Source organism: Bacillus sp. z33, from assembly GCF_058313615.1.
The window spans coordinates 57,672-115,342 of record NZ_JBZFQN010000004.1; the positions used below are offsets into that span (position 1 = coordinate 57,672).

The 57,671-nt window shown below is 37.5% G+C and carries 52 protein-coding genes (1 of these 52 only partly in view); 38 read left to right on the forward strand and 14 right to left on the reverse strand.

Going from position 1 to position 57,671, the window contains the following annotated elements; all coding sequences use genetic code 11:
• From AC4G3L_RS14925 to AC4G3L_RS14940, 4 genes are all read left to right on the forward strand, one after another.
• Window positions 1-605, forward strand: the 3' portion of a protein-coding gene (locus AC4G3L_RS14925) for a tRNA dihydrouridine synthase (protein ID WP_491077790.1). The gene continues 370 nt to the left of window position 1, outside the view; the window shows 605 of its 975 coding nt (coding positions 371-975); its start codon lies beyond the left edge, outside the window; its stop codon occupies window positions 603-605.
• A gap of 285 nt (window positions 606-890) precedes the next feature.
• Window positions 891-2,552 carry a M4 family metallopeptidase gene (locus AC4G3L_RS14930; RefSeq protein WP_491077791.1) on the forward strand — a complete coding sequence of 554 codons (1,662 nt, stop codon included), beginning with the start codon at window positions 891-893 and terminating at the stop codon, window positions 2,550-2,552.
• Between the two features lie 553 nt (window positions 2,553-3,105).
• A complete protein-coding gene (locus AC4G3L_RS14935; RefSeq protein WP_491077792.1) occupies window positions 3,106-4,512 on the forward strand; it encodes an MFS transporter in 1,407 nt (468 codons plus the stop codon).
• Between the two features lie 121 nt (window positions 4,513-4,633).
• Window positions 4,634-5,329, forward strand: a complete 696-nt coding sequence (locus AC4G3L_RS14940) for a GntR family transcriptional regulator (protein ID WP_491077793.1) — start codon at window positions 4,634-4,636, stop codon at window positions 5,327-5,329.
• A 121-nt stretch (window positions 5,330-5,450) separates the two neighbouring features.
• On the opposite strand, the gene AC4G3L_RS14945 is transcribed toward AC4G3L_RS14940, so the two are convergent.
• Window positions 5,451-6,305 (reverse strand): DegV family protein, encoded by an 855-nt coding sequence (locus tag AC4G3L_RS14945; RefSeq protein WP_491077794.1) that lies wholly within the window; start codon window positions 6,303-6,305, stop codon window positions 5,451-5,453.
• A gap of 149 nt (window positions 6,306-6,454) precedes the next feature.
• On the opposite strand from AC4G3L_RS14945, the gene AC4G3L_RS14950 reads away from it, so the two are divergent.
• Complete coding sequence (locus tag AC4G3L_RS14950; protein WP_491077795.1) at window positions 6,455-7,018, forward strand: TetR/AcrR family transcriptional regulator; 564 nt, start codon at window positions 6,455-6,457, stop codon at window positions 7,016-7,018.
• 266 nt (window positions 7,019-7,284) lie between these two features.
• Here the strand turns inward: AC4G3L_RS14950 and AC4G3L_RS14955 are convergent, their stop codons facing one another.
• On the reverse strand, window positions 7,285-7,623 hold the full coding sequence (locus AC4G3L_RS14955) for a hypothetical protein (RefSeq protein ID WP_491077796.1): 339 nt from the start codon (window positions 7,621-7,623) through the stop codon (window positions 7,285-7,287).
• Window positions 7,624-8,280: 657 nt separating this feature from the next.
• Between AC4G3L_RS14955 and AC4G3L_RS14960 the strand changes: the two genes are divergently transcribed.
• The gene (locus AC4G3L_RS14960; protein WP_491077797.1) at window positions 8,281-9,780 is read left to right on the forward strand and encodes a malate:quinone oxidoreductase; all 1,500 of its coding nucleotides are present in this window, start codon (window positions 8,281-8,283) and stop codon (window positions 9,778-9,780) included.
• A gap of 111 nt (window positions 9,781-9,891) precedes the next feature.
• Here the strand turns inward: AC4G3L_RS14960 and AC4G3L_RS14965 are convergent, their stop codons facing one another.
• Window positions 9,892-10,992, reverse strand: coding sequence for an SH3 domain-containing protein (locus AC4G3L_RS14965; RefSeq protein WP_491077798.1), 1,101 nt, complete (start codon window positions 10,990-10,992; stop codon window positions 9,892-9,894).
• 314 nt (window positions 10,993-11,306) lie between these two features.
• Between AC4G3L_RS14965 and AC4G3L_RS14970 the strand changes: the two genes are divergently transcribed.
• The 4 genes from AC4G3L_RS14970 to AC4G3L_RS14985 all read left to right on the forward strand — a co-directional run bounded on the left by AC4G3L_RS14970 (window position 11,307) and on the right by AC4G3L_RS14985 (window position 16,119).
• A complete protein-coding gene (locus AC4G3L_RS14970; RefSeq protein WP_491077799.1) occupies window positions 11,307-12,092 on the forward strand; it encodes an SDR family oxidoreductase in 786 nt (261 codons plus the stop codon).
• Between the two features lie 394 nt (window positions 12,093-12,486).
• Window positions 12,487-13,248, forward strand: a complete 762-nt coding sequence (locus AC4G3L_RS14975) for an SDR family oxidoreductase (protein WP_491077800.1) — start codon at window positions 12,487-12,489, stop codon at window positions 13,246-13,248.
• Between the two features lie 282 nt (window positions 13,249-13,530).
• Window positions 13,531-15,495 carry an ABC transporter ATP-binding protein/permease gene (locus AC4G3L_RS14980; RefSeq protein ID WP_491077801.1) on the forward strand — a complete coding sequence of 655 codons (1,965 nt, stop codon included), beginning with the start codon at window positions 13,531-13,533 and terminating at the stop codon, window positions 15,493-15,495.
• Between the two features lie 9 nt (window positions 15,496-15,504).
• Window positions 15,505-16,119, forward strand: a complete 615-nt coding sequence (locus AC4G3L_RS14985) for a TetR/AcrR family transcriptional regulator (protein ID WP_491077802.1) — start codon at window positions 15,505-15,507, stop codon at window positions 16,117-16,119.
• Between the two features lie 200 nt (window positions 16,120-16,319).
• Here the strand turns inward: AC4G3L_RS14985 and AC4G3L_RS14990 are convergent, their stop codons facing one another.
• The 3 genes from AC4G3L_RS14990 to AC4G3L_RS15000 form a co-directional block, all read right to left on the reverse strand.
• Complete coding sequence (locus AC4G3L_RS14990; RefSeq protein WP_491077803.1) at window positions 16,320-17,501, reverse strand: NAD(P)/FAD-dependent oxidoreductase; 1,182 nt, start codon at window positions 17,499-17,501, stop codon at window positions 16,320-16,322.
• A gap of 88 nt (window positions 17,502-17,589) precedes the next feature.
• A complete protein-coding gene (locus tag AC4G3L_RS14995) occupies window positions 17,590-18,015 on the reverse strand; it encodes a DUF1641 domain-containing protein (protein WP_491077804.1) in 426 nt (141 codons plus the stop codon).
• Between the two features lie 405 nt (window positions 18,016-18,420).
• Window positions 18,421-20,052 carry a Na/Pi cotransporter family protein gene (locus AC4G3L_RS15000; protein WP_491077805.1) on the reverse strand — a complete coding sequence of 544 codons (1,632 nt, stop codon included), beginning with the start codon at window positions 20,050-20,052 and terminating at the stop codon, window positions 18,421-18,423.
• Window positions 20,053-20,410: 358 nt separating this feature from the next.
• Between AC4G3L_RS15000 and AC4G3L_RS15005 the strand changes: the two genes are divergently transcribed.
• From AC4G3L_RS15005 to megL, 6 genes are all read left to right on the forward strand, one after another.
• On the forward strand, window positions 20,411-20,641 hold the full coding sequence (locus AC4G3L_RS15005; protein ID WP_491077806.1) for an excisionase family DNA-binding protein: 231 nt from the start codon (window positions 20,411-20,413) through the stop codon (window positions 20,639-20,641).
• Window positions 20,642-20,954: 313 nt separating this feature from the next.
• The gene (locus tag AC4G3L_RS15010; protein WP_491077807.1) at window positions 20,955-21,953 is read left to right on the forward strand and encodes a Gfo/Idh/MocA family protein; all 999 of its coding nucleotides are present in this window, start codon (window positions 20,955-20,957) and stop codon (window positions 21,951-21,953) included.
• 183 nt (window positions 21,954-22,136) lie between these two features.
• Entirely contained in the window at window positions 22,137-22,433 is a 297-nt protein-coding gene (locus tag AC4G3L_RS15015) for a phasin family protein (protein ID WP_491077969.1), read from the forward strand.
• Window positions 22,434-22,473: 40 nt separating this feature from the next.
• Entirely contained in the window at window positions 22,474-24,150 is a 1,677-nt protein-coding gene (locus AC4G3L_RS15020; protein ID WP_491077808.1) for an ABC1 kinase family protein, read from the forward strand.
• Between the two features lie 14 nt (window positions 24,151-24,164).
• On the forward strand, window positions 24,165-24,644 hold the full coding sequence (gene ybaK / locus AC4G3L_RS15025) for a Cys-tRNA(Pro) deacylase (protein ID WP_491077809.1): 480 nt from the start codon (window positions 24,165-24,167) through the stop codon (window positions 24,642-24,644).
• A gap of 219 nt (window positions 24,645-24,863) precedes the next feature.
• Complete coding sequence (gene megL, locus AC4G3L_RS15030) at window positions 24,864-26,042, forward strand: methionine gamma-lyase (RefSeq protein WP_491077810.1); 1,179 nt, start codon at window positions 24,864-24,866, stop codon at window positions 26,040-26,042.
• Between the two features lie 22 nt (window positions 26,043-26,064).
• Here megL and AC4G3L_RS15035 read toward each other — a convergent pair whose 3' ends face one another.
• Complete coding sequence (locus AC4G3L_RS15035; protein ID WP_491077811.1) at window positions 26,065-27,198, reverse strand: amidohydrolase; 1,134 nt, start codon at window positions 27,196-27,198, stop codon at window positions 26,065-26,067.
• Between the two features lie 176 nt (window positions 27,199-27,374).
• Between AC4G3L_RS15035 and AC4G3L_RS15040 the strand changes: the two genes are divergently transcribed.
• From AC4G3L_RS15040 to AC4G3L_RS15055, 4 genes are all read left to right on the forward strand, one after another.
• Window positions 27,375-27,947 (forward strand): beta-class carbonic anhydrase, encoded by a 573-nt coding sequence (locus tag AC4G3L_RS15040; RefSeq protein ID WP_491077812.1) that lies wholly within the window; start codon window positions 27,375-27,377, stop codon window positions 27,945-27,947.
• A gap of 141 nt (window positions 27,948-28,088) precedes the next feature.
• The gene (locus tag AC4G3L_RS15045) at window positions 28,089-28,310 is read left to right on the forward strand and encodes a hypothetical protein (protein WP_491077813.1); all 222 of its coding nucleotides are present in this window, start codon (window positions 28,089-28,091) and stop codon (window positions 28,308-28,310) included.
• Between the two features lie 2 nt (window positions 28,311-28,312).
• Complete coding sequence (locus tag AC4G3L_RS15050) at window positions 28,313-28,543, forward strand: hypothetical protein (RefSeq protein ID WP_491077814.1); 231 nt, start codon at window positions 28,313-28,315, stop codon at window positions 28,541-28,543.
• 275 nt (window positions 28,544-28,818) lie between these two features.
• On the forward strand, window positions 28,819-29,019 hold the full coding sequence (locus tag AC4G3L_RS15055) for a cold-shock protein (RefSeq protein ID WP_050614125.1): 201 nt from the start codon (window positions 28,819-28,821) through the stop codon (window positions 29,017-29,019).
• A 323-nt stretch (window positions 29,020-29,342) separates the two neighbouring features.
• Here the strand turns inward: AC4G3L_RS15055 and AC4G3L_RS15060 are convergent, their stop codons facing one another.
• Both AC4G3L_RS15060 and menC read right to left on the reverse strand, forming a co-directional pair.
• Window positions 29,343-29,561 (reverse strand): YczO family protein, encoded by a 219-nt coding sequence (locus AC4G3L_RS15060; protein ID WP_491077815.1) that lies wholly within the window; start codon window positions 29,559-29,561, stop codon window positions 29,343-29,345.
• A 60-nt stretch (window positions 29,562-29,621) separates the two neighbouring features.
• Window positions 29,622-30,746 (reverse strand): o-succinylbenzoate synthase, encoded by a 1,125-nt coding sequence (gene menC, locus AC4G3L_RS15065; RefSeq protein ID WP_491077816.1) that lies wholly within the window; start codon window positions 30,744-30,746, stop codon window positions 29,622-29,624.
• 151 nt (window positions 30,747-30,897) lie between these two features.
• Between menC and AC4G3L_RS15070 the strand changes: the two genes are divergently transcribed.
• The 4 genes from AC4G3L_RS15070 (at window position 30,898) to pflA (ending at window position 36,229) form a co-directional block, all read left to right on the forward strand.
• The gene (locus tag AC4G3L_RS15070) at window positions 30,898-32,538 is read left to right on the forward strand and encodes a M20/M25/M40 family metallo-hydrolase (RefSeq protein WP_491077817.1); all 1,641 of its coding nucleotides are present in this window, start codon (window positions 30,898-30,900) and stop codon (window positions 32,536-32,538) included.
• An 89-nt stretch (window positions 32,539-32,627) separates the two neighbouring features.
• The gene (locus tag AC4G3L_RS15075; RefSeq protein WP_491077818.1) at window positions 32,628-32,786 is read left to right on the forward strand and encodes a hypothetical protein; all 159 of its coding nucleotides are present in this window, start codon (window positions 32,628-32,630) and stop codon (window positions 32,784-32,786) included.
• A gap of 327 nt (window positions 32,787-33,113) precedes the next feature.
• The gene (pflB, locus tag AC4G3L_RS15080; protein ID WP_491077819.1) at window positions 33,114-35,372 is read left to right on the forward strand and encodes a formate C-acetyltransferase; all 2,259 of its coding nucleotides are present in this window, start codon (window positions 33,114-33,116) and stop codon (window positions 35,370-35,372) included.
• Between the two features lie 101 nt (window positions 35,373-35,473).
• Window positions 35,474-36,229: a pyruvate formate-lyase-activating protein gene (pflA, locus tag AC4G3L_RS15085; RefSeq protein ID WP_491077820.1), complete on the forward strand. Its 756-nt coding sequence runs from the start codon at window positions 35,474-35,476 to the stop codon at window positions 36,227-36,229.
• A gap of 509 nt (window positions 36,230-36,738) precedes the next feature.
• Here the strand turns inward: pflA and AC4G3L_RS15090 are convergent.
• On the reverse strand, window positions 36,739-37,197 hold the full coding sequence (locus AC4G3L_RS15090; RefSeq protein WP_491077821.1) for a C40 family peptidase: 459 nt from the start codon (window positions 37,195-37,197) through the stop codon (window positions 36,739-36,741).
• A gap of 431 nt (window positions 37,198-37,628) precedes the next feature.
• Here AC4G3L_RS15090 and motA point away from each other — a divergent pair, with 431 nt between their 5' ends.
• From motA to AC4G3L_RS15105, 3 genes are all read left to right on the forward strand, one after another.
• Window positions 37,629-38,444, forward strand: coding sequence for a flagellar motor stator protein MotA (gene motA, locus AC4G3L_RS15095; protein ID WP_491077822.1), 816 nt, complete (start codon window positions 37,629-37,631; stop codon window positions 38,442-38,444).
• On the forward strand, window positions 38,413-39,180 hold the full coding sequence (gene motB / locus AC4G3L_RS15100; RefSeq protein WP_491077823.1) for a flagellar motor protein MotB: 768 nt from the start codon (window positions 38,413-38,415) through the stop codon (window positions 39,178-39,180). The genes motA and motB overlap by 32 nt, the downstream gene beginning before the upstream one ends.
• Before the next feature lie 274 nt (window positions 39,181-39,454).
• The gene (locus tag AC4G3L_RS15105; protein WP_491077824.1) at window positions 39,455-39,973 is read left to right on the forward strand and encodes a type 1 glutamine amidotransferase domain-containing protein; all 519 of its coding nucleotides are present in this window, start codon (window positions 39,455-39,457) and stop codon (window positions 39,971-39,973) included.
• A 46-nt stretch (window positions 39,974-40,019) separates the two neighbouring features.
• On the opposite strand, the gene AC4G3L_RS15110 is transcribed toward AC4G3L_RS15105, so the two are convergent.
• On the reverse strand, window positions 40,020-40,244 hold the full coding sequence (locus AC4G3L_RS15110) for a DUF1128 domain-containing protein (RefSeq protein WP_491077825.1): 225 nt from the start codon (window positions 40,242-40,244) through the stop codon (window positions 40,020-40,022).
• 359 nt (window positions 40,245-40,603) lie between these two features.
• Here AC4G3L_RS15110 and AC4G3L_RS15115 point away from each other — a divergent pair, with 359 nt between their 5' ends.
• Entirely contained in the window at window positions 40,604-40,999 is a 396-nt protein-coding gene (locus AC4G3L_RS15115; protein ID WP_491077826.1) for a YtxH domain-containing protein, read from the forward strand.
• 31 nt (window positions 41,000-41,030) lie between these two features.
• Window positions 41,031-41,864 (forward strand): YihY/virulence factor BrkB family protein, encoded by an 834-nt coding sequence (locus tag AC4G3L_RS15120; protein WP_491077827.1) that lies wholly within the window; start codon window positions 41,031-41,033, stop codon window positions 41,862-41,864.
• Window positions 41,865-42,217: 353 nt separating this feature from the next.
• Here the strand turns inward: AC4G3L_RS15120 and AC4G3L_RS15125 are convergent, their stop codons facing one another.
• Both AC4G3L_RS15125 and AC4G3L_RS15130 read right to left on the reverse strand, forming a co-directional pair.
• Window positions 42,218-44,152: a heavy metal translocating P-type ATPase gene (locus AC4G3L_RS15125; protein ID WP_491077828.1), complete on the reverse strand. Its 1,935-nt coding sequence runs from the start codon at window positions 44,150-44,152 to the stop codon at window positions 42,218-42,220.
• Between the two features lie 386 nt (window positions 44,153-44,538).
• Window positions 44,539-45,717, reverse strand: a complete 1,179-nt coding sequence (locus AC4G3L_RS15130; protein ID WP_491077829.1) for an MFS transporter — start codon at window positions 45,715-45,717, stop codon at window positions 44,539-44,541.
• 135 nt (window positions 45,718-45,852) lie between these two features.
• Here AC4G3L_RS15130 and cax point away from each other — a divergent pair, with 135 nt between their 5' ends.
• The 6 genes from cax (at window position 45,853) to AC4G3L_RS15160 (ending at window position 52,305) form a co-directional block, all read left to right on the forward strand.
• The gene (cax, locus tag AC4G3L_RS15135; RefSeq protein ID WP_491077830.1) at window positions 45,853-46,917 is read left to right on the forward strand and encodes a calcium/proton exchanger; all 1,065 of its coding nucleotides are present in this window, start codon (window positions 45,853-45,855) and stop codon (window positions 46,915-46,917) included.
• A gap of 576 nt (window positions 46,918-47,493) precedes the next feature.
• Window positions 47,494-48,279: a YfkD family protein gene (locus tag AC4G3L_RS15140; protein ID WP_491077970.1), complete on the forward strand. Its 786-nt coding sequence runs from the start codon at window positions 47,494-47,496 to the stop codon at window positions 48,277-48,279.
• 141 nt (window positions 48,280-48,420) lie between these two features.
• On the forward strand, window positions 48,421-48,624 hold the full coding sequence (locus tag AC4G3L_RS15145) for an SE1561 family protein (protein ID WP_491077831.1): 204 nt from the start codon (window positions 48,421-48,423) through the stop codon (window positions 48,622-48,624).
• A 185-nt stretch (window positions 48,625-48,809) separates the two neighbouring features.
• Window positions 48,810-49,610 (forward strand): delta-lactam-biosynthetic de-N-acetylase, encoded by an 801-nt coding sequence (gene pdaA / locus AC4G3L_RS15150; protein ID WP_491077971.1) that lies wholly within the window; start codon window positions 48,810-48,812, stop codon window positions 49,608-49,610.
• Window positions 49,611-49,983: 373 nt separating this feature from the next.
• Window positions 49,984-50,784: a hypothetical protein gene (locus AC4G3L_RS15155; RefSeq protein ID WP_491077832.1), complete on the forward strand. Its 801-nt coding sequence runs from the start codon at window positions 49,984-49,986 to the stop codon at window positions 50,782-50,784.
• A gap of 57 nt (window positions 50,785-50,841) precedes the next feature.
• On the forward strand, window positions 50,842-52,305 hold the full coding sequence (locus AC4G3L_RS15160; RefSeq protein ID WP_491077833.1) for a zinc ribbon domain-containing protein: 1,464 nt from the start codon (window positions 50,842-50,844) through the stop codon (window positions 52,303-52,305).
• Between the two features lie 226 nt (window positions 52,306-52,531).
• Here AC4G3L_RS15160 and AC4G3L_RS15165 read toward each other — a convergent pair whose 3' ends face one another.
• Window positions 52,532-52,918 carry a hypothetical protein gene (locus tag AC4G3L_RS15165; RefSeq protein WP_491077834.1) on the reverse strand — a complete coding sequence of 129 codons (387 nt, stop codon included), beginning with the start codon at window positions 52,916-52,918 and terminating at the stop codon, window positions 52,532-52,534.
• A 206-nt stretch (window positions 52,919-53,124) separates the two neighbouring features.
• On the opposite strand from AC4G3L_RS15165, the gene recQ reads away from it, so the two are divergent.
• The 3 genes from recQ to rlmD all read left to right on the forward strand — a co-directional run bounded on the left by recQ (window position 53,125) and on the right by rlmD (window position 57,604).
• Window positions 53,125-55,269, forward strand: a complete 2,145-nt coding sequence (gene recQ, locus AC4G3L_RS15170) for a DNA helicase RecQ (protein ID WP_491077835.1) — start codon at window positions 53,125-53,127, stop codon at window positions 55,267-55,269.
• A gap of 78 nt (window positions 55,270-55,347) precedes the next feature.
• Window positions 55,348-56,250: a DNA-3-methyladenine glycosylase family protein gene (locus tag AC4G3L_RS15175; RefSeq protein WP_491077836.1), complete on the forward strand. Its 903-nt coding sequence runs from the start codon at window positions 55,348-55,350 to the stop codon at window positions 56,248-56,250.
• Window positions 56,222-57,604: a 23S rRNA (uracil(1939)-C(5))-methyltransferase RlmD gene (gene rlmD / locus AC4G3L_RS15180; RefSeq protein WP_491077837.1), complete on the forward strand. Its 1,383-nt coding sequence runs from the start codon at window positions 56,222-56,224 to the stop codon at window positions 57,602-57,604. The genes AC4G3L_RS15175 and rlmD overlap by 29 nt, the downstream gene beginning before the upstream one ends.
• Window positions 57,605-57,671: the final 67 nt, after the last annotated feature.

Below are 57,671 nucleotides of genomic sequence, written 5' to 3' on the forward strand. Positions count from 1 at the left end.
AAGTTGCAGCCGATTTAATACAAGCAGCAAAAGCGGGGGGATTGCCGGTAAGTGTGAAGACAAGGCTTGGTTTCACGGATATAGACGAATGGCGTGATTGGCTGACACACATATTGAAACAAGATATCGCTAATCTTTCTATACATCTGCGTACACGAGATGAAATGAGTAAGGTTGATGCTCATTGGGAACTGGTTCCGGAGATTAAGAAACTTCGTGACCAGGTCGCACCAGATACACTTCTAACGATCAATGGAGATATACTTGACCGTGAAATGGGCCTGAAACTGGCTGAACAATACGGTGTAGATGGGATTATGATTGGGCGCGGTATTTTCAAAAATCCATTTGCCTTTGAACATGAGCCGAAAGAACATAGCAGTAAGGAATTACTTGATCTCTTGAGGCTGCATTTAGATCTCCATGATAAATATTCAGAAGTAGTACCTCGCAAGTTCACGCATCTTCATCGTTTCTTTAAGATCTATGTCCGTGGATTCCATGGGGCTGGTGAATTACGAAATGAGTTGATGAATACGAAGTCCTCAGATGAAGCGCGTGCATTGCTCGAAAAATTTGAAGAGCTTAATGGGATGGACAAATAGTAGAAGTATTTGAATGAGAACATTGTTGCTACATCTCTATAGTAGAACGGATTTCAAATCTGTTTGGTATGTTATGAAGTAATCCTAATCTTAAAATAAACCCTTGGAACTGCGTGATTTCCGCATGTCTAAGGGTTTTTCCTTTAAAATTATCTATTGCTGTTTCTAGTATTGTAGGATTAACTATCTATTGATTTTATTTTATTAACAATTCAAATTATTCATGATATTTCCTCTCCCTCACTTTATAATGAATAAAATAGAGTGTAGTAGGAGGGTAAGATATTGAAGAAAAAATTGATAATACCAGTAATTCTATCGTCTGCCATGTTAGTAGGTTCTATTCCAGTTGGTAGTGTTTTTGCACAGCCGGTTAATTCGAAAGCGATAAGTAAAGAGTGGAATGAGAGAGCAAGCGTGCCTCTATTTGTGAAGGAGAAGATTGCTGAAAAATACTCTTCTAGTACTCCTTCAAATGCATTGAATTATTTGAAGAATAGGCAAGGGAAGACTGGAATCAGTAATCCAGAGAAAAACTTGAAGGTGAAAGATGTACAAAAAGATGAACTTGGCATGACACACATCCGTTTCAATCAAACGGTAAATGGAGTAAATGTTGAAGGTTCTGACATTATTGTTCATTTTAATAAGAATCATGATGTTGAATCGGTTAATGGGAGAATGAATCAGACACTTAGTGAATCAAAAGTGAATACAGCTACTTCTCTAAGCAGTGAAGGAGCAGTAAAAGAAGCCTTATCCTCAGTCAAAGCCCCTGAAGAACTGACATATGAACCTACTGCTGAACTGGTTATTTACCCTTATAAAGGAGAAAATTATACCGCCTATAAAGTAAATGTTAACTTTATGGGAGAAGAACCTGGAAACTGGTTTGTCTTCGTTGACGCGAAAACGGGTGAGGTAATTGATCAGTATAACACCCTCATGCATGCTGCTGAAACAAAAACGCAAAAAGGGACAGGAATCGGTGTACATGGAGATCGCAGGGAATTACATATTACCCGAGTGAAGGAAAAGAATTCTGGTACTAAGTTCTCGTTAGCAGATTATGCCCATACTAATCTTGATGGTATTGAAACTTATGATGCCAAAAATGATAATACTTCCTCTAATGATACGCTATATATAGGAAATTCAGCTTCATTTATCAAAGACTATGATCGTGCTGCTGTCGATGCACACTATAATTCTGAAAAGGTATACGAATATTTTCTCAATGAACATGACCGCAATTCCCTTGATGGAGAAGGAATGGCTATCATTTCTAAAGTTCACTATGGTACCAATTATAATAATGCTTCCTGGAATGGGCGTTGGATGACCTACGGTGATGGTGATGGAGAGTTTATGATTTCTCTGGCGGCTGGTCTGGATGTAGCGGCGCATGAGATGACGCATGGGGTTATTACTAATTCGGCAAATCTGGTCTACCTAAATCAATCTGGAGCATTAAACGAGTCGTTTGCGGATGTGTTTGGTGTACTTGTTGACGATGATGACTGGGAAATGGGGGAGGATATTATGGCCCCTGCTGCTAAAGCTGATGGAGTCACCGTATTGCGCAGCTTAAGTAATCCAAACAGTGTGGTCGTTAGCAATGAACAAAGAAGGGAATATAGTACAAATGGGGGTGTCCATCCAGACCATATGGTCGAGTTTTATCATATGCCGACTTCCGTTGATGGCGGTGGTGTCCATGTTAATTCATCCATTACAAATCATGCTGCATACTTGATTGGTCAAGAACTTGGAAGAGAAAAGCTGGGGGAAATCTACTATCGAGCTTTAACGGTTTATTTAACCGCTAATTCTGATTTTAGCGATGCACGGACCGCAATTGTCCAATCTGCCGTTGATTTGTATGGAAAAGGTAGCGAGGAAGAGTCAGGCGTTCATTCTGGTTTTGATGCGGTGGGTATTTATTAAGTTATCCAGGTGGGTAATAGAAGACTTTGTGTAGCTAAAGTTTAATAGTCAAGTTTATTCCCTTAGACGTAAGTTTAAGGGTTTTTTTATGATTTTCTTAGTATCTTATAGGGGTGCCCAAGGAATGATTTTTAAAGGGGGGACTGGTAAATCCCTCTGATGGTTTTACATGATTAGGTTAATTTCACAAGTGTATTTATTTTCATATTTGATAAAAATATTGGAAATGTGTAAAAAGTTCAAAAATTGGGTTGGCATTTAATCATAAACATGCTAGTATACTAGTGTGAATGGTGATGGAACCTGTTTTATTGGTTATTAATTTGTGAAGTATTGAGCAACTTTATGTGAAGTGTTGAACAATATTAAAATTTATTTTTAGTTTGTATGCAAGTTAGAACTGATATTAAGGACTAGAAATACTTCTATAAGAAACATAAATTAAGCTCAACTGATTTTGGAGTAATATTGAGAACGCTTGCAAATTAGTGTCCAAGTGGATGAATCAAGATCCATTACATTTAAAAATAGTTAAGTACTGGAGGAGAAGTAAATGGGTGAACCACAAATGAAAACGATTACTGAAGCAAAAGAATCTTCAGTAGCACATCGTCCTTTTGGTATGAGAGACAAAATTGGTTATTTGATGGGTGATTTTGGAAATGATTTCTTCTTTCTTTTAGTAAGTGCTTATTTAATGGTCTTCTACACAGATATATTCCATATCAGTGCAGCTACTGTTGGGGTATTATTCATGGTGGCACGTCTGTGGGATGCCGTTGCGGATGTAACATGGGGTCGTTTTATTGACACAAGGCCAGCAACTAAAAACGGAAAATTTAAACCTTGGATTTTTAGAATGTCTTTCCCTCTTGTTTTATCAGGCGTCTTAATGTTTGTAACCATTCCTGGAATGAGCGATGGCTTTTACATGGCATGGGCATTTGTTACTTACATTGTTTGGGGAACATTATACAGTACAGTAAATATTCCGTATGGATCAATGGCATCTGTTATTACAGATAACCCGGATGAACGTACAACCTTATCCACTTGGAGAACAGCTGGTGCAATGTCAGCAAGTTTAATCATTAACGCAGTTGCTCCATTAATCGTGTTCGTAGATAATCAAATCGATGCGAACCGTATGTTTATGGCGGCATGTATTTTCGGGGTTCTTTCAATCTGTTGCTATATGGCATGCTATAAACTTTCAACTGAACGTATTACGGCATCAGAAGGAACAAAAGAAACAGGTAACATGAAAGCTACGGTTAAAGGATTAGTGAAAAACAAACCATTAATTTGGATTTTGACAGCATCATTATTACTAATGATGAACACAATGCTTATGGGTGCAGTCAACGTATATCTGTTCAAAGACTATTTCACAAATGCAGCTGCCTTAAGTCTTATGGGAGTTGTTCAGACAGCTGGTACATTCGTAGTAATGCCATTTGTTAAACCGCTTGTTGCAAAGTTCGGTAAGAAAGAAATATCATCTGTAGGTATGTTAGTGGCAACTGTTGTATATTTAGTCTTATTCTACATGAAAGATTTAAGTGCTATGCAGTACATCGCTATTGCAACACTTGGTATGATAGGATTAGCTTTCTTTAATGTTGTAGTTTGGGCATTCGTAACAGACGTTATTGATTACCATGAATTATTGACTGGTTTACGCGAAGATGGAACTGTATACTCTATCTATTCGTTCGCACGTAAAGTTGGCCAAGCAATTGCCGGTGGAATTGGTGGTTTTGCCATTGGCCTTGTGGGATACAATGCAGCAAATAGTGTGCAAACACAAGGCGCTCTTGATGGTATTCACATGTTAGCAACATTAGTGCCTGCCATTGTTTTTGCGATAATTTTTGTTATACTAGTTTTCTTATATCCACTTAATAAGAAACGTACAGACGAAATGGTTGTTGAATTGAATGCAAGAAGAAAACAATAACCTCTATAGATAAATGGAAATAAAAAGAAGATAGCTGATGATTCATTAGTTATCTTCTTTACTTATGAATTGATAACAAGTTTGTTAAGTTAAGCTCTAATTTTTTGAGGAGGGTCCGCTTATGTTAGTTGTGACACCGAGAGCAGTTGGAGAAAATACGAAAGAGTATTCTTATCGCCTGGTTAAAAACGCTATTATGTCATTGCAACTGCAACCGGGCCAATCCATTAGAGAAGCAGATTTAGCTGCTTCTTTGCAAATTTCTAGAACACCGATTAGAGAAGTATTGGGGAAATTGAAAGAAGAGCACCTGGTGGATGTCTTTCCGCAAATAGGTACATATGTATCTAAGATTAATTATCAATTAATTGAGGAAGCAGCTTTCATGCGCTTTACGTTAGAAAAGGAAATTTTGAAATTATCTTGTCGGACGTTTTCAATGAAGAGTTTAAGAGAGTTGAAAAGAATAGTAGCTCAACAAGAAGAGCTTATTTTTGAAAAAGAAGATGTACAAGAGTTTCATCAATTGGATAAACAATTCCACTTTTTAATTTTTAGAGAGAATAAGAAGGAGCATATATGGGAGGCGATTATGCGTCTAAGTACACATTATAATCGTATGAGATTACTTTCTGAAATCAACAATAGCTTTGGTGACGCGATTAAACAACATCAAGATATTATCCAATTAATAGAAAATCAAGAGATGGAATATGCTTCGCAGATTGCCTATCAACATATAATAGAACCGAAAAGAAAGTGGAAGCAATTTTTAGAGGAAGGTAACCCGTATTTGCATTATTTCGAGGTGGAGTAAAAAGTATCCAACGTATAAGGATACTTTTTTTGTTTATAGCAAAATCTATTCATACAAACCCTCTTAGATTGGGAAGTACTATAAAAGAAAGAACAGAAGGGAGATATCCTTCTATTCTCGTTTATTGTTTTATATAAGCAAGTCCTAGACACCCTGGACCGGTATGGCTGCCAATGGATGGACCGATTTCGGTGATGAATACTTGCGCGAAGGATTGTTCTAATTCAAGATCAGCTTTTAAGGATAATGCATGATCAAGATTATTAGAGTGTAAAATACAAATCATTTCTCTCTCAACATTTGAAGCTAGGAATCTCTCTTTGATTTGCTTGGTTGCACCGGATGTTTTGCGGGCTTTGCAGACAGATTCAATGACTCCATTATCTGTAACAGATAGGATTGGTTTGATTCCGATTAGTCCACCAATTTTTGCGATAGCAGGATTAAGTCTGCCCCCTCTTGCTAGGTATTGTAAGTCATTCACGTAAAATTCCACGTGGAAGGATTGTTTGTTTTCTTCTAGGTATTCGACAATCTGATCGTAGGAATACTTCTCATCTCTCATCATGCAAGCTTTGACCACTAACATTCCCATAGCCATAGAACCAGTTAAGGAATCGATTACGGTGATACGACTTTCCGGATATGAATCTAGTAATTCCAGACTTGCCAATCTAATATTATTAAACGTGCAACTTAATGCACTGGAAAGAGTTACACAAATGATATCGTTCCCTTTTTCCAATTCTTCTTTTAATACTTGAATTGCGGCGGATGGAGAGCTGGCACTTGTCTTGGCAACCTCGCCGTTTGCTAATCTTTTATAAAACTCCCCAAGTTCCATCTTACGTTCGGAACCGTACTCTACTTGATCCTCGAACTGAAAATGAAGAGGAATTAATTTTATTCCATATTTTTCGATTACCTCTGTAGGGATATCGCAACTTCCATCGGTAATAATTGATATATTCTTCATGAAAACCTCCAAGTTATTAAACACTATGTTGTATAAAATTTGTTATCATTGTATAATGATGGCCCGGAAGCATCAATCATCAATTTTAATCAGAATGAAAGTTATTAAACAGAATGGAAAGATTTGTTTAAGAATAGGAGTCAGAATGGATGGAAGATCGCAGAATAAGATATACCAAGAAAGTAATAAAAGATACATTTATCGAATTGTTAGAGAAGAAACCAATCAATATAATTACCGTAACCGAGCTATGTAAACAGTCTGAAATCAATCGGGCTACCTTTTATCGATATTATGAGGATGTATATGATTTGATGGAGAAGCTAAAGAGTCAGTATGTCGATGAACTGAAGGCAGCTATCTCTATTTCGAAGGATGACTATACGATTTCCGGATTTACAAGTGAAATTCTCGAGGTCATTCTAAGCAATAAAGAACTAAGCAGAGTTCTCTTTAGTTTGAAGAACGGGAAAGATTTTTTGGATGATGTCTTAGACATTGCCCATCAGAAATGTATAGAAAAATGGGATCGTTACGGGAAGAATGTGCCCCAAGCACAGGTTGGATATATATCCACATTTATTTCTGCAGGGACGATAGGCATACTGAATGAGTGGATTCAGAATGATTTCAAGGAATCTCCCTCTGAGATTGCAAATCTAATTGAAAATATCAGTCAATACGGTATCTCTAAAATCATTTATGGAGAGTAAGGCTAGATTGTTACAACTAGAAAAAAACAGATTTCCAGGACAGACTTAAGAAATACAAGGCTCTGTAGCTTTAATGAAAGAGATTCATTCAACCCTTAAACCATGAAATGAATTTTGGTAAAAGGGTTTTTTTGTTGTCCTTCATTTTAAAAATTTATAAGCAAATCTGTTCCTGATATAAATAAAACTAATGTCGGTATGGAAATTGTTTCTATAAACGGATAGATAATAAAAATAAGAGGTGGATAGTCCCGCCTCTTTCTTGTCTATTTATTTGGAATTTCTGATAAATCCCCATATTCCATGCCATTTAAGATATATGATTCGAATACGACCTTTTCATTCTTCCGATCATAATAATAGTAATAGTGACCCTCATCTCCTTTTAATTCAACTGCTACCATCCAATTCATGTCACCAGAGAGATTAGCTATAAAAGGTTCAAGTTCTAGAATAGTAGATTCTGAATAGCCTTTTTCAATTAAGAGGTATTCTTTCACTTCTTTCTTTGTTGTGTAGTACTTTACTTGAACATATCCCACTATACTGATTACTAAAATAAATATAGAAAGAACAATAGTGATAATCACTTTTTTTGTGGACATCTTGCCCCCCTGTTCTGATTAAATAATGTTCTTTTATCCTTATTTTACCATAAAGTTATTATATTCGCAGTTAGATTATGTCCTTTGCAGTGTAGCAGTAAAATGAGGAGAATCATTTGTTTCGCAACCAGGGGAGTGAAAAGGGGCATTGGCGTACAAACCCGGATGGATCCATTTTAAATAATTTTGGTGCGAATAAATAAGGGATCCGTTGTTTTATTTATATGTAATGTTAGGACTCTGTTCATTATGTTCAGGGTCCATTTCGTGGTTTTTTAACTAAATGGATATGAAGTCCATGTCCACCAATCGAAAAGTTCCCTAATTTAGGGAACTTTTCGATTGGAGAATTTTTCATCTTAAATTAAGATGTCCTTGTTTATCGTCAATTCTAAAGTGTTAGTTAACAGTTTGATAAAAGGCTTTATTATTATTTGTTCTAATACGTGAAGAAAAACATCCATCTTTTTTAAAATCATCAAATAGTTTATAATTATCTGTGAATAGTAGATATTTTAGTGGATGAATCATTATAATAAAAAGTGATATGGTAAATTTTGAGATGAAAGGGTTTCCTGGATAGAGCCTTTCTTTTTGTTGCATCTAACAGGGGAAGTGTCTTATTTTTTACAATTTTGGGGATAAGGGATGGTTATAATGAGCAACATGCAGAAGAAAACAGACGTTATCTTAATTGGTGCCGGTATTATGAGTGCTACATTAGGGTCAATACTTAAAGAGTTAGCACCTGAATGGGAGATCAAAGTATTCGAAAAGCTTGCAAGTGCAGGGGAAGAAAGCTCTAATGAATGGAATAATGCAGGGACGGGTCATTCTGCACTGTGTGAACTTAACTATACATCCGAAAAAGCTGACGGATCTATAGATATTGCCAAGGCTATTACGATTAATGAACAGTTTCAGCAATCAAAGCAGTTTTGGTCCTATCTGATTAACAACAATTTGATTCGCAATCCACAGGACTTTATCATGCCAATCCCTCATATGAGCTTAGTACAGGGAGAAGATAATATAACTTTCTTGAAAAAACGTTTTAAAGCGCTTTCTAAAAATCCTTTGTTTGAGGGAATGGAATTTTCGGAAAATCCTGATAAATTAAAAGAATGGGTTCCGCTTATCATGGAAGGGCGTACATCAGAAGAACCGGTTGCTGCCACAAAAATAGATTCTGGAACCGATGTTAATTTTGGGGCGTTGACACGGATGTTGTTTGAACATTTGCAGAGCAACAATGTGGAGGTCAACTATAAGCACAGTGTAGAGGATATTAAGCGTACCTCTGATGATTTGTGGCAAGTGAAAGTGCATGATATGGAAAATGGTAAACTAGAATACCATACGGCACACTTTGTCTTTATCGGTGGTGGAGGTGGAAGTCTGCCTTTACTTCAAAAAACCGGTATTCCGGAGTCCAAACATATTGGTGGGTTTCCTGTGAGCGGGTTATTTATGGTATGCAACAATCCGGAGATCGTAGAGAAACATCATGCAAAAGTGTACGGAAAGGCCAAGGTGGGTGCTCCTCCAATGTCTGTTCCGCATCTGGATACACGTTATATCGACGATAAGAAAACTTTGCTGTTCGGTCCATTTGCCGGCTTTTCGCCTAAGTTTTTAAAAACGGGTTCCAATTTCGATTTATTAGGGTCTGTTAAACCGAATAATATGATCACAATGCTGGCAGCTGGCGTCAAAGAGATGGCTTTGACAAAATACCTGATTCAGCAGGTCATTTTATCAGATGAAAAGCGTATGGAAGAATTACGAGAGTTTATTCCAAATGCCAATATCGAAGATTGGGATACAGTAGTAGCAGGCCAACGTGTGCAAGTGATTAAAGATACGGAAGAAGGTAAAGGGACACTTCAGTTTGGTACGGAGGTTGTTAGTGCCGCAGATGGATCAATTGCTGCATTGCTCGGTGCCTCACCAGGAGCTTCTACTGCCGTTCACGTTATGCTTAAGGTATTAGATAAATGTTTCCCGCAATACAAAACTGAGTGGGGACCGAAAATAAAAGAAATGATTCCTTCTTATGGAGTGTCATTGATGGAAAATCCAGACCTGTACAAGGAAATTAATAAATCAACCACTGAAGCCCTTGGGCTGTGTACTAAAGAAATGGTTTGCTATTAATCATATTTTAAAGATAGGATATCTAGCCATACTGGTAGATGCTCTGTTTAATCCATTTGAATTAAAGCTGTTAAAACAACCCTGCATTGACTACTAATGCAGGGTTTAATATTAATAGTTATTTAACTCATTAATCGGAGTTTGAATAATGACGGGATTCTTTTTTGGATCCAACCATTTCAGAGTTTTTTTCACGTTTTCTTCAGAAGTGGCGGTGCAGCCTAAAGTATAACTGTTGCCAATGTGGAAGAAGATTGCGCTTCCCTTATAAGGAGTTCGCTTTGTATTGTAGTTGATGACAAAACCATATGAGTATGCTGATATATTCATGTTTTCTGCGCTTTTCCATTGTCCCTTGTTTTTCTTTTTTGACTGCCAAGTGTTATATAGCTTTGATTTCGGATCATCAACCCATACGTCATCTGCTGTGATTTTACGATAATTCAGCTTTGTTCCGGGATTCGCTTTACGACCGAAAGCTGTACCGATTGTATACTTTCCAATCGGAGACTTTTTGCCGCCTTCTGTCATATCCTTTTCCTTCGAAAATCCATATTTCCCAATATACCCTTTGGTTGTTAATACAGGTACCCATTTTCCTTTAGAGTTCCTCTCGAATGTGCGGATTTCTGCGTTCGAAGAATTGTATCCATTTGAAGTAACGAGAATGAGTTGCTTATTGCTTCCGACTGTTTTTAAGCCTTCAGCCAGATTTTTAGGAGTTGCTGGCTTTGTGGACGTTAAATAGCTACTTGAAGCCCAACCAGTTTTGCTTCCAACGATTACTTTGCTCCAGGAACCTTTCGTTTGAGTCACTTTGACTGCACTGTTCTTTTTGACGGTTGTAATGACTTTGTATTTCGTCCCGGCACCACTGCGAATATTTAACGTATTGGCTGTGACGTACATCGTTTTCGCAGCGACTTTTTCAGCTGGTTTCTGGGTAGTTAAATAGGTACTGGATACCCAACCGGCTTTGCTCCCAAGGATTATTTTTTCCCAAGAACCGTTCTTTTGAGTCACTTTTACCGAAGTGTTCTTTTTGACCGTTGCGATGACTTTGTATGTAGTTGCTGGACCACTACGTACATTGAGTGTACTAGCTGTTACATATTTGGTTTTAGAGGATGCAGCTTGAACATCTTTTTCCATAGGAAAACTTGAAACTATGACGAATAATGCAAATAAGATGGCTAAACACTTTCTGAACATGTCTCCATTTCTCCTTTAAATGAATTTAATCTCTCTATTTTATTTCACATAAACAGAGATTCGAAAATCGCCCAACCTACTCATTTGCTTGTTTTAGATTCTGCTATCGCAGAACATGAATAGGTCTATTGCTCAATGAAATGGGGTTTTATTAAAAAGGTATTTCGCTTCTCTTTTCCAATTATACCAAATTTCTAGTTAACATTGTTCTCATCATTTTGTTTTCATACAATCAGCCAGGTGGCCTGGAATGTTTATACCAATATCCGTTGGGAAGAAGAAAAGGGAGGAAGAAAAATGAGGAGGAATAACAAATGTCTAAAAGTATATTTATAACGGGTGCAGGAAGTGGACTGGGGAAAGGTACGGCTATCGGCTTGGCGAAGAAAGGTCATCACATCATAGCTACTACTGAGACGACATCCCAGAAAACAGCGCTTATGCGGGAAACGAAAGACCTGGATGTGAATATGGAGGTTATTAAACTCGATATTACCAATCCAATTGATCTTCAGGAAATTGAAAAATATGATTTTGATATATTTGTAGCGAATGCCGCAATTAATGAAGGGGGACCACTTGGTGAAATACCAATAGAACGATTCCGTGCTATCTTTGAAGTGAACGTATTTGCTACGCTTGAATCAGCTCAAATTGCTGCAAGAAAACTGGTTGAAAAGGGGAAAGGGAAAATTATTTTCTTAAGTTCTATGGCCGGCATTATGACAACACCGTATGCGGGTCCATATGCTGCGACCAAGCATGCTATTGAAGCGATTGCGTTGACATTAAAGGATGAATTAAAAGAGTTTGGCGTACAGGTGGCGACCATAAATCCAGGTTCATTCGATACGGGATTCAATGATCGGGCAGTAGAGGAAAAATGGAAATGGTTTAATGAGGAAGAACACTTTACCCGTGAAGAAGATATGAAAGCAATGGAAGAGGGATTGAAAAATCAAATGGACCCAGAGGATATGATTGAAAAAATGATAGAAATAATCCCTTCAGAACACCATAAATTCCGTACTGTTTATCCGGAGCAAACTGAAAAACAGATGAAGGAAGCTGAACAGAAAAAATGGACCTTGGATATTTAATTCAGTAAAATCATGAACACCATTCCATTCATTTTTTCTCTATCATTACTTTTTGTACTCATTTGTCCAACTTTTGATCTAGTAGATTAATGTTTTTATTTTGTTAAAGTTAAAAATAAGTTAAACTATTCATGAAGAGGTATTTTTCGATAAATTCACTTTCTTTTATGGAATGAAAAAACGTGAAAACTACTAAGTGTGATTAGGTTACGGGTGACATATTGGTGATAACTGCAATGTTTATGGCGACGGCTATGTTTGAAATAATATTGCTGCGGGCAATGTTTTTCCCGCTTCAATATCAGAGGGCTAGAAGTTGTCTAAAGGTTATCATTGTATAAATATCAGCAGTTTTATATTAAAGAGCCAACAATTTTAAGAGGAGGTATTTATAATGAAATTAGAGGGAAAAGTAGCGGTTGTAACAGGTGCGGCATCTGGAATGGGGAAAGCGATTGCAGAGGTTTACGCAAAAGAAGGGGCTAAAGTCTTAGTGACTGATATGAACCTTGAGGGTGCTGAAAAAGTAGCTGAAGGTATTACAAATAACGGCGGTACAGCGAAAGCGCTTCAAGTGAACGTTACGAATCTTGAAGATATCGAAGGAATGATTAATACAGCTGTTAAGGAATTTGGAACACTGGATATTCTTGTTAATAATGCAGGTATTATGGATGGATTTGAGCCTGTTGGGGATATAGAAGATGAAAGATGGGATTTAATTTTTGATGTGAATACAAAGGGTGTTATGCGTTCCATGCGTAAAGCTATACCATTATTCCTTGAAAAAGGCCAAGGTATTATTATTAATATCGCTTCTACTGGTGGATTAAACGGTGCTCATGCCGGTGCAGCCTATGGAGCTTCCAAACATGCGGTGGTTGGACTTACTAAAAACACTGCCTTCATGTATGCGAAAGAAGGTATTCGCTGTAATGCCATCGCACCAGGTGCGGTTGAAACCAATATTTCTGCATCTATGAAAAATATAAATGAGTTTGGTATGGGACGTGCTAGATTAGCACAAGCTGCGATTCCTAGTGTAGGACAGCCAGAAGAAATCGCAAATGCTGCGCTATTCCTTGCTTCTGAAGATTCCAGCTTTGTAAACGGTACAGTTCTAGTAGTTGATGGTGGTTGGACTTCAGCATTCTAATAAATAAAAACAAATGATAATCGTCAGGCAGCTTATTTCTCTAATTTAGAGGGATAAGCTGCTTTTTATTTTCATCAAGGGTATATATTTTTTAAAATAATAAAATTTAAACAGAAATCATTTTAAATCAAGTATATTTTATTAATTAATATTATTTTAATATAATTTATTGACGAGTGACAGGTTGTCACTTATATTGGATTTACTTGATAAATTATCTTATAAATGATCAGACTAATTATATCAAGAAGATTAACAAGTAGAGGGTGTCCTAAAACTTATATGAAAGTACTTGAATTGCATCATGTGAACAAAAAATACCCAATAGCAGATGGTCAATTCTTCCTTGCTCTTAAAGATGTTAATGTTTCCTTTGAGAAGGGGGAATTGGTTTCGATTATCGGTGAATCAGGAAGTGGGAAATCCACTTTAATGAATCTGATCGGCGGACTGGATTCAGATTTTACCGGTTCTGTTCAGTTTGAAGGGAAGAATATTGGTGATTTTAATGAAAAAGAAATGGATGAATACCGAAAAAATAAAATCGGATTTATCTTTCAAAGCTTTAATCTGATTCCACATTTGTCTGTTCTCGATAATGTAACGATTGCGATGACTTTATCGAATGTCGGAAAAGAGGAACGCATTAAACGAGCGGAAGAGATTCTGACTCAGGTTGGTTTGAAGAATCATATTTATAAAAAGCCGAATCAATTATCCGGCGGTCAAAAGCAAAGGGTTGCGATTGCGCGTGCCTTAATTAATGACCCTGAAATTATTATTGCAGATGAACCAACAGGAGCACTCGATTCTGAAACAACGGAACAAGTGTTGGCTATCATCAAAGAGATTGCGATGCAAGGTAAGCTGGTTATTATGGTTACTCACTCTGAGCGAGTAGCAAACCATTCCTCTAGGGTGATTCAAATAGCGGACGGGGAAATTGTTCGTGATGACAGAGGAGAGCCTCTCGTGCAAAAAGAATCCGGGTCCAATCAAGTAGAAAAGAAGACCGGCAAAAACCTTAGCTTTGGTGCTGCGGTGAAATTAGCTTTTCTCAATATGAAAGAGAAGCTTGGCAGAAACATTTGGGTTTCATTGGGTGCGAGTATCGGGATTATGAGTGTCATCTTTTTCCTTTCAATTGGGAATGGTGTGAAGACATACATGAATGACTCTATGAACAGTATGGTAAATCCGCTTGTCGTAGAAGTAAATATGCCATCAGAGGAAGAAGAACTGCCACCATCAGTTGATGAAAATCAGGCCATGATGCTATCGATGATGGGCGAACAGACACCATTTGAGGAAAAGGATATTAATAAATTATCCAAAATCGAGCACGTCTCTTCAGTGGAAAAAGGGTTCAATCTCATTTCATTTGGTTCCAATGCGGTTAAATATGCGGACAAAAAGGTTGATTTGATGATGATTTCAACCGTCTCCTCTAATCTAACGGATACGAGTATGAAAGAAGGCTCTTTACCTGAAAAACAAGAAATTCTCCTTGCGGAAGGTACTGCTGAAAAATTAGGCGGAGATATGATTGGTAAAGATGTAAACATAACGTTGATGCTCAATGAAAAATTATTTGAAAAAACCTATACGGTTAGTGGAGTTATATCGTTAGGCAGTCAATTTGCGGCAATGGATTTGATCTATGTTAATTACAATGATCTTGTCCAACTTGCAGAGGAGAACGGCATGACGTTAGAACCGACAAGTATCTATTTAGTTGCAGATAATGAAGACTATACGGAAGATATAAAGGCTGAAATTAAGGATATGGGTTACAGTGGTTCATCCCAGGAAACCATGACAAACATGATGAATGAAATGCTGGATGTTTTGACATATGTATTAACCGGAATTTCAGGTATTTCACTATTTGTTTCAGCGATCATGATTCTGGTTGTTCTCCATATAAGTGTTGTTGAGCGTACGAAGGAAATCGGGGTACTAAAAGCCATCGGTGCAAGACGTATGGATATTAGAAGAATTTTTGTATCTGAAGCATTTCTGATTGGACTATCCAGTGGCATCATCGGTGTTCTGGCTGCTTCTTTATTAACGGTTGTGGCTAACGGCCTTTCAACCAAATTAATTGATTTTGAAATCGTACAAATGAGCCCAGCGTATATCATTTTTGGTATTGCTGCAAGTATCATTATCAGCATGCTTTCCGGACTTATGCCTGCTAATAAGGCGGCTAAATTAGATCCGGTCGACTCTTTACGCAGAGAGTAAGGGGAGTACATGCCAACCCAGACATTTGCGAACTTACCAACGGAAAAGCGAAGAAGGATAATTCAGGCTGCTAAAGAGGAATTCAGTCAATGCTCGTTCTATGATGCATCAATTAATCGAATTATTAAAGAAGCGCAAATTCCTCGGGGAAGCTTCTATCGTTATTTTGAAAATAAAGAAGACTTGTTTCTATATCTATTAAATGAGTACAAAAGCGATCTCTTTAATCGAATTAGTTGTATGATTGACAATCAGGTAGGCGATATCTTTTCGCTGCACTTCACGCTATTTGATTTTGTAATCAACAAAGCGATGGATCCCGCACATTCCAAGTTTTTGATTAATGTTTTTACAAGGACAGATATTAGATTGGCAGAACATTTAATGAGCTTTACGGATGCTCGTGAAATGGAAGAGAACCAAGAGACAATAATGAACTTGATTACTGACACTCATTTATTGAAGCTTGAAAAAAAAGAGGATTTGCTTCATGTTTTTGCGATTTTGAGAAATATAACCCTCAATCAAATTATCTTGGCGTTAACAGATCTTTCAACTGTGAAACAGAAAAGAGAGGATATGGAGCGGCAATTTCATTATATTAAATATGGTGTGCTGAAATAAACAAAGTATAAGCCTTGAACTTGTGTACTAAACAGGTTCAAGGCTTTTTATATAGACCCAATTTATAGAAAGCCAGAAGCTAACATAGACTGAAATAGCAGAGGAGTTACGAGAAGAACGAAGATTGTTGAAGTAGTATAAAGAAATGTAAAGTAAAAAAACTCCGGTCTGCTTATAAGCGGACCGGAGTTTCCAATTTATTAATCAACGATGCTGAATAATCCTTTAATGTGTGATAGATAACGTATATTACTTGCTTCTTTCATCAATGTAGCCGGTAAGCCTTTTAATGGCGTGGAATTGCCGCCAATAATCGCTACACCGTCTTTGCGTCCAAGGCTTGCTAATGTTCCTGAGTTTACTGGAGCAAATACTTCAGGAAGAGTACCCTTAATGGAAGCCGCAATATTATATCCAATTAATTCGCCCATTTGCCAAGCCATTTGTGCAGTTGGCGGGTATGGTCTTGCACCAGGAGCAGGGAAGACAACTGCACTGTCACCAGCAATATAGACATCAGGATGTGAAGTGGATTGAAGATATTCATTAACAGTTGCACGGTTACGATCTACAGCTAAACCGGACTCACCAACAACTGGAAGACCTTGTACGCCGCCAGTCCAAACAAACGTGTTCGCGATAATTTGTTGGCCATCTTTTAAATCAATCACATTACCGTTTACACCTGTGACAGGTAGTCCAGTCAAGAATTGAACACCACGGTTCTCTAAGCTTGTCATAGATCGTTCAATTAAATGATCCGGAAGCATAGGTAAAATTTTTGGACCTGCTTCTACTAGGATAAATTTAAGCTCAGAAGGATCAACCATATATTTTTTAGCTACTTTAGGAGTCGTATCTGCAATTTCACCGACTAATTCAACACCGGTTAGTCCGCCGCCGCCGATAACAATGGTTGCATCTGCTTGATTTTTAGTTTTTGCATATTCTTTAATTCTATCTTCGATATGCTTGTTAATTTTATTGGCATCCTCTGCTGATTTTAAGACCATGCTATTTTCTTCAAGACCAGGAATGCCGAAATAAGCAGTTTGGCTGCCTAATCCAACGACTAATTTATCATAGGTTAAGATTTTACCGCTTGAAAGAATTACTTTTCTTTCATCTGCTGAAATAGATTCAACTTTAGAGATGATGAGATTAATATCTTTTCCTTTAAATAAACGATCCAATGGCATAGCAATTTTACCTTCGCTAATATTGCCTGCTGCCAAACGATGCAGTTCAGTAATAATTTGATGTGTCGGATATTGGTTAACAACCGTAATAGTAGCTTCTTCAGGAGTTAAATGCTGACGTGCTGATAATGCTGAAAGAAGACCGCCATACCCTGCTCCTAAGATAACAATTTCTTTTGCCATGATAAGCTCCACCCTTGTTTGTATATTTTTTAATTAGTATTTTTTAAGAATCATATAATAAGTACTGATTTACGTTAATGGAAAAGGTTTATTTAGAACGTTCGTTGCTTACTTGAAGATAAGCACTTGCGAAACGAAGAACCTTTTGGATTTGAGGATCTTTTAGCATTTTCATTAAACCAAATACACTGATGACTTCTTTGCTTTGTTCAGCTCTTTCTTTTGCTTCCATTGCATTGACAGCTATCTGTTTGGCTGTTTTTGTAACAGGCTCTGCAAATTCCTTCGCTGTATTAGCAAAATCATTTACCAATACTTCATCAGTAGCGATGGATTGAGCAAATTCATAAGATTTGTTCATAGCAGTTACAACTTCAGTTAATTGTGGTAATTGATTTAATAGAGTAATTAATGATTCCTGAACTTCTGGTTTTGATAATTGAGTTAACAATTCTTCTTGTGAAGCAACTGGAGAAGATTGTGTCTCTGCTTGCTGTTTCATTGTGTCTGACATAGCAAATACCCCATTTCTGTTTGTTATAGCAAAAAATTAAATTAGTTATTTTTATATAACCATAATTTCTCTACTCTAAGCATACTCCTTGTGTATATATTCACAAAATAATTTGCTCTAAGAAAACGTTTTCAAATCAAAAAATACTATTTAACCTATATTTATAGTAATAAACCTGTTAGATTGACAGTATAATCTGATGGTTTTGATTAGACCATGTATGAATGATTGAAAATAGAAGAATATATTTTAGAGGGTAAGTTAGAAGGTATTATAATAGTGGCATAATGAATGTGTAAATACCTACTTCTGAAGTCAAATAATTATATTCAAGGATGAAGAATAATAAAAACCGAACTATTCTTTTAAAAATAGTTCGGTTTAATTTTTTGTTTCAGCTTCTTTTTATTCTTGTTCACCGATAATTGTGTCAGCGATGTTTTTCGCATGGTCGCCGATTCGTTCGAGATTACTTAAAATATCAACGTAAACGAGGCTTGCTTGTGCAGAACATGTTCCATTATTTAAACGGATGACATGCTGCTTTCTGAATTGGCGCTCCATCTTATCGATTTTACGTTCCAACTCAAGCACCTTGTATGCCCTTTGTTTATCGTTATGTTCTATGGCTGCGATTGCTTCTTTGACAGCTTCAATAGTAGTAGTGAACATTTGAGACATGCCCTCTGTGGCTTCTTCTGTGAATGTTGCTTTATTCGTTTTTTTATACTCTGCAAATTCAAGGATATTCTCGAAATGATCTCCAATTCGCTCAATATCTGTGATTGTATGCATCAGAATATTATGCTCATCAGATTCATGGGCAGACAATGAACTTGTTGAGACTTTAACAAGATAATCTGTTATTTTGTGATCCAAATTATTAAGAGCCTCTTCGATTTGATTGCCTGTATTCAATGAAGAAGTTTCATTCGTTAACAAGTAGTTATACGTTTCTTCCAATCCTTTAATCGCAAACTCACCCATTCGCAATGTTTCCTTTTTCGCCTGTCCAAGGGCAATGGAAGGGGATTGGTCGATGATTCTTTCATCTAGATGCTCAGGTTTATACTCAATCACAGTATCCTTTCCAGGAATGAGTTTAGTAACAATCCAAGCATATCCACCTATGAATGGAATCATGATCAGTGTATTCGTAATGTTGAATGTTCCGTGTGCAAAGGCGATGGTCATTTCCGGATTCAATCCAAGTGTTTGCTGGAACCAATTAATAAGAGCGGTAAACGGAACGAGCAGAATCATAAAGATGATGGTACCGAACACATTAAAAAGTATGTGTACGCAAGCTGCGCGTCTGGCTGCAATCGATGCGCCAATTGACGCAAGCAGAGCAGTAATGGTTGTTCCGATATTATCTCCGAATAGTACCGGCAAAGCACCTTGCAGGTCAATAAGCCCTTCGCCAAATAATCCCTGAAGGATCCCGATTGTCGCACTAGAGCTTTGTACGAGTAATGTAAAGACAGTTCCTACTAAAACGCCGAGTATGGAATAATCACTTAAGCTGACAGTTAAATCATGGAACCATTCGAAGGAACGAAGTGGCTTCATCCCGCTGCTCATAAGCTCTAAGCCATAGAATAATAATCCGAATCCAAATAGGATTTGACCGAAGTTGTGTAGCTTTTGGTTTTTAAAGAAGAATAACAGAAATGCACCGACAAAGATAATTGGCAATGCGTATTCACCGACATCAATACCGATAATGAAGGCTGTTACGGTTGTCCCGATATTGGCCCCCATAATGACACCAATCGCCTGGCGAAGTGTCATAAATCCGGCACTTACCAATCCGACCGTGATAACCGTTGTGCCTGAACTACTTTGTATTAAAACAGTAACCAGGATACCGACCAAAATTCCCATAATAGGGTTAGTTGTATATTTGTCCAATAAATCTCTTAGCCGATCTCCTGCAGATTTTTGGAGTCCATCTCCCATGTATTTAATACCAAACAGGAAGATACCAAGTCCGCCAAGAAACTCAAAAAGCATCTGTTGAATACTTACATCCACTATTTACACCTCATTATTATTTTGGAAAACTTTTTTCTAAGTATAATTATTATGAACCAAACGATGAAAGTAAATACTAATTACAAATGTTTAACACAAATTTACGGGACCTTTACATTCGTGTAATTTATCACTAAATTTTAAAAATAAGTTATTTTAAAATAGTTAATAATCAGGAGAATAGATTTAAGATCTTTTCAGCTTGGAATAAAACAGTAAAAATACAGATACATAATAGAAGTGGTTATCCCTATATTATCTCTAGTTTGTGCAACGTAATCCTCATCTGAATGAAGAACGTTAAAAAATATGATAGACTAAATGAAAAACTATTTTTGGGACAAGAGGTGGATGATCAGTGTATCTTTCCGTAAAAGAAACAGCAGAAAACTTATCATTGCCGGAATCCTATCTTGAAACACTAATTAAGCAAAAGAAAATCCGAGCTGTATTTGATGGAGAACAATATTTGATTAACACCGACCAATTTACTAATTATCAAGAGCAGCTGCAGGAATATAAAAAGCTATTCCAGGAATGGTTAACAGAGCCGATTCCTGAAGATTGGGATGCAAGAGATGAGGATTAATAGAAAGAGGCTGTTTTAGTCTCTTTTTTTTATTCAACGGCTCTATTTCCCTTTTATATAAGATTGATGAGCAAGGTACTACGGTATTCGGGAGGATCATCATATATATCAGCCGATGCTTTATGTACTAAACTATATTATATTTTGATATAGGCGGTTCTTTTTTTGATATGATTTATGTACAGGCAGCCCATTATAAAATTATTTTTCGTTTTAGGTACCGTATGTCAGGTAAATTGGGTAACAGTATACATACATTAGTATTTATTTTAAATGATGGTTTTTATTTTGATAGGCAAGGGAGAGGTTAGTTATGAATCTAGCGACAATTGGTACAAGTATGATTACTGAAAGGTTTATAAATGCAGTATCGGAAAGTGAAGGCCTCCATCTGAAGGCGGTTTATTCCAGAAACTTGGATAAGGCCTCCCGATTTGCCAATGAGCACGGTGTTGATCTTGTCTTTAATCAACTGGAAGAACTGGCCAAATGTGAAGAAATTGATATTGTCTATATCGCTTCTCCGAATTCATGCCATTTCGAACAAGCGATATTAATGCTCGAGAATAGAAAACATGTCATTTGTGAAAAACCATTATTTTCGAATATGGGCGAATTAAATAAGGCCTATCAAACAGCTAAAAAGAACAATATGTATCTTTTTGAAGCTATTCGAACCATTCATACACCAAACTTTAAATTACTGCAAGACAATATAAAGCGGGTGGGAAGAATTCGCAATGTAAATTTACAATATATGAAATATTCCTCGAGATATGATCAGTTCCTGGAGGGAGAAGTTCCTAATATTTTCTCAGCTGACTATTCAGGTGGAGCCTTGGTGGACCTTGGGGTTTATCCTTTATCTATGGCCATCGCTCTTTTCGGAAAACCTATTTCCACAAGCTATACTCCTGTTATGCTTGAAAGTGGAGTAGATGGAGGAGGAACACTGGTACTCCAATATGCAGAGTTTGTATGTACAATTGTATGCTCGAAAATTGTGAATTCCTATGGGTCAAATGAAATCCATGGAGAGTCGGGGAACATAATTTTTCCTGGATCAGGAACGATTCAAAAGCTTGAGTATATTAATAGAGAAACGAAAGTGTGTGAACCATTTTCCATCCCTCAAAAAGAGAATGATATGACCTACGAAATTGAAGCATTTGTCGATATAATCAAGCATGACAAACAGGCTGACTACCAACAATTGGTAGAAATAAGTAGAGACGTACTGGAAGTCACTGAGCGCTCCCGGAAAGAAAATGGAATTATATTTGGTACAGAAAAAGAAACAGACATTATGTAATGATTCATAATAGAAGACTGCCTAATGGCACTGTCTTCTTTTTTTCAACAGACAATTTTAACTATTCACAAAAAATACACAATTTATAAGTTTGTTTTAATCTGACGGAGGAAAGGTAATAAAGGAAATTACTTTGTTTACCGCATTCTATCGACCATAAATTAGAAGGAGGAGAAGTAAGTGATGATTAGAGATATCATAAATAAGACGTTCTCTATGGGAATTGGAGCAGCTGTAACCAGTAAGGAACAAATTGAAAAATTAGTGGATGAATTGGTAAAAAAAGGCGAGGTATCTCGTGCTGAATCCAAATCAATGGTTGATGAACTGGTGAAAAAGGGAGATGAAGCCCGGACAGAATTTGAACAACAAATAAACTTAAAGGTTAAGCAACGTATGGCTGAAATGGATCTTGCCACAAAAGAAGACATTAAACGGCTGGAAAATCGAATTGCTTTGTTAGAAGCGGAAAACCAATAAGGATACACGTTTATGACTGAGTAGGTTAGGGGGAAAGCAGGTGCTAAAAAAGAGGATACGTCACTTTAATCGGTATCAGGATATCATCCGCGCCATGATACATAATGGCTTCGGATCGATTGCAAAAGAACTTGGTTTATCCGATATGTTACCGTTTGGTGGGCAGTGGACTTTTGAAGGCAAGGAGGTTAAAAATCGGCCAGCTGCCGAGCGGGTTCGCGCCATTCTTGAGGAATTGGGTCCGACCTTTGTTAAGCTTGGACAGATGTTGAGCACAAGACCCGATATTGTTCCTCCTTCCGTTATTCTAGAACTGGAAAAGCTACAGGATCATGTGCCTGCCTTCTCCCCAGAAGAAGCTAAAAAGATTATCGAAAATAATCTGGAATCATCAATTAATGAACTGTTTGCCGACTTTACGGAGGAACCATTGGCTGCAGCTTCCATTGGTCAAGTACATAAAGCTGTTCTTCATACAGGAGAACAGGTGGCTGTGAAAGTCCAACGTCCCAATATTCAGGGGAATATTGAGACAGATCTTGAAATTCTGCATAATATAGCGAGATTGGCAGAAAAACGATTTAGCTGGGCAAGAGATTATGGAATAAGTGATATAGTGGATGAATTTTCCCTATCTTTACATCAAGAACTGGATTATGGGATAGAGGGAAGGAATGCCGAAAAAGTCGCCAATCAATTTATCGGAAATGAAAAAATTAAGATACCATCTATCTATTGGGACTACTCTACTAAGCGAGTATTAACGATGGAATATGTGGAAGGTATTAAAATTAACGATATTAATATGCTCGATGAACTTGGTTTTAACAGGCGATTAATCAGCGAACGCTTTACAGATGCGATGATGAATCAAATCTTAATCACAGGCTTGTTCCATGCAGATCCTCATCCAGGAAATGTCCTGATTCAGCCAGGCGATCGGATTGTTTTTATTGATTTCGGTAATATTGGGCATCTTGATACACGGATAAAGTATGCATTTGCGACATTGATTATTGCACTAAAACGAGGTAATACGGATAGTGTCATGCGTGCACTCTTGAAACTGGGCTTCACACCTGATGATATTAATTATGATAAATTGCGATCTGACGTGGAGGAAATTATCGATAAGTATTATGGACAGCCTTTAAACACCTTAAATATGAGTGATGCAGTAAATGATTTCTTTACTTTAACCTATTTACACCATATCCGTATTCCATCTGATTTGACTATGCTGGGTAAAACCTTTCTTGCGGTTGAAGGGGTGGTAGAGACTTTAAATCCAGAGTTCAACATCATTGATGTGGTAGAACCATTTGGAGAAAAGCTGATCAAGGAGAGATTGAAGCCTAAAAACCTAACAGACTCTTTATGGAATATGGTTGTGGAATACTCGGATATCTTAAGCGAAATGCCTCGAAGCTTAAACGAATTGATAAATAAGCTAAAAGAGGGTAAATTCAATGTGCAAATAAAAGTACCGCAACTCGATATATTTCTTGGTAAAATGGATAAGGTAGGGAACCAGCTTTCTTATGCCATCATTCTGCTCTCTTTTAGTATTATTATGGCAGGTTTGATCATAGGCTCATCTTCAAGAGGCGGTCATTCTATTTTATGGCAAGTGCCTATTATAGAGATTGGTTCCATTATTGCAACTTTAATGGTACTTTATTTACTTTATTCCATTTTTAAATCGGGCCGATTTTGAGAGGAAGAGTTGAAGTGGGGAAGGTAAAGACGAATGCATTGCGGATACTGGATCAAAAAAAGATTGAATATGAAATATTACAGTACGATAATCGGGATGGAAAAATTGATGGCCTTTCCGTTGCAGAAAAGATTGGGGAGGATCTTCAACTTGTCTATAAGACACTCGTCACCATTTCGGGAAGTGGCGAAATTTATGTTTTCGTGATTCCTGTAGATTGTGAGCTGGATTTAAAAAAGGCAGCTAAAGTTTGCGGCGAAAAGAAAATTGAGATGCTCCCTATGAAAGATATTCAAAAATGGACAGGTTATATTCGAGGAGGCTGTTCTCCGGTTGGGATGAAAAAGCAGTATCGAACATACATAGATGAATCAGCTAAAAAACAGGATAAGATCATCGTCAGCGCAGGGAAAGTAGGAGTTCAAATGAAATTAAATGTACCTGCTCTCCTTAAAACTGTAAATGGTGAATGGGCTGAAGTTATACATAGGTGAAAAGGTCTTTGCAAAGGCCTTTTTTATTTTTATTAATCAGCTTTGTTAATGAAAACTATATCTAGTTTAGAAATCGGTGTTACCCCTTTATTCTGACAGGTGATCAAGCGGAAAGTAGAAACATTTGATTTCAGAAAAGTTGGTTTACAATTTTTGGTTATATGCCATATGATAGAGAAGGGAGATTGATTGAATTTTTAACATTTAGGGGGAAGCATGATGAAAAAAAAATATACGCATATTGAAACGGCGGCTATTCATGCCGGATATGATTCAAACGAACATCTGGGAAGCTTATCTATGCCGATCTACCAAACTTCCACCTTTACTTTTGAATCTGCTGAACAGGGGGAACAGCGATTTGCGGGTACAGATAATGGATTTATCTATTCGAGATTAGGCAATCCAACCGTACGTTCTTTAGAAGAAAAGATTGCTGTAATGGAAGGAGCGGAAGAAGGGATTGCATTTGGTTCGGGTATGGCTGCTGTATCAGCTGTTCTAATGGAAATGACAAAAGCAAATGACCATATTCTCTGCTCACTTGGTATATATGGTGGCACTTTTGATTTATTAGTAATGATGAAAGAAAAATATAATATTGGGTATGATTTTAGCCCAATGGAAACAGAAGAACAGATACAGGATTGCATTAAGCCCGAGACAGCTTGCATATTTGTTGAAACACCGATTAATCCAACTATGAGAGTCATTGATTTGGAAATGGTGGCAAGGGTGGCTAAAAGAAATGGCATCCCAGTCATTGTAGATAATACATTTCCATCTCCATACTTACAACAGCCTCTACAGTTGGGTTGCGACGTTGTTGTCCACAGTGCAACAAAGTATATTTGCGGTCATGGGGATGTAGTGGCAGGCTTAGCTGCTGGGTCTCATGAATTTATCTCACGAGTAAGAAAAACAATTTTAAAGGATGTCGGTGGAATTATGGCTCCTTTTGACGCCTGGCTGTTGCTAAGGGGAATTAAGACCTTGCCAATACGCATGGACCGCCATAGCGAAAATGCTCAAAAATTATATGAAAAACTAAAAGAACATCCGAAAGTCGAGCGTATTTATTTTCCTGGAGATCAGCAAAATGTGGGATATGAGGCAGCTATGAAACAAATGCGTCAGCCGGGAGGGATCATTGCATTCGAAATAAAAGGCAGTAAAGAGGATGCTCAAGCCTTCCTTAACCGGATGAAACTTATTAAAATTGCAGTCAGCTTGGGGGATGTCGAAACATTGATTTGTCACCCAGCTTCCATGACACATGCCATTATTCCAAGGTCAGAACGATTGGAAATGGGTTTAACAGACCAGTTGCTGCGTGTATCTGTAGGATTAGAAAACTGGCAAGACCTATGGGAGGATATAGAACAAGCGCTGGAATAGGATATAACGAAAGGCTGAATCTTTATGAGTGAGATTCAGCCTTTAACGTGTGGAGGATTGCTCTTGTCAGTATTTCAACCCCGTGCATCAAACAGGAACGATTAAATGTCATGTTTGGATGATGGAGTCCGGGAGTTAAATCAGCACCCAGCGCCAGCATCGTCGCCTTTATGGATGGCCGAAGTTTCGTATAAAAGTGAAAATCGTCACTTCCGGGTGTAACGACCATTGGACTTAATCCCTCGCGTCCTAATGTATCTAATATAGCCTTTTCCATAAAATGAGTTGCTTGGTCGGAGATGATGGATGCCGGTGTATCCGGATGGTGTTCAAGCTGAATTCGGATCTTGAATATAGATTCTAAATGGGCGAATGATTGTTGTATTTTTTCCTTAATGATGCGTAAATCATCATATGACTGAGCTCTGGCATCAATTCCAAATAAAGCAGTACCTGGTATGATATTTAAATTTTCATTGCCCGTTTCAAATCGGGTGATTTTAATGGTGTGAGGTTTCATCGGTGACAGTTTAATTTGTTGAAGCAACTGGTGCATCATGACCATGACCTCTATAGAACTTGTCCCTAAATGCGGGCGTGCTCCGTGTGCATCTTCTCCGATTATTTTTCCTGATACATGATAGGTTGCTCCGTGATTAATAGCAGGTGCTGCCAGCCCAAGAGGCAATTCCTCTATTGGCCTAAGATGCAGGCCGTATAAATAATCAACATCATCCACAATTCCGAGGTTCGTAACTGCCTTGGCACCTTCACCTGTTTCCTCAGCTGGCTGAAAGATAAAACGGACAGTTCCTTTTTCAATGGCAGACAACTCATTGAGCATCAAAGCTACACCCAATACAATCGACATGTGCGCATCATGTCCGCATGAATGATTAGCTTTATAAGTTCCGTCGCATTCTTGCCAAAGTGCATCCATATCAGCGCGAACACCAATAACTGGCTTTCCATAACCAATTTCAGCAACTAAACCTGGAAAGGAGTCGAACGGTTTGCATATAATCCCTTCTTCGCTCAATCGTTGTACTATAAAGGCTGAAGTCTCATGCTCTTTCCAGCTTATTTCAGGATTTGTGTGCAAATATTTAAAAATAGAAAGTACATAATGCTCGAGTAGACTTAATTTTGTTTTCACCGTAAATGGATCCTTTCATTTAGTCTTTACAGAAGTACCGTTTAGCCCCTTCCTTATTATGATAGTGTACGCATCTAATCGATTAAAGTTTCCCTCACATAAAATTGTATATTATTTCAACTATTATAAACACTTATGTACAATGAATGTAAGGTTATATGAAGGGGGAGAGAGAAATGAATACTTTAGATGAAATTCTTGCTTATAATGAGGGATTTGTAAAAAATAAAGAATATTTACCATATCAAACTACAAAATTCCCGGATAAAAAGATCGTTATTGTAAGCTGTATGGATACCAGATTGGTTGAACTGTTGCCAAAGGCAATGAACATAGCCAATGGGGACGTTAAGATCATAAAAACGGCTGGGGCAATCGTAAATCATCCATTCGGCGGAGTAATGCGTTCAATCCTTGTGGCAATTCATGCCCTGGGAGCGCAAGAGGTATTTATCGTTGGTCATGAGGATTGCGGTATGGCTGCGATGGATCCCGATCAATTAATTGGACAAATGGTTGAAAATGGAGTTCCAGCAGACACCTTTTCTACTCTGGAACACGTAGGAATTAATGTGAAGCAGTGGGTAAAAGGCTTTTCGAATGTCAATGAATCGGTAACGGAAAGTGTCAATTTGGTTAAGAATCATCCTTTAATGCCGAATCATATACCGGTAACGGGAATGGTTATTCATCCATCGACTGGGAAATTGTCTGTGGTTGTCAATGGGTATGTAGATTCAGAGGAATAAAACTTTATACTAAATTGTTGAATGGCGTGTGAATGAAGAGCACGTCATTTTTTTATTGGGAAAGAGGATTTTGCGCTCCAATTAACGAACTGGTTTATTATACTATGCAATATTTATACAGATGTGAACTGGAGGTATACAATGAAAAAGTGGATATATATAGTAGGATTAAGCCTACTTATACTGTACATCGGAGGATGCACGAATGGTGAATTAAAAGAACCGCCTTCTATCATTATCAAAATTAATGGAGAAGAACTCGAATCAGCAAAAGGAGGGTATGAATGGAGCGTGGAAAAATGGTTTACTACAGAGACCGCTAATGTAGATGCACTGACACCTAATCAATTGCTGAAGAATTAAAATTGAGAGCAGGCAAAGTTAATAAAGATTCTGTTGCAGCCATTTCTTTCAATGATGGATCTAAGCCTGAATTGCAGGTGTTTTTATGGAATGAAAAAAAGGTGGTAAAAGAGTTGCCGATATCCGGTCAAGAAATAACCCTGCCTTCAGAAACAGGGAGGCAAGTCATTGAAGTGAGGGGTAAATGGTCAAATGGGGAGGCTTCTTATACATTTGCTGTCGAAGTTATTTAGACGGCTCTTTTTGAGTTTGCAAATAATAATATATGTTTTATAGGTACAATGTGAACAGACTAGGATCATCTAGCAAAGAAATATCAGGAAAAGTGTCGGTAAAATTAACTTGATCATTCTTAATATTTGATATTTTTTAAATAGCATGTTATTCTTAAGAAGAATTATTTTTGTTCGGTTTCAGATTGAGAATAAATTTTGTTTTTCGTCTAAGGTATTTGAGCAAGAGTAGTAATAAATTGTGTGGGTATGATTCACACTAGGAGGCAACAATTATGGAACAAGGTAAAGTGAAATGGTTTAATGCAGATAAAGGTTTTGGATTCATCGAACGTGAAGGCGGAGAAGACGTATTCGTACATTTCTCAGCAATCCAAAGCGAAGGTTTCAAATCTTTAGACGAAGGTCAAAGCGTAACGTTTGAAGTAGAACAAGGACAACGTGGCCCACAAGCTACAAATGTTCAAAAAGCTTAATTCATTCAAAAGACTCTATTTGAGTCTTTTTTTTGTTTAAATAGTCTTCCTGTAATAAAAAATTCTATAAAATTAATGAGTAGAGTAGAGTGTAGACAAAAGGAATTCAGAATAGCTCTGTATGGGCCATATACTGAATTCCTTCTTTATTTTTTTCGCTTTCTCACATGGGATAGACCTATCCCCTACTATTATTTAGTCGTTTTTGGACTTTCCAAAGTCCAAATGGTCAACTTCATCAAGTTCATAGCAACGAAAGTAAACATCGCCTGCATGGGCCATTTTTTAAATTACCTTACAGCTGAACCACGCATTCCGTACTCTTACTGTTTTTCAGGTTCATATTTCTTTTCACTCGAGGAGGTGCTTTTCGTAGCTGTTTTGTCTTTTTCTTCAAGAACTTCTTCACGTAAATCCTCAATAGGAATTGTATCTACATGTTGTTCGTCCTCAAATTTATCGAGCATATGCTCTTTGTCTGTCATAGAATTCTCAGGATTGTCCATTTTTTTGTTTGATAAGGGCTGCTTTTCCTTTGTCATAAATATCCCCTCCAATTGTTTGTTTTCTATTTTTATACCCATATAGAAAATGAATACACATTATTTGGAAGTGAATATTTCTTTATGTGTAGAGTAGTAGGCTAACCAAGTTCGGTCAACTTCGAATCCTAATCCTGCTTGTTCGGGTACTTGGATAATACCGTTTTGGACGATAACTTCAGGATACGTGATATCCTGTTTCCAATAATTACTCGAACTTGAGATGTCACCGGGCAGGTTAACTTGTGGCATGGAAGCGAGCGCAATGGTGTGTGCACGACTTATTCCTGATTCAAGCATACCGCCGCACCAAATGGAGATATTTTCAGCTTCACAAAGATGAAGGATTTTAACAGCCTCTGTGAATCCCCCAACCCGTCCTATTTTTACATTAATGATTTTACAGCTGCCTAAAGCGATTGCTTGTTTAGCATTGTCGAATGATTGTATACTTTCATCCAGACAAAGCGGTGTTGAGATTTCCTTTTGTAGAATACTGTGTTCATAGATGTCGTCAAAACGAAGTGGTTGTTCAATCATCATTAGTTCATAATCATCCAGCGCCTTTAATCGTTCAATATCAGCTAAACTATAGGCAGAGTTGGCATCTGCCATAATCGGTAAGTAAGGATATCTTTTACGGACTGTATGAATAAGAGAGATGTCCCGGCCCGGTTTAATTTTTAATTTGATTCTTTTATATCCCTGCTCAAGGCTTTGATCAATCAAGTGGAATAAATCTGTATCTCTGGACTGAAGTCCGATACTGATCCCCGTTTCAATCTCTGTTTTTGTACCGCCTAAAACCCTCGATAATGAAATATCATGTTTCTTTGCATATAAATCCCATACAGCTCCCTCCAAGGCTGACTTGGCCATGGGATTTTTACGAACAGGAGAAAAAAGCTGCTGAAGTTCATCTGGGTGATGGATTGGTTGTTGAAGTAGCTTGGGGATTAAAAAATCTTTCATCATATGCGCCGCTGTTTGGAGTGTTTCTTCTGTATACCATGGTTCCTGGAAAGCCACGCATTCCCCCCATCCTACAGTACCATCCTTATCTAACATTTCAATAATAATCATTTCTCGGTCTTTCACAGTACCAAAACTCGTCGTAAAAGGATTCTTCAATTCCATCGAAATATAATGGAGGGTTATCTTTTTAATTATGATGGGTTTATTCATTTTTCAATCGCTCCTTTAATTGTAAGAATACCGTATCATATCTGTTTTCCTACATCAAAAAAAGGAACCCTGCAAACGAACATTTAACTGAATATTCCATATATTACTGATATAATTTTAGGAAGAGATAGAGAAAAATAGGGGTGGAGGCATGCGACACTGGAATTCTAAGGAAGGAATTTTGGAATTATTATACCGGGTTGTGAAGGTACCAAGTGTTACTGGTACAAGGGGTGAGTTGCGTATGGAGGATGAAATTGCTGCAATCCTGATGGAAATGCCTTATTTTCAAAAATACCCAAATCGAATATACAGAAAACAAATTCCAGGAGATATCTTAAATCGAAGAGCGATAGCTGGATTTTATAAAGGGAATAAAAAAAGCAAAAAAACCATTATTTTATTAAGCCATTATGATGTCGTGGGTGTTGAGGATTATGGTCGTCTTGCACCGCTGGCTTTCTCGCCATTGGAGTGTACCAGTGCTATGGCGGACGAAAAAATTCCTGATGATGCAGAGGAGGATTTGAAGTCAGGAGACTGGATATTTGGACGAGGGATTATGGATATGAAAGCAGGGTTGGCCATACAAATGGCATTATTTTCAGAAGTGGCTGAAAAGAGTGATTTGGAGTATAATCTGTTATTTTTGGCTACTCCGGACGAAGAGAGATATTCAGCAGGTATGTTTGCCGGAGTGGAAATGGTTAAAGAAATCAGGGATCAATTCCAACTAGATTTGGAAGTGGTCATTTGTTCGGAGCCAAGTTTTGGGGCTTACCCAGGAGATCGTTCTAAATATTTCTATACGGGATCTGTAGGTAAGTTACTCCCGCTAATTTTTTGTGCAGGAACGGAAACCCATGTGGGCGAACCACTCGAAGGGATGAATGCAGCCTGGATGGCAGGTGTAATTGCGGACAAACTGGAGTTATCATTAGCTTTTCTAGAGTATGAACATGAGGAACGAAATCCTCTGCCCACTACATTAAAACTAATGGATTTAAAAGAAGGATATAATGTCCAGACACCAACAGCTGCATATGTACTTGCGAATATTCTTACGCTGAAGCAAAATCCTGAAGAGATCTTAAACAAGCTGAAAGCAATTGGAGAAGAAAGCAGTCAGTATATTTCGGAGAGACTTTCAACGATTTATGACTCACTTGGATATGACAAGAATAATTTAAGAAAGCCGATCATTAAGCCAAAAGTATATTCCTATCATGAATTATTTCAAAAAGGTCGCATAAAATATGGTGATGTGTTCGTTAAAGAAATAAAAGCAAAGATTGCTTTGCTTGAACAGGACTCAGGCATGAATATGGCTAAATTAACAGCAGAAATTGCGGACGTGGTGGCAGCCTTTTTTAAATCAGAGGCTCCTTTCTATATGATTATGCTTGCTCCACCATATTATCCGCATGTTTATTTGGAGGAGGATGAGAGGGATCAAAAAGCAAAAGAAATAGTAGAAGACTGTGTTGTAATTGCTGAAAAGAAATTTAATGAGAAAATAACGATACTGTCTTATTTCCCTGGTCTTTCTGATGTAAGTTATTGTCGATTACGCGATCGTGATTTAGTTATGTCGGTGCTGGAAAATGAAATGCCGCTATATGGGAAAGGGTATAACCTTCCGCTTTCTGTTATTGGGGAGCTGGATATACCGGCCATAAATATAGGTCCATATGGAAAGGATGCACATAAGCGTACAGAAAGACTCCATATCCCATTTTCCACTGAAATTGTTCCGAAATTGCTTAAACACGCGGTTTATGGTTATCAATAATGGGTGTTATTTTTTATATTGCCTCAACTTACCTGCCATAATTCTCACCTTTCTGCAGAAAATGATGATAAGGGAAAGGAGGGTTAGTTATGGCTCGAGGCAAAGGTTTTAATCATAAACGTAAAGGCCACCCCGGAAATTTTCCGCATCATGCAGAAACGGGTGGAAATCAGGAACAGCATACAAACCATGAACAATATATTGTGACGAAGGATGCCTTTAAAAACAGGGGAGATGTGCATAAATAACAAATTTGTTATATAATGGTACACAAGGCATCTGTATTAAAGAAACAGATGCCTTTTATAGTACAGATATGTGCGGATAGATGATTTTACTATAACAGATTTATAAGTTAACTCAAACTTATAAATTCATAATTGTTTGAAATTATATAACAAATGTTGTTTTAACAACATTGATTCCGATTTCACTGGATTGTCATAATTTACATGTTCACTAATTCACATTCAAGGTGTATTATATAGCTATAGATAGCTGTTATATTTATTCGGAAAATTAACAACTAGTAATAAAAAGAAGATTCCTGAATGTAAAATTAGGAGGTAAACAAAATGGCAATGGTTATGGATAAAGTAACTAATAAAGATGCATGGAGAGGCTTTGCTGGTGGCGATTGGCAGAAAGAAGTTAACACACGTGACTTCATTATGAAAAACATCACTCCATATACAGGAAACGATGAATTCTTAGAAGGCGCAACTGAAGCAACAAAAGAATTATGGAAACAAGTAATGGAATTAGCTAAATTAGAGCGTGAAGCAGGCGGTGTCCTTGATCTAGATTCTAAAGTAGTATCTACTATTACATCGCACGGTCCTGGATATTTAAACAAAGAACTTGAAACAATTGTTGGTTTCCAAACAGATAAACCATTCAAACGTTCTCTTCAACCGTTCGGTGGTATCCGTATGGCGGTAGCTGCAGCAGAATCTTATGGATTTACAGTAGATGAAGAAGTACAAAAAATCTTCACTGATTATCGTAAAACACACAACCAAGGTGTATTCGATGTTTATACTGATGAAATGAAACTTGCTCGTAAAGCTGGTATCATCACTGGTCTTCCAGATGCATACGGACGCGGACGTATCATCGGTGACTACCGTCGTGTAGCATTATACGGTGTAGACTTCTTAATCGCTGAACGTAAGAAAGATCTGAAAAACTACGGTTTAAGAACAATGTCAGAAGAAGTTATTCGTCAACGTGAAGAATTAAGTGAACAAATTCGCGCGTTAGGTGAATTAAAACAATTGGCAGAAATTTATGGATACGATATCTCTAAACCAGCTACAAATGCAAAAGAAGCAGTACAATGGCTGTACTTCGGTTATCTTGCTGCAATTAAGGAACAAAATGGTGCGGCAATGTCTCTTGGACGTACTTCTTCCTTCCTTGATATTTATATTGAACGTGACCTTCGCGAAGGCACATTAACAGAACAAGAAGCACAAGAGATTGTTGACCACTTTGTCATGAAGCTCCGTCTTGTAAAATTCGCTCGTACACCTGATTACAACCAATTGTTCAGTGGAGATCCTACTTGGGTAACAGAATCAATCGGTGGTATGGCATTAGACGGAAGAACACTTGTAACGAAAAACTCTTTCCGTTTCTTGCACACATTAGCAAACCTTGGTCCAGCTCCAGAGCCAAACTTGACTGTGTTATGGTCTACGAAGTTACCTGAAGGATTCAAGCGCTTCTGTGCGAAAATGTCTATCCAAACAAGTGCGATTCAGTACGAAAACGATGATATCATGATCAGAGAATACGGCGATGATTACGGAATTGCTTGCTGTGTATCCGCTATGCGTATTGGTAAACAAATGCAATTCTTCGGAGCTCGTGCAAACCTTGCGAAAGCATTGCTATATGCAATCAACGGCGGTGTGGATGAAAAACTTAAAATTCAAGTCGGCCCGAACTTCAAACGAATTACTTCTGAAGTGTTAGATTTTGATGAAGTTATGGCTAACTTCGATAGTACGATGGAATGGCTTGCAGAGCTTTACATCAATACATTGAATGTAATCCACTACATGCATGATAAATACAGCTATGAGCGTATTGAAATGGCGTTGCATGATGTTGAAATCCTTCGTACAATGGCAGCTGGAATTGCTGGATTGTCTGTAGTAGCTGACGCATTAAGCGCAATTAAATATGCACAAGTTAAACCAATTCGTGATGAAAATGGAGTAGCAGTTGATTTTGAAATCATTGGCGACTTCCCTAAATACGGAAACAATGATGATCGTGTTGACAGCTTGGCAGTGGAACTTGTTAGAAACTTTATGACAAAATTGAAAAAGCATAAAACATACCGCAGCTCTGTGCACACACAATCCATTCTTACAATTACTTCTAACGTAGTATATGGTAAGAAAACTGGTAACACTCCAGATGGACGTCGCGCTGGCGAACCATTCGCACCAGGTGCGAACCCAATGCACGGACGTGATACAAAAGGTGCTTTAGCTTCTCTATCTTCTGTATCTAAGCTTCCGTACGATTGCTCTTTAGATGGTATTTCTAACACATTCTCCATGGTTCCAAAAGCACTTGGACGTGAAGAAGAACAACGTGAAGCGAATCTTGCTGCAATCCTGGATGGTTATGCTTCCAAAGAAGGTCACCACTTGAATATCAACGTATTCAACCGTGACACATTGCTAGCTGCTATGGAACATCCAGAAGAGTATCCACAATTAACAATCCGTGTATCTGGATACGCTGTAAACTTCATTAAGTTGACTCGTGAGCAACAAATTGATGTTATTAACCGTACGTTCCACGAAACTATGTAATATAAATTATGCACGTTACTAGGAGGTCTCCCTGTATTATCAGGGAGACTAACTTTTAACTGTCAGATGGATATTTTCATCAAAAGAAAGGATGGGATCTCATGACAACATACGGGAACATTCATTCCGTTGAAACAATGGGTACAGTAGATGGCCCAGGGATCCGTTACATTATTTTTACCCAAGGCTGCTTATTGCGCTGTCAATATTGTCATAATGCCGACACTTGGGAAATTGGCACAGGCAAGCAAATGAGTCCTGAAGAAATTGTTGCAGATATAGAATTATATAAACCATTCATGGATGCATCAGGCGGAGGAGTTACTGTCAGTGGCGGTGAACCGCTTCTGCAAATTCCGTTCATAATAGAACTATTTAAATTATGTAAAGAAAAAGGAATCCATACAACCATTGATTCATCAGCAGGTTGTTTTTCCAAATCACCCGAGTTCTTGCAGCAATTTGACGAACTACTTGAATATACAGATTTAATCCTATTGGATATTAAACATATAGACAGCAAACGTCATATCAAGCTCACGGGTAAACCAAATGAACACATCCTGGAATGTGCCCGTTACCTTTCTGACAAGGGCCAACCGGTTTGGATCAGACATGTATTAGTTCCAACTGTTAATGATCAAGACGAATATCTGGAAAGAATGGGACAATTCTTAGGTACACTGAATAATATTGAAAAGGTAGAAATCTTGCCATATCATCAACTGGGTGTTTATAAATGGGAAACGCTGGGCTATAAATATCCACTGGCCGGAATCCAATCTCCTAGTGATGAAAGTGTAGAACATGCCTATAAAATGTTAACCAAGTATATGAAAAACGTAAAAGCAGTCTAACTGGCTTGCAACGCAGGGTGGGAAGAAACAGTCTTTCGAGTCATATCCAACCTGTCCACTATTACGAATCGTTTTCGAATTTGAATAGCAGGGAACTTCATTTTGAGGTTTCCTGCTATTTTTTGGTTTTAAATGAAAATAAGCATGAAGGTAATTAGAGAACTGGAGATACTAAAAGCGAATAAAAATCTATAATGAGAGCGATAGAAAATTGAATACTGGCTGCGGTGAATCTGTTGGAGTATTCTACAAAGGTGGAATCTAATTGGTATAAACTTAAGGTGAAAGTGGATATAAACAAACAGAGACTTATGCTATACGTTTCAATGAGATTAAATTAATGCGGACGGTTCAAGTTTGCCTTATTAGGGCTATTACTAGAAAGTGAGATTCGGGTTTTATGATTAATTCTAAATGTATATATAATAAAAGGTTTTCAATTATTACAGATGGGTATAAAAAAATAAGCAAAATAAAAAGGCGAAACATGTCCGCCTGGAAAATTGAATTTATAACCTCTTAGCTCCTACATAGCGTTTCTTCCAATATGATGAGCTTAGTGAGTCAGTTTTTACACCTTTAGACACTGAGTGAATAACTTTGTTGCTTCCAATATAGATTGCGACATGGGAGACTCCTTTTCCGGAAGTGTTAAAGAACACTAAATCTCCTTTTTTAAGCTTAGATTTTGCAATCTTTTTTCCTTGTTTATACATACTCGTTGATGTCCTTGGAAGATTCTTTCCTGCTCCTTTTTTGAAGGAGTAACCAACAAAACCAGAGCAATCAAAACCCTTAGGTGTTGTTCCGCCGTATCGATAAGGCGTTCCAATATATTTTTTTCCAGTGGATATGACTTTATTGATGTTATTATTCGACATAGCAGCTGAGGCTTCAGATTCAAATGGTCCAAAAGACACAAGTGTGGACGACAGAAAAATAGCTAGAGCAATAATAATTTTTTTCATATTGACCCCCAAAATGTTTTTTTAGCAGCATTATGATATCCTACCGCCTTTTCTCTACTTTCTTACTATAACTAAAATACTAGTTTCTATGGTTACAGCATTATTGAGTTTAATTTACATTAATATTACAAAAACATGTTACCTTCGACATATTTGTTAAAAACCACCAAAATATTTACGTAAGGGCCTGTAACAGAGTTGCCAAACTGAACATAATAGCTAACAGATAAGTGTTAGCTTCAATTAATCTGTCCAGCTATTTATTTGTCTTTAATCTATTAGAAAAAGTGATGATTTTTCATCACTTTTTTTGTGTCTTTATACCTAATTGTCGATAAACTTGAGCTTTATACAATTAATTTATGTAAAGGAATTCTCTTAAATGTCGATACTAGAAGAGATAAAAGAATAGTAGAAAACGGGTGAATTATATGGATAAATCTTCGATCATAGGGATTATTTTGGCTTTCATTTCAGTTGGTGTTGGAATGGTTCTTAAAGGTGTTGATATAGCAGTTCTCATTAATCCGGCTGCCATATTAATTATTTTTTTAGGAACAGCTGCAGCCATTGCAGTTGCTTTTCCGGTTCATGAATTGATTAAGATTCCGAAACTGCTTTCCATTATTTTTACGGAAAAAGTAATGATTTCACAGGAAGAATTAATTCATACATTTTCTGAATGGGCTCAAACAGCACGTAAAGAGGGATTGCTGGCGTTAGAAAAAATTTCGGAATCTGTAGAAAACCCCTTTTTGAGGAATGGTTTAAATTTGGCAGTAGAAGGACAAAGTGCTGATTATATCAGGGACATTCTTTCAGAAGAAATTGATGCTATGCAAGATAGGCATGCAGTTGGGGTTCAGATTTTTACACAAGCTGGTACCTATGCCCCGACCCTCGGAGTTTTAGGAGCGGTAGTAGGGTTGATTGCCGCCTTGGGCAATATGAGCGATACAGAGGTGCTGGGACATGCTATAAGTGCTGCATTTGTTGCTACATTAATGGGAATTTTTACGGGATATTTGTTGTGGCACCCGTTTGCGAATAAATTAAAGAGAAAATCCACTCAGGAAGTACGGATTAAAGAAATGATGGTAGAAGGCATACTATCTATCCTGGAAGGTGAAGCACCAAGGACAATAGAGCAAAAACTATCTTCTTATTTGCCTGCTGCGGAAAGAAAGAAATGGTTGGAAGGTGAGATGAGGAACAATGTCCAAGCGAAAAAAGAAATCTCGGCATGAAGAGCATATGTCCGAAGCATGGTTGCTCCCATACAGTGATTTATTGACGTTATTATTGGCGTTATTTATTGTCCTATTTGCTACAAGCTCTGTAGATGCACAGAAATTTTCGGAAATATCTAAAGCTTTTAATGAAGCATTGGATGGAGGAACGGGTGTTTTTGAAAATCCCAGTCCATTGCCTGAGGGGATAATGACAGAGACAGATCCCGAAAAGTTTGATGGTAAAGCAGAGGAGGAGAAAGAGTCGCCTGGCCCTGAAATGGAAGAACTTAAGGAAGTTCAGGCGAAGTTGGATGCTTATATTAAAGATAGCGATTTAAAGAAAAACTTAAAAACCTCTTTGACAGAAGAAGGACTGTTATTAACTATTAGTGATAATGTTTTATTTGACTCAGGAATAGCGATGGTCAGGGAGAAGGACGAAACAATAGCTAAGGAAATATCAGACCTGTTAGTGATGGAACCGCCGAGGAATATTATCATTAGTGGACATACGGATAATGTACCGATCAGTAATGCTGATTTTGAATCAAACTGGGAATTAAGTGTTATGAGGGCCGTTAATTTTATGAAGCTTCTGCAAAACAATAAAAGGTTAAACCCGGAATGGTTTAGTGCAAAAGGATTTGGAGAATTTAAGCCGGTATCGTCTAATGATACTGATAGAGGGAGAGAGAAAAATAGACGTGTGGAAATCCTCATCATGCCCCGTAAAACCTTAATTGGTAACTAACTTATCATGGTTTTGAAATCATTAAGAATAAGTTATTTATCGTTTTTGTAATCGAAGAGCAAAATGTTTTGATAGAATGTAGCATTCATCTACTCAGAAACTGACTGACTTTTTGGGGTGAAGTTTCTCTAAGGAAGCTTACAGTAACAAGGAATGACCTGATGAACCAGTGTGAATATATTTCACGCTGGTTTTTATTTGATAATGTTTATAAAAATTCTGCCGGGGAAGAAGAAATAGGTATGTACTATCTTTTATAAAGGAGATTGATTAGATGAGTAAAAAAATCGCATGTGTTATAACAGATATGTTTGAAGATGTAGAATATACAGATCCTGCCAAGTCTTATAAGGAGGCAGGTCATGAAGTGGTAACAATCGGCATTGAAAAGGGACAAACAGTTGAAGGAAAGCAAGGAAAAGAAAAAGTGGAAATCCAAAAAGGAATTGAAGAGGTAACGGCTGAAGAGTTTGATGCTTTATTCATTCCCGGTGGATTCTCACCTGACATTTTAAGAGCTGATGATCGTTTTGTTGCATTTACGAAAGCTTTCATGGATGCAAAGAAACCGGTATTTGCGATATGCCATGGCCCGCAATTATTAATTACCGCAAAGACGCTTGAGGGAAGAGATGTAGCGGGATACAAATCGATTAAGGTCGATATTGAAAATGCCGGTGCCACTTATCATGATGAAGAGGTATTTGTATGTGGAGAGCAATTAGTTACAAGCAGACAACCAGATGATATTCCCGCATTTAACAGAGAATCATTGGCTTTACTATCCAAATAAAAAATAACTCCTCTGCTAGGATAGCAGAGGAGTTATTTTACTTTAGTTATTTTCTTAGATTTCCGATTTCTTCTACAATTGCTTGCATTTCACTGGGACTGAAGCGATCCTTGGACATGACCATTTCATATATTTCTAATAAATCCTCATAAGTACTCTCATTAAAGCTGTCTGGTCGCATGGCGGAACTATTGATCATTTGTAATTTTTCTTGGATGCCCGTAATCATCAAGTTGATATTCTCAGTGGATTTAATTGATAAATCTGCCACTTCATTCATCCCTTCTTCACTTATATTAGCAATATCATTCCATGTAATTCGTTATCTGTCAAATTCAAGTTTAAAATTCTGTGTCTGTTTATTTTGTTTTCGCTGTTACTGACTATTAAAACTAAGTACAACGACCCCAAAGAAAATCATTAATCGATTGTGAAAATACAGTTAAATCCCTTAAAACTCTATAAAAAAATATCAAATGAATCATTTTATTAATAATATTATAAGAATACTTCTGCCTCGAGTAATAATAATAATAATAATAATCTAGTGACATTTATGTTTAGAAATCCGTCATTATAGGTAAATCTATGAATATAAGATAAGTAAGTAATATTAATTCTGGAGGGATAATGATGAATAGAAGCAATCAAAAGGGAAGTAAACTGTGGATGGCAATTTTAGGTGGAGCAGCGGCAGGTTTTGCGATTAGTTTATTAGATAAGAATACTCGCAATACCGTGATCACAGGCGGTCAAAATATGCTGACCAATCTTAAATCGGTAGCGAAAGATCCTAATTCAGTTGTGGAAAATGTGAAAGATATTTCTGGTAAAATTCGTACAAACATCGATCAAATTGGTCAAGACGTTCAATTTATCTCTGAAAAAGTAGATGAAATGAAAGAAATGCCTCCGCAAGTAGCAGGGGTTATTAAAGAAACAAAAGAAGTTCTAGTGGACAAAAAATCTTCTGACAAGTCTAATAGCACTTCATCTGATGGCTTAAGTACCACTTCTACTAAATAAGATGAATCAGTTGAACAGAGGTGGCTCCAGGATGAATAATGCAAAACAGCATGTAAATAAATCTATGATTAAACATTTAGTTGAAAAAATAAAGGATGATGAAGTAACAGGACTAGCGGCACAGTTAGCCTATTACTTCTTACTATCCATTTTTCCGCTTTTGATATTTGTTATCACCTTGTTGCCTTTCTTACCGGTCAATCAAGCAGATATAATGGACATTTTGCATACGTATGCACCGGCAGAATCGGCAAAGCTATTAGAAGCGAGTTTAAAAGAAATCATGAGTAACCAAAATGGCGGCTTATTATCCTTCGGGATCCTGGCCACGATTTGGTCTGCATCCAATGGGACAAACGCCATTATGCGTGCACTCAACCATGCATATGATATTGAGGAAACCAGATCATTTTTTAAAGTAAGAGGATTAGCTTTGATTTTAACCATAGGACTGATCTTGGTAGTAGTGGTGTCTTTACTATTGCCGGTGTTTGGAAAATACATTCTCAATATTGTATTTGATTTCCTTGGTTTTGAACCTTCCTTTGTTTATGATCTGCTACGCTGGGGGATCTCCATTGCTGTGATTACCTTTGTATTTTTAATCATATATTGGGTTGGACCTAATCTGAAAATGAAAATTATGAACGCTTTGCCTGGAGCAATTTTTGCAAGTATTGGATGGGCTGGATCATCCTTAGCATTTTCATTTTACGTAAGTAGATTTGCGAACTATTCATCTACATACGGCAGTCTTGGAGGATTAATCGTATTAATGCTTTGGTTTTATTTAACCGGACTTGTGATTATTATCGGAGGAGAAGTAAATGCGGTATGGTCCAAGAACAGGGTGACTAAAGTATAGATGAATGGCAATTGTTTACTAAATGAATAGTCAGCATATTGTGGAGGACAGATGTATTGCTTTTAGAAGTGTACGTTGATTAAAAAATGAGACCGTCCGATGAGTTATTTAGGTGCTTATCGTACAGTCTCTTTTTTGATGGCACTTTTAGGGGAATTGTCCTGTATATCATTGTCTGGGTAGCGAGGGATCGGTTCCAGTAAGTTTCTGGGCTGATTAAATTGGCATTTATGTTATTGTATCGAAATGTATAGTTTTCTTAAGAATAGTGATATGAAGATACAAAAAAGTGGAGAAAACAAAACGGTTTTTCTCCACCCATGGTTGATTTGGGATTAAATAGACTATCCAGCTTATTTAGATTTTAGCAAACGGAGGCTGTTTAGTATGACAAGAATAGTACTACCTTCATGGCCGATTACGCCAAAGGGGAGGTCTAGTACCTGGAAAAAGTTTGATGCCACTAAAACCATAATGACTAAAATAGAAAAAATTACATTCTGGCGGATGATCTGATTCATACGTTTGGATAATTGGATGGCCTCAGCTATTTTTGGTAAATCATTTTTCATCAGGACAATATCCGCTGTATCAAGAGCCACATCAGAGCCTTCACCCATGGCAATTCCGACAGAAGCAGTTGCTAAAGCCGGTGCATCATTAATACCATCTCCTACCATAGCCACAGTTGTATATTTTTCCCTTAGCTTTTTAACCTCTTCTACCTTACGTTCAGGCAAACAACCAGCCACAAACCCTGATAATTGGCTTTCTTTGGCGATGACTTGAGCTGTGTGCTCGTTATCTCCAGTCAGCATACAAGTGTATACATCTAATTCTTTTAAAGTATGGAGTGCTTCTGCAGTCTCTTTACGGATGACATCTTTTAAAGCGATAATTCCAGCTATACCCTTCTCATCTTCTACGTAGGATAATGTTTTCCCCTCAGACATTAATTCAATTGCAGCTCCATCTTCAAATGATAAAGCAGCTTCATGTCCAACAAAATCTTTCTTACCAATTTTCCAGTAGTGTCCGTTTACGTATCCTTGAACACCGTATCCGGATATCTCTTCTGAAACTATACGTGGCAATGTCTGTTGATATTGTTGTTCCACAAATTTAACAATGGATTGTCCCAGAGGATGATTCGAATTTTGTTCAAGGGAAGCCACACTAAATAAAAATTCTTTTCGATCGATATCATCACGGATTAAAATATCCGTTACCACTGGTTTTCCTTGAGTAAGTGTCCCTGTTTTATCGAATGCGATGGCTTTAACATTACCTAAGGTTTCGAGATGGACACCGCCTTTGAATAAAATTCCGTTTTTAGCACCATTCGAGATTGCAGATAAAGTCGCCGGCATGATGGAAGCGACCAGTGCACATGGTGAAGCTACAACTAATAACACCATTGCACGATAAAACGTTTCGTTCCAGGACCACCCCAACACAAAATGTGGGAGGAACATCATAATTCCAACAACGATAAGAACTACTTTGACATAGATATCCTCAAATTTTTCGATAAATAATTGAGAAGGAGATTTTTCACTTTGTGCATTTTGAACTAGTGTGATAATTTTTTGGAACAATGTTTCGCTGTTGGGCTTCGTAACTCGTACCTTTATAGTTCCATGTCCATTAACTGTTCCTGCAAAAACTTCATCTTGGACATGTTTACTGACTGGAATCGATTCTCCAGTAATGGCCGCTTCATCAACGGTGCTTTCGCCATATGAAATCTTCCCATCAGAGGGAATGCGTTCTCCAGGTTTGATAAGAATTAGATCTCCAACTTTCAAGGAAGATACGGGTACAATTTCTTCTCTATTGTCCATAATCCTTAAAGCCTGTTCTGGCTGTAAATCCATTAATGAAGAAATTTCTTTATGGCTTTTATTCATCGTGTATGTTTCAAGTGCACCACTCAATGAGAAAATAAAGATCAGGATTGCTCCTTCAGTCCAATATCCAATGATGGCTGAACCAATTGCAGCCATAATCATTAAAAGTTCCACATTTAGTTTTTTTTCTTCTATTGTTTGCGTGATTCCTTCTTTAGCTTTTGCATAACCGCCAATCACATAAGCCAGGATATAGATGAACGCCGAAGCCGAAGCCGAATCCTTTGTAGACAATAACCAGCCGTATAAAATCAGAATACCACTTAAACCGGCAGCTAAAAGCTCCCAATTGGATGTGAGTTTATCTCTTAGTTCTTTCCATTTATTGGATGGTTTAGGTGAATTTTTCGCGCTCGTTTTATTCAGAGCCGTCTCCATGTCAATAACCTCCCGTAATTGAGAATAGATTTCATCTATCACCTATTTTTCATTTATAATTGAGAATGATGTTCAAAGTCATTAAGCTTATAAAATAACTTTTGCTGCCACAAATACTGTGACAGCAATAATTTAACCAATTATTTATAATAATTATTATCTACGTATCATTATAACATGTATAGCCTAATATGTTAAGGGATTGTTTTGGGAAAGTAGGAAACTTATATTATTGTCTATGAGGTTTTAAAAAAGGATATTTAGAGAGAGTATACGAAAAGGTTGATGATTGGATACGTGAACATGAGTGGCTATTTGACACTTTCGAATGAACACAGGAGAGGGTGGTGATACAATTAAACATCTCGAATTAAAAAATCCTCTGCTTACACAGAGGATTGAATGTGGTTGGTATATGATTTTTGTTTAAACTGATTAAGAGAAATGAAAATCAGCAATAGAATGATACTGATGACCAGAAGGAAATTTCCGTTTGGCAAATATTGAATGGCCAAGCCGCCAAAAAACGGACCGGAAATGCTTCCTAGACTAAAAACAATACCACAAATAATATTACCGGCAGGAAGCAGTTGTTTAGGCAGTAAATCGGTCATATAACTGATTCCTAAAGAGAATGTTGAACCGACGAGCATCCCTGCAATAAAAAAGCATATAAATAATCCTGTAACAGTTTGTTCAATTAAGGCCGCTGTTAAGAAGATAGAAAATCCACCAAAAAGGACATATTGCAGGATACGTTTCCTTCCTAAAGAATCACTTAATATCCCTAAGGGAATTTGAGTAATAATACTACCAGCTGCAAAAGCAGGGAGAATGATGGAGACTTGTTGGACATCCATATTAAGCCGGAGTGCATAAATAGGAAAATTTCCGTTTAAAGATGCTTCCAAAAAGCCATATCCAAAAGGAGGTAAGAAGGCGACCCATGCATATTTGGCCACTTTTTTGAAGCGATATAAAGTACCGAAAACATTGGTTGTTTCCAAATCCTCATCCGGAAATTCATTTTTTAATAAGAAGACGGTTAACCAAGCAACTAAGCTGATGGCAGATGCAACTACAAAGGGCAATGTTCGATTGATTTCAATTAGATTGGTTAATAATGGGCCTGCAGCAAAACCGATCCCGAAGGATAATCCATAAATCGATATATTTCTGCCTCTACGGTTCATTGGAGTAAAAGCAGTGATCCATGTTTGGGTAGTGAAATGCAGCGTATGATCGCCAATCCCAATGATCATACGCAGGATAAACCAGAACCAAAAAGAATTAAGGATCGGAAATAATAAAAATGCAATAATGACAGACAGCCCGCCGAAAACAATCAGAGGTTTATACCCGAATTTTCGCAAAGGAATTTCCATAAAGGGTGAGATTAATAAAATTCCAAGATAAAGTCCAGTAGCATTTAATCCGTTTAGTCCGGAGCTGACGCCATCTTGTTCAAAAATGATGGCAATTAACGGTAATAGCATCCCCTGTGAGAAACCTGAAACGGCAACCAAAATAATAAGTGCGGAAAATCTGATTTTCTGATAGTTCATTTTTATCGCTCCTCTACCTATCTGAAGTCCATGTTAGAATTGTTTGTAAACTTTAGCAAGAGAAATTGAGAGGAGTAATTTAATATTTTTTTGGGAATTAAAGAGATATATTTAGTTTGGAAAGGAATTTGAGGGATGGGACAAAAAATATTTTTTGCTATGTTAATTATTGGGCTACCAGTTTCTGTTGCGGGTTCTATTTTACATTGGCCAAGCCTATTAATGTTTGCTGTGTATTGTCTAACGATTATTGCATTAGCAAGTTTTATGGGGAGAGCAACTGAAAGCTTAGCCATCATATCCGGACCGAGAATCGGCGGACTGTTAAATGCAACATTTGGTAATGCAGTTGAACTGATAATATCTATTTTTTCTTTGAAAGCGGGACTGGTTGGAATTGTATTGGCCTCTTTGACGGGGAGTGTCATAGGCAATTTATTATTAGTTGCCGGAGCTTCATTTTTCTTGGGCGGTATTAAGTATAAGCGGCAAAAATTTAATGTATTTGATGCCAGGCATAATGCAGGGCTTTTGACATTTGGTGTTTTGGTTGCTTTTATCATTCCTGAGGTATTTGCCGGGGAAATGGAAGCGAACAACCAAATGGTTATGAGTGCAGGTATTTCTATTATTTTGATTTGTTTATATCTGGCAGCTTTGTTCTTTAAACTGGTGACTCATCGAGGAGTTTATCAGCGTAAGGATGAATTGACTCATCTAGAAGAAGAAGTTGAAGAAGCAGAGTGGAGTAAAAAATGGGCGATTATGATTCTTGCCTTAGCAACTGTGGCAGTAGCTTATGTGTCAGAGAATTTGGTACATACATTTGAAGATGTAGGGGACCAGCTGGGATGGTCTGAACTGTTTATTGGGGTCATTATTGTGGCAATTGTTGGAAATGCAGCTGAGCATGCATCTGCTATAATTTTTGCTTATAAAAATAAAATGGATATTGCTGTTGAAATAGCCGTTGGTTCCACTTTGCAGGTGGCCATGTTTGTAGCACCTGCGTTAGTTCTGATCTCTTTATTATTTGAAACGCAAATGCCGCTCGTTTTTACAATGCCTGAACTGGTGGCCATGGTGCTATCTGTCTTTTTAATGATTGTCATTACAAACGATGGGGAAACAAACTGGTTTGAAGGCCTTACCTTAATTGCTGCGTATTTAATTATGGGAATCGGCTTTTTCCTATTATGATAAAAACATATAAAAAGACTCTGATCTACTTTAGATTCAGAGTCTTTTTATGTTTTTATCATTTGATTCTTCATAAGTTTTGTCTAACTACATTCTAATCTTTCCAACGTTAAGTTTTCTTTTTAAAGGAGTCTTACCGTTTATAAAACAGTCATGTTAGTTAGCTTTATAAGTCACATCCTTATACAAAATTTTTTAATTTCGTGACGAAATCCACATTATGTTTTCTTGTGTGAGGATTGTTCGATAAGCATTCCTCCCCGTAGTTATTCCGGCTGTTGATTTCGCCTCCTTTACAATATGTTAATCTCATTATAGCAGCAGATATAAGAATTGTAAATATTCTGTTTTTTACAAAAGTGTTACAAATACGCGTATTATAAGCAGGCGTTAAATGTCTTTTACCCTGTTTTACAGCTTGTTTATGATGGTCTTACAGAACGGATAAAAGAATAATTGCATTCTGAATAGATTTTTTGCTAAAGAGGGAAAATAAATGCACAATCATTCTTTTTTGTATGTATGAAAGGAGCTTCAAGCATGAGAAAAAATGCTTTTATATTGATCGTAATCGCCATGCTTATCATCATTCCTGCTCAGCATAATTGGGCTGCCCCAAAGGATGGACCTGAACCTAAGGTGGAGGATGCCAAGTATAAAATTCCGGATTCCGTTTTATCGATTAATAAAGAAAATACGTATCCGAATCCCAGTCAGGACACGCCTATGCTGGAGCCAAGTGACTTATCCAAACAATTACTTGAATCCAGCAATGTGAAAATTGAAAATCCTGAACTGATTCACATGCTTAATGAAACCAATATTGGAAATAATCCTGTTGCTTTTTGGTATCGGGCTACCGTTTATTTAGGTAAATGGGCTTTAAATTATGAATCCATGGAAACCTCTCCAAATTGGGAGTACCAAAAAATTAATACAAATTTTTATGATAATCGCGGAGGGGATACGAATCACCAAATTCATTATGTACAAGAAGCACAAAAAGTTGTTCGAGGTGGATTGACAGCTAAAGTTCCATCCAGTGACGATATAAAAAAAATGATGCTAGCTAGAGCATCTGAAAAGTCGAAACTGCCACTTGCGTTTGAAACGGTTGTTGGTGGCGGAACAAAGAAAGATAGAGTATATAATATTCCCCCAATGAGACTTGGTTATCTTTATGGATATGCACCTGCCATTAATGAAAAAGGGAAAGTTACGTATGGTGAGGTCTATTTGCAGTTAAAAGGAAGCAAACGTGAAATTGCAGTAAGAAATGTGACCTCACAAGGGATAGGAGCCTGGATACCCATTCAGGATCATGTCTCTTATCAATTCAGAGCAGAAAACAGACCATACTAATTGCATAAATTTGAGATTTTGAACAGCTTCAGCCGGGAATGGTTGAAGCTTCTTTCTTTAGGGAAAAAGAGAAGTGACTAGTTGCGATTTGGATTACTATCGTTTAGGATAAGATTTATGCATGAAAGGAGCCGAATTAGTTTGACAACACCAATTTATAACAAAGATGAACAAGTAAAATACCTAAAAGACCGACTTGAGTTATTTATGGAGGTTTTAGACCGTATAGAGCCTGAAACAGCAGATATTGAAGATATTGACCGCCTAATTGAAATCGTGGATTCAATTGAGGAGAAATTTCAAAGCTTTCAAAATCGACCGGACACAGAACCCGATAAAGCATAAGTAAGTAGTATGAGGCAAATCCTAAAACCATTAGGATTTGCCTTTTTATTTAGGGGGAGGAGATTTCCTTAAAACTAAATAATAACCATACATTGACTAAAGCGACTGCATAAATTCCTTTACTATGATAAAAACTATCTCTATCAATAGTAAAAGCAGGAGGGAATACAGTGAAGAAATGGCTTATTACCGGATTATCTGCCATCATACTTTCGAGTACATTCTTTGGTGTCGCGGAGGCGATTTCAAATGTTCGGTATGATTGGGGATTTAATAAGGGGAAGAATGAACAACCTGCAGATGCGGGGCCAAAATATAATGCAGTTGTTGAAAAATATGGAGCGATCTATAAAGTAAACACAACAAAGAAAGAGATTTACTTAACGTTTGATAATGGATATGAAAATGGATACACGGAAAAGGTGCTGGATGTATTGAAAGAACATAAAGTACCGGCTACATTTTTTGTAACAGGGCATTATTTGAATACAGCTGAACCTCTTGTGAAAAGAATGGTGAAGGAAGGACATATAATCGGTAACCATTCCTGGGGTCATCCAGACTTTACACAGGTATCTGATGAGAAAATAGCAGAGGAATTGGATAAGGTTAAGAAGAAAACAGAGGAAATTACTGGGCAAAAAGAAATGGCCTATATAAGACCGCCTCGTGGAATCTTTAGTGAACGTACGCTCCAGACGGCTAATAACCTTGGGTATAAGCACATTTTATGGTCGGTTGCCTTCCTGGATTGGGATGTGAATCGTCAGCAGGGCTGGAAACACTCCTATGATCAGATTATGGCCCAAATTCATCCCGGAGCCATATTGCTTTTACATTCAGTCTCCAGGGATAATGCAGAAGCCTTGGGCCGTGTTATTATGGATTTGAAAAAGAGAGGATATACCTTTAAAAGCTTGGATGATATAAATTGTGTAAAGCCTGAGCAGATGCCACAAAAAAAGCAAACAGAGGTAAAGATTTGATTTATATTTCCTAACCAAAACCGCTTACGTTAGAGTGAGCGGTTTTTTTAGCGTATAGAGGACTATGGTGAGTTAGTGAAGAGAGGAAGTCAGCGAAAAAGAAGGAAAAGATGGATTAAATGTATATTCTAATTTCTTCAGAAAAAAAGATTATCTCTTTTAAATAATTTCCGAAAAAATAGTCCTTAAATTATCCAATTCATGTTAATAGAGGAATGTTTATTTTGAATTTTTTGATTTTTATCACAAAAAAAGTGATTAAGAGGAAAAAAATTTATATAATATTTTATAGGTCTATATACCTATAATTCCGGTATAAGATGGCTTGATTTTGAAATTTAAAGAATATAGAGGAAAAGGAGAGAAGATTCAGATGAAATGTCAACGTTGTGGTCACGAAAATGAAGGAGGGAGATTTTGTGAAGAATGTGGCAATCAGTTAGTTGAAACAGCTGAAAATAATAGTCAACAACCTTTATCCCAAGCGAATGCTGAAAGTAGTGAGAATTACCGGACAGAGGACTATTTAAAAAAGACAAAGGATCAATCTAAACAATATTTCACCTATTTTATGGATGTACTAAAAAAACCATATGCGAGCCTCCATGCTTCCATTGAAAATCAACATTTTACTTATGCAATCATCACGTTAATTTTATACTGCTTGTTCATGCCGCTAATGATTTACTTTGGAATAAAAGGAGTCATAAACAGCTTGAGTTTATTCAGTTTTTCAACAGCTTATAATATCACGCTACCGTTTATGGACGTCGTTATACAGCCATTTTTTTCTTTTGCAATCTTTATGGTATTAGTATCTGCTTTTACCTATATGTCTATCAAATTGGGAGGTGTGAATGTAACGTTTAAAGAAGTATTTTCTAGATTTGGATTATTGCTTATTCCTTTTGTTTTTATTCTCACTGTCGGACTTGTCTTGTCCATTCTAGAAGTAAGCCTATTTGTTTATTTCCTGGCAATTGGATTGATTGGATCTATATATATCGCGGTTCCTGTTCTAATTACTTTCTATAAAAAAAGTTCACCTGGTGAAGGTTTGGATGCCGTATATGGAACTTTGCTGACTTACATACTTACTTTTCTTGTCATATTGATTATGGGAGAAATGCTTTTTGATTCGCTAATAACCAATATTCAGTCATACATTGATTGATAGTAATCATAAGATATTTTGATTATTCATAGACCAATAATTGATGGAGGAATAAGGATGAAATTCTGTAAGAATTGTGGCAAAGAACTGAGTGGAAATGCCCAATTTTGTAAGGAGTGCGGCACACCAGTTCATCAACAAACGAACATGCAGGTTTCCAATTCTCAAAGTGTTTCTGAAAGAAAACCGATGTCGCCCAAAAAAAAGAAATGGATTATTGCCGGAGTAGTAGCTGCGATACTTTTGATTGGCGCTTATAAAATTGGGGAAAGTCTTTTTTCGAAAGAACGATTAATCAATAATTTTGAAGAAGCATTAATTAATCATGATGAAAAGGCAATGGCAGAACTTTTACATTCAAATGATAAAAAGCTTGATATAAACAAAGAAACCGTTAAGGCATTTATGAAATATTATAAAGAGAATCCAGACGAAATAAAGGTAACCGTAGAGTCTTTAAGAAATCAATCGGAAATGACGGATTTACAGGAGGATGCTGAAAACTTTGACGATCTCTTCAGCTCCACATCTGATGAAATGGTTACTATTCTCCAAGATGGAAAGTTTATCTTTTATGACAAATATCAATTAATGATTGATTCTGCCTATTTAACAGTAGAAACTAATTATAAGGATACAGAATTATATATTAATAACGAAAAAGTGGATCAAGCGAATCAAGCTGATTTTGTAAAAACATATGGGCCGTATGTTCCAGGTATCCATGATGTAAAAGCAAAGTTAAAAACTGATTTTGTTGACTTAGTCGTTGAAGATTCTATAACAACACATGGCGGAGATCAGCCTACAGTTGATTTGTATCTAGAAGGCGAAGATGTGCATATTGATACATCGATTGACTCGGAAGAAGTTGAACTTAAGGGGAAACTCTATATAAATGGTAAAGATGTAGGAATAAATCCATTTCAGAACGAAGAATTTGGACCGGTCTTAACAGACGGAACCATGAAGGCAGCTATTGAGGCTGAACTTCCATGGGGGACCATTAAAACAAAAGAAAAAGAAATTCACAGTACTTATACAGAGATTAATCTAGGGGAAAATGAAGAAACACAAAAACAAATCATGGATACGGTGGTACAGAATACTCGTGAAAGTCTGATTGCCATTACGAGCGGTACTACTTCCAAAATGACAAGGGCCACTGAAGATTTCAAGCAGTCTGTTCAGGAAGAAATAGATGAAGCTAAGGTATTTGAGGAATTATTCAAAGGGAAATACCTGAGTACGACATTCGACCTTAATTCATTTGCGATTTCATACGAAGAGGAAGCTTGGAAGGTCAATGTTGATGCTCTTATCAAGAGTCAGGGTGATTACTATTATAAGGATGAAACTCCTGAACTTGAAGATCAAAATGAGACCTATGAGGTTACGCTGATTTATGATGAGAAGGCTAAGAAATGGTTGGTGGACTCAATGGATTACAGGTTCTTCTTTGATGAAGAAAATGTGAAAGAAATAAAAGAAGAATCACCAAAAGAGTACACAACTTCGTGAGTAGACAAATCATATTTGCTGTCTATGATCGAGAATAGAAAAAGACAGATAGTAAGAGAGTGCAAATCCATTCTCTGTGCTATCTGTCTTATTTTTTATGCGGATAAACAACACACCTAGTTTAACTTGCGATTAATTTGCCTTCCTGAAACAAAAAAGAGATAGTTTTTGCTGTCTCCGTTATTGAATTAACATCTCCGATAGGCGAATAAGAAAATTCTTACTTCTATTTACACAACAATTCTATCTGCTTATTAAATTCAACGTTATCTTTATAGTACACATCTTTTAATTTTATTTGCCTAAAGTCACCAATCTCTTGATCTTGATGAAATGCTTTAACTAAACAACCATCATAAATTAAAAGGAAATCTCGTTCTTTTTGATTTTCGTCACGAATAAATTTTATCTCTCCAACCTTTTCTGTCCAGTTGTTAATACTTTCATTGTCAGTTATTTCTTTAAATTTTAAGTTTTTATCTCTGATTATGATTTTATTTATGTCGTTGTTTGAATAGATTGATTTGAATGATACTCCATCGTCTATTTTCTGGCAGGATAGTAGACTTGCTGCCAATATCAATAGAGAAGCGTACAAGAATAATGTTCTCACTAATTTCACCTCATATTGTTTAAAGCATTACTAGGGAATCAGGTTGCATTAGGAAATCTCAATCATTGATTGCTGCCATTTTACCATATTATAGGTATTGTTTTTACGAGATTTTGAGGCTACCTCTGTTCTGACTTACTAGTATAGGTAGAGGCAGATAAGCTATAATGAAAGGTAGAATGATAAATGAACGGAGGAGGGAATTTATGCTTACAGAAGCAAGCTCTCTTTTAAAAAAGTATTTTGGGTATGATCAATTTCGCGATGGACAAGCCAGAATTATTGAGCAGGTATTACAAGGGATCGATACACTCGGAATTATGCCGACAGGTGGGGGTAAATCGATTTGTTACCAAATCCCGGCGATGATGATACCAGGTGTTACCCTCGTTATTTCTCCATTAATTTCTCTCATGAAGGACCAGGTAGATTCACTGGACCAGGCAGGTATTCCCGCAACCTTTATTAATAGCTCCTTAACCGCGAGTGAAGCGAATGATCGTTTGTATGATATCCATCAGGGTGCTTATAAGCTATTATATCTTGCACCTGAAAGACTTGAATCACAGGGATTTATCGAAGAAATTCGCCAATTGCCGATTGGATTAATTGCCGTCGATGAAGCCCACTGTATATCACAATGGGGACATGATTTCCGCCCGAGTTATTTACGAATCCAATCATTAGCTGAACAATTGGATTCAAACCCGGTTGTCCTGGCTTTAACTGCAACAGCTACTCCGAGGGTACAGGCAGATATACGCCAATCTCTGAATATTGAAGATTCACGTACGGTCATAACCGGATTCGAACGGGAGAATTTAAGCTTCCAGGTCGTAAAGGGGCAGAATAAGCAAAAATATATTGATGCATATGTAAGGGAAAATAAACAAGAATCTGGGATTATTTATTGCGCTACAAGAAAAACAGTGGATCATCTATATGAGCGCCTTCAGCAAAAAGGCATCGCCGTTGGCAGGTATCATGCGGGTCTATCAAGTGCAGAACGTGACATCGAGCAAAGTAGATTTCTGAGCGATGAAATTTCCATCATGATTGCAACCAATGCGTTTGGCATGGGGATTGATAAATCAAATGTACGATATGTGATTCATGCTCAAATGCCTAAAAATATGGAAAGTTATTATCAAGAGGCTGGTCGTGCCGGACGTGATGGCTTGCCGAGTGTATGTATTTTGCTTCATTCTGAGCAGGATGTACAGGTTCAGCGTTTTTTGATCGATCAATCATTTGGGGACGAGAATCATAAAAATCAAGAGCTGCAAAAGCTCTATCAAATGCGTGATTATTGCCATACACAAGGCTGCCTGCAGTCCTATATACTGCACTATTTTGGTGAACAGGAGGCAGAGGATTGCGGACGATGCTCCAATTGCCTGGATGAAAGAAGCACCAAGGATGTAACAAAGGATGCGCAAATGGTGTTATCCTGTATGATCAGGACGGGTGAACGTTTTGGAAAAACGATGATTGCTCAGGTGTTAACAGGCTCATCTAATAAAAAACTGCTTGAACAGAACTTTCAATCCTTATCTACTTACGGGCTGATGAAAAATCAATCGACGAAAGAGGTAGCTGATTTTATCGATTTTCTAACCTCTGAGCAATTGATTGGAATTACAGGCGGGCAATATCCACTTTTATTTGTAACACCTGCCGGTAAGGAAGTATTGCTCGGTAAACGAACGGTAATGAGAAAAGAAGATGTGCGTATTGCAACCATTTCAAAAGATGATCCTTTATTTGAAGTACTGCGTGACCTTCGAAAACAAATTGCAGGTCAAGAAAAAGTGCCGCCATATTTAATTTTCTCCGATCAAGCTTTGCATGATATGTGTATAAAACTGCCACAGACTACGGGTGACTTCCTTGAGGTTAAAGGGGTCGGTGCCCAAAAGGCTGATAAATATGGCGTTCGATTTGTAGAGGTAATCAGTGGATTTTTAAAGGAAAATGAATATGAGGTATCGGTTGCGGCGGCAGATGAAATTAAGCCGGCAGTGAAAAAAGCGAAGGCTGGATCAGCTAATTCACATTTGGATACGTACGAATTATATAAACAAGGTCATACGTTGAAGGACATAGCCAAGGAGAGAGAATTGTCTCCAATTACAGTTGAAGGGCACTTGCTCCGTTGTGTAGAGGAAGGGTTGCCGTTTGATTGGAACTACTTCTTTTCACCTGATGAGGAGACCCAGATTTTACAGGCAATTGAGAAGTCAGATAGTGAATTTTTAAAGCCAATAAAAGAACAGCTTCCCGATGAAATCAGTTATAGTGCCATAAAGGCAGTGTTGCTAAAGCGGAAAATGGATACAGCTCCGATTTGATGGGCCGTTTTCCTATGTACCCATATAGCAGTGAAACCTGTTATAATAACGGGACTAGTCTGTAAAGGAGTGTTAGTGATGTGGAAAGAAACCATCCATGTAGAAGCTCCCTATGATTTTGACCTTGTATTGGAAAGGATCGGTCTTGATCCTTTGTATGAAATAGATTACCATAATCGATTGATTCAAGTGCCTTTACTGATCCATGGCAAACCGAATGTTTATTCTGTTCAAGCCATTGGGACGGTAGATGAACCAGCATTTACGATTTCCGGTAAAGAGGAACAGGCTTTAGCCACGAATCGTTTAATGGAGATTTTTCAGTGGCATCTGCCACTTTCCGATATACATGCCCATTTTGGCGGGACGAAACTAAATGATATTTTCACTCTCCACCGTGGAACCCCGCTTATTTTGGAATTTGATCTATATAGCTGCCTCGTAAAAAGCATTATTCACCAGCAGCTAAATATGGCGTTTGCCCAGAGATTGACGAAGGATTTTGTCAAAACTTATGGATTTCAAAAGGATGGAGTATGGTTTTATCCATCTCCAGCCACAACCGCTGCTCTGACGGTGGATGAGCTAAAAGGATTAAAATTCAGCGGCAGGAAGGCGGAGTATGTGATTGGTCTTTCAGAAAAAGTCGCAAGTGGTGAACTCAGGTTAGAAGAGTTACGTACAAAGACGGATGAAGAAGTTATAGCAGAATTAACTAGTATTCGCGGTATCGGGAGATGGACAGCGGAAAACTTCCTGTTATTTGGCCTTGGCCGTCCGAATTTATTTCCAAAAGCAGATATTGGTATTCAAAATGCCATTAAGTTGCTATATAACTTAGAACGAAAGCCAACAATGGAAGAGATGGAGCAATTCAGTAAGGAGTGGCACCCTTATTTAAGCTACGCCACGCTTTACTTATGGAGAAGCATTGAAAAACGGAGGAATATGGATGAACGAGCAGGCAACATTAGTCCGTGAAGGACAAGAGATTTTACTAACAATTAAACGCCTTGGTATAAACGGTGAGGGAGTCGGCTACTATAAACGCCAAGTTGTATTTGTACCAGGTGCTCTACCAGATGAAATCGTAGAAGTAAAGATTACGAAGGTCCATCCGAAGTATTCGGAAGGTCTTGTGAAAAAGATTAAAAAAGCATCGCCACATCGAGTCGACGCACCATGTCCGGTTTATGACGTATGCGGCGGATGCCAATTGCAGCATTTGGAATACAGCCAACAATTGAAGGAAAAGCGTGATATTGTCATTCAATCATTGGAGCGTCATAGCAAATTCGATGCCAGCAATGTAGATATCCGCCCAACAATTGGCATGGAGAATCCATGGAATTACCGTAATAAGAACCAATTCCAGGTCGGTACCAATGAGAAACAGGAACTGATTGCGGGCCTTTATGCGGCTAACACTCATGATCTGATCAATATCGAAAATTGTATCGTTCAGCATGATGCGACAAACAAAGTTACCCGTACGGTACTAGATATTCTGCAGGAATTTGGATTGCCGGCCTATGATGTGAAGAAGAAAAGCGGGATCGTTAAAACAGTCGTAACCCGTGTTGGTTTCTCTTCGGATCAAGTCCAAGTAGTGATTATCACTATTTCTGAAAAGCTACCTAAGAAGCGCCAAATCATTGAAGAAATCAACAAGCGCTTACCAGAAGTGGTTTCGATTGTTCAAAACGTGAATAAAGAACAGACCCCACTTGTATTCGGTGAAAAGACCATTCACCTTTGGGGAGAGGAAGCAATTGAAGAAGAACTTGGCAATCTATCTTATGAGTTATCCGCACGTACCTTCTTCCAATTGAATCCGGTTCAGACAGTTAAGCTCTATGATGAAGTGAAAAAAGCAGCCCGCCTTCATGGTCATGAACGAGTGGTAGATGCTTATTGCGGAGTAGGAACCATTGGACTATGGCTTGCAGATTATTGTAAAGAAGTCCGTGGGATGGATGTCATTCCGGAATCGATTGAAGATGCCATCCAAAACGCTAAGAAGCATAACATGGATAACGTCAGTTACGAAGTAGGTAAAGCGGAAGTCCTCATGCCTAAATGGCTGCGCGAAGGCTGGAGGCCGGATGTCGTTGTCGTTGATCCACCGAGAAGCGGCTTGGATCAAAAGCTAATGGATGCCATTCTGCGGACACGTCCAAGAAAAATCGTTTATGTATCCTGTAACCCATCCACACTGGCAAAGGATCTGGACTACCTAAGCAAAAAATACAGACCAAAATATATTCAACCAGTGGACATGTTCCCACAAACTTCCCACGTCGAATGTGTTGTGGAAATTATGCTGAAGGTGTAACCATAAAATAAAGTTTTCCTAGACAAAATAAAGTTTTCCGATTCAGACTCGTTTTTTGGTAAAGTAG

What these genes read in the sequence shown, in the direction of transcription:
- AC4G3L_RS15055 (WP_050614125.1), top strand. Translation starts at nt 28,819, where the DNA reads ATGGAACAAGGTAAAGTGAAATGGTTTAATGCAGATAAAGGTTTTGGA.
- AC4G3L_RS14965 (WP_491077798.1), bottom strand. Translation starts at nt 10,992, where the DNA reads ATGTTCAGAAAGTGTTTAGCCATCTTATTTGCATTATTCGTCATAGTT.
- recQ (WP_491077835.1), top strand. Translation starts at nt 53,125, where the DNA reads ATGCTTACAGAAGCAAGCTCTCTTTTAAAAAAGTATTTTGGGTATGAT.
- AC4G3L_RS15160 (WP_491077833.1), top strand. Translation starts at nt 50,842, where the DNA reads ATGAAATTCTGTAAGAATTGTGGCAAAGAACTGAGTGGAAATGCCCAA.
- menC (WP_491077816.1), bottom strand. Translation starts at nt 30,746, where the DNA reads ATGAATAAACCCATCATAATTAAAAAGATAACCCTCCATTATATTTCG.
- AC4G3L_RS14980 (WP_491077801.1), top strand. Translation starts at nt 13,531, where the DNA reads ATGAAAGTACTTGAATTGCATCATGTGAACAAAAAATACCCAATAGCA.
- AC4G3L_RS14940 (WP_491077793.1), top strand. Translation starts at nt 4,634, where the DNA reads ATGTTAGTTGTGACACCGAGAGCAGTTGGAGAAAATACGAAAGAGTAT.
- AC4G3L_RS15105 (WP_491077824.1), top strand. Translation starts at nt 39,455, where the DNA reads ATGAGTAAAAAAATCGCATGTGTTATAACAGATATGTTTGAAGATGTA.
- megL (WP_491077810.1), top strand. Translation starts at nt 24,864, where the DNA reads ATGAAAAAAAAATATACGCATATTGAAACGGCGGCTATTCATGCCGGA.
- AC4G3L_RS14935 (WP_491077792.1), top strand. Translation starts at nt 3,106, where the DNA reads ATGGGTGAACCACAAATGAAAACGATTACTGAAGCAAAAGAATCTTCA.
- pflB (WP_491077819.1), top strand. Translation starts at nt 33,114, where the DNA reads ATGGCAATGGTTATGGATAAAGTAACTAATAAAGATGCATGGAGAGGC.
- AC4G3L_RS15120 (WP_491077827.1), top strand. Translation starts at nt 41,031, where the DNA reads ATGAATAATGCAAAACAGCATGTAAATAAATCTATGATTAAACATTTA.
- AC4G3L_RS14955 (WP_491077796.1), bottom strand. Translation starts at nt 7,623, where the DNA reads ATGTCCACAAAAAAAGTGATTATCACTATTGTTCTTTCTATATTTATT.
- AC4G3L_RS15010 (WP_491077807.1), top strand. Translation starts at nt 20,955, where the DNA reads ATGAATCTAGCGACAATTGGTACAAGTATGATTACTGAAAGGTTTATA.
- AC4G3L_RS15090 (WP_491077821.1), bottom strand. Translation starts at nt 37,197, where the DNA reads ATGAAAAAAATTATTATTGCTCTAGCTATTTTTCTGTCGTCCACACTT.
- AC4G3L_RS15155 (WP_491077832.1), top strand. Translation starts at nt 49,984, where the DNA reads ATGAAATGTCAACGTTGTGGTCACGAAAATGAAGGAGGGAGATTTTGT.
- AC4G3L_RS15060 (WP_491077815.1), bottom strand. Translation starts at nt 29,561, where the DNA reads ATGACAAAGGAAAAGCAGCCCTTATCAAACAAAAAAATGGACAATCCT.
- AC4G3L_RS14945 (WP_491077794.1), bottom strand. Translation starts at nt 6,305, where the DNA reads ATGAAGAATATATCAATTATTACCGATGGAAGTTGCGATATCCCTACA.
- AC4G3L_RS14985 (WP_491077802.1), top strand. Translation starts at nt 15,505, where the DNA reads ATGCCAACCCAGACATTTGCGAACTTACCAACGGAAAAGCGAAGAAGG.
- AC4G3L_RS14975 (WP_491077800.1), top strand. Translation starts at nt 12,487, where the DNA reads ATGAAATTAGAGGGAAAAGTAGCGGTTGTAACAGGTGCGGCATCTGGA.
- AC4G3L_RS15045 (WP_491077813.1), top strand. Translation starts at nt 28,089, where the DNA reads ATGAAAAAGTGGATATATATAGTAGGATTAAGCCTACTTATACTGTAC.
- AC4G3L_RS15015 (WP_491077969.1), top strand. Translation starts at nt 22,137, where the DNA reads ATGATTAGAGATATCATAAATAAGACGTTCTCTATGGGAATTGGAGCA.
- AC4G3L_RS15175 (WP_491077836.1), top strand. Translation starts at nt 55,348, where the DNA reads ATGTGGAAAGAAACCATCCATGTAGAAGCTCCCTATGATTTTGACCTT.
- AC4G3L_RS15070 (WP_491077817.1), top strand. Translation starts at nt 30,898, where the DNA reads ATGCGACACTGGAATTCTAAGGAAGGAATTTTGGAATTATTATACCGG.
- cax (WP_491077830.1), top strand. Translation starts at nt 45,853, where the DNA reads ATGGGACAAAAAATATTTTTTGCTATGTTAATTATTGGGCTACCAGTT.
- AC4G3L_RS14970 (WP_491077799.1), top strand. Translation starts at nt 11,307, where the DNA reads ATGTCTAAAAGTATATTTATAACGGGTGCAGGAAGTGGACTGGGGAAA.
- motA (WP_491077822.1), top strand. Translation starts at nt 37,629, where the DNA reads ATGGATAAATCTTCGATCATAGGGATTATTTTGGCTTTCATTTCAGTT.
- rlmD (WP_491077837.1), top strand. Translation starts at nt 56,222, where the DNA reads ATGAACGAGCAGGCAACATTAGTCCGTGAAGGACAAGAGATTTTACTA.
- pflA (WP_491077820.1), top strand. Translation starts at nt 35,474, where the DNA reads ATGACAACATACGGGAACATTCATTCCGTTGAAACAATGGGTACAGTA.
- AC4G3L_RS14995 (WP_491077804.1), bottom strand. Translation starts at nt 18,015, where the DNA reads ATGTCAGACACAATGAAACAGCAAGCAGAGACACAATCTTCTCCAGTT.
- AC4G3L_RS15075 (WP_491077818.1), top strand. Translation starts at nt 32,628, where the DNA reads ATGGCTCGAGGCAAAGGTTTTAATCATAAACGTAAAGGCCACCCCGGA.
- AC4G3L_RS15140 (WP_491077970.1), top strand. Translation starts at nt 47,494, where the DNA reads ATGCTTATCATCATTCCTGCTCAGCATAATTGGGCTGCCCCAAAGGAT.
- AC4G3L_RS15115 (WP_491077826.1), top strand. Translation starts at nt 40,604, where the DNA reads ATGATGAATAGAAGCAATCAAAAGGGAAGTAAACTGTGGATGGCAATT.
- AC4G3L_RS14990 (WP_491077803.1), bottom strand. Translation starts at nt 17,501, where the DNA reads ATGGCAAAAGAAATTGTTATCTTAGGAGCAGGGTATGGCGGTCTTCTT.
- AC4G3L_RS15125 (WP_491077828.1), bottom strand. Translation starts at nt 44,152, where the DNA reads ATGGAGACGGCTCTGAATAAAACGAGCGCGAAAAATTCACCTAAACCA.
- AC4G3L_RS15040 (WP_491077812.1), top strand. Translation starts at nt 27,375, where the DNA reads ATGAATACTTTAGATGAAATTCTTGCTTATAATGAGGGATTTGTAAAA.
- AC4G3L_RS14950 (WP_491077795.1), top strand. Translation starts at nt 6,455, where the DNA reads ATGGAAGATCGCAGAATAAGATATACCAAGAAAGTAATAAAAGATACA.
- AC4G3L_RS14960 (WP_491077797.1), top strand. Translation starts at nt 8,281, where the DNA reads ATGAGCAACATGCAGAAGAAAACAGACGTTATCTTAATTGGTGCCGGT.
- AC4G3L_RS15130 (WP_491077829.1), bottom strand. Translation starts at nt 45,717, where the DNA reads ATGAACTATCAGAAAATCAGATTTTCCGCACTTATTATTTTGGTTGCC.
- motB (WP_491077823.1), top strand. Translation starts at nt 38,413, where the DNA reads ATGTCCAAGCGAAAAAAGAAATCTCGGCATGAAGAGCATATGTCCGAA.